Genomic DNA, 57,671 nt, shown 5'->3' with positions numbered 1-57,671 from the left:
GCGAACTCGGTATGTGCAAGCGCGCAAAAATATGGTTTCACATTGCCCGGTGCAATAACTGCACGAAAAAACTTGCCCTTATCCGGCTGTTGCAGTTGCAGACTGTTCGGGCATTGTCCGAGCCTGGCGACGCTCCGGACTTGACTGACCTTGTTATGAGCCGCTTGTCGGGTGATGTCGAAACGTCCCGGCAAACAGACATCGAGGCGATACGACCCGGCCGTAAATGGGCGGGCAGGCGGGTAACCGCCGCTGCGGTAATGGTTGTGCTTATCTGCTCGATGTTGGTGGTCTCCAGGTCAAATCGTTCGGAGCGTTCGCCTGTTATGATTACAGTACTCCCTCCGGCAAAAGCGCCGGTAACAAAGGCAATTCCAAAGCCGCCTGCTTCGGGACAACAGACTGTTGCGCCGATGAAATCAAAGCCCGTTCAATTTACGGCGGCACTGCCAAAACCGGACCGGCTGGTTAAGCGTCGGATTGGCAATATCATCAGCAAGCCTTTGTTGCCGAAAAGCGCCTATAAGCCCGAGAGCGCACCGCCGGATCAAGTCGCGGAAACAAAAGCGCCCACATCAGAATGGGTGGTTGTCGTATCTGTTCCCGTTAAGGCCGAGCCTGTTGCGAATGCGGACACCGCGGAGGTTAACACGACCGGCCATAGCTCAGATAGTCGGAAGAGAGCCTATGATGCCGTTTTCAAGGAAGTGGCCGAAAGCGAGCCTGCAGAGCATAATTGGAGGATAGATTTGTGAGAAGCGCGATATTAGCGATAATGTGCCTGGTTGCGGCCACCTGCGTTCAAGTCGAGGCCAAACCGCGAGAACCGATCCTTACTAAGCAAGCCTTGGTCTCAGCCGACTTGAAAAATTCGACTATGAAGCAGGCGCTCGATCAGATATTCAAGGGCACCGGGAAATCATACATCCTGAGCTTTCCCATGAGCGAGTTGTTTAATGAATTTAAGGTTACACTGAAGATCGACCATGCATCTCTTGAGCAGGCTTTGAATGCCGTGCTTGGAACGGTGGAAATGACTTTCAAGCGGCAAAATGGTGTGTATGTTATCACCGAGAAAGACGGCTTCGAGAGCCCATGGTCTCAGAATGCCGATTCGCCCTATAACAAAACGGTAACTGTTAACATTCCTGCCATGCATGTCGATCAGGCGTTGCGGCAGTTGTATTCGAAGTGTGGAGCTGCCGGCCCTTGGAAGTTCAAGGGCGCTCTAGGCAACACTCCATTTCCGGGTGCGAGGTTCAGCAATTTTTCCTTGAGTTCGGCAGGCGTTATTGTAATTGCCGCTTCCGGCCTTGTGCCGCCCGTGGGGACGGACAGGAGCATTGCAAGTAAAGGGAAGGTGGCGCTGGTCGATTTGATGCCGAACGACGGGCAATCGCAGCCGGGTAGCATTTCAGTAGCCGCCTACAAGCCTCAAGGCTCTGATGCGTGGCTCTTTACCATTTTGGCAAACGGTTCGCCGGGGGATGATCTGGTCAAAAAACTGCTGACTACCAGCGGGGCCAACTATAACATTTTGGAACCGGGCAGCGGGCATACTGTGGCTAATGTCGGATCAATGGCAAGCAGACTGGTCACTATGCGCCTTGTCAATGCGACACTCGACGACGCCTTAAAGGCTGTTCTCGACCCATTGGGCATTAAGTTTCACAAAGATGGCAGCCGGACCAATCCGACCTACGTGATAGAAGACTACATCGGCTTACAACTGGGGGATAAAAATGAATAAGATTATGCCGGTTATAGTATTTATTGCTTTGACGCTTTCAGTTACAAATGCGGCGGCCTCGGATGATGCTGAAAAGCCGGATGCGCGGCTTTCGCAAAAGATTACTTATACCGCCGAAGGCAAAACGGTAAGCTCGATTCTCGCCGATCTGTCGGCTCAGACGGGCGTTGTGCTCTATGCGGGCTATAACAACAAAGACTGGCAGGTCCGCGACCGCAAGATGAACATCTTTGCCACAAATGCTCCTCTGGGTGATTTGATGACCTCGGTCGCCCGAGTAATGAAGTTCAAATGGTCTCACTCCCGGAAAGACGGAGTTTATACATACAGGCTCTATATGGACAGAAAAACTCTTGTCAGCGCAGAGCGCAACAGGCTGCTTGAAGAGAACCTGATCAACCAGTGGGAGCAAGATCAGCGCACGTTTCTTCTGGAGAGTCTTAAAACAGCCTCTACGATGACGGATGAAGAACTTGAAAAACTCAAAACGGAAGATCCATGCCTTTATATATACTCTAAGATAGGCTGGCCTGTGTTGATCCCAACTCTGCTGGCCGAAGTTCCGATGGCAAAGCAGGCATGGATGTCGGGAGACGAACTTGAAATAGACGTTGCAAATCTGTCGCCTGCAGCCAAACAGAGCGTTTTGCAGTGGCTTTCGATTTCAGGTGATTTCCTTTCAAAAGTAGACGGTCCGGAATACGCCTATGACAGCGCGACCGACAGTGTGGACGGCGTAAAGATATTTATTAATGGTGCTCGTAAGTTTGTAGGTCAGAAGGGTGAGCCGTTTTTTGTAGATGTCACTGTTTGTCCCCAAAACGGCAGAGGCAAACTTCAAACTGCATTTTCTGATCCTAACACCGAAGCTTCCAGGCGGTCATCTGTGGATTACATAGATCTACTGGAAGGTGGCAAGTATGCAGCAAATATGGATCAGGGAAGTATGAACCAGGGACACCTTTCGGCAATACAGGCGCAGCCGACCAACATTGGTGAGCCGGTAGTCGAGCATCCCGACGATCCGGAGCTTATGACTAAAATAACGATGCATATGGGCGGAGAGGATTTCGATGATGCGCTGTCGGCCTTAGCGGATGCGTCGGGTTGGGCTGTTGTATCGGATAGTTTCGATAGAAGTTACTGGGGGCTCAGCTTTTCCGATCAGGAAACCGCCGTCAAAACAGTTTTGGACAAGATAGAATCACAGTGTCACTATAACTGGGAAAAGCATGGCAAAATGCTTGAGTTTCGCGACAGGGACTGGTTCAGAAAGCGGGCGGTTCAGATACCTGAGGCCTGGCTTGAGCCATGGCGTGAGAACTTTAGGAAGCAGGGAACACTTGATCTCAACGATCTATCGCAAATCGCGGCATTGGATGAAAAACAATTCTGGTCCAACATCCTGCCCGATGAGACTCTCGGAACCCGCGACCTTGCCCAACTTATAGCTTTGGATGGCAGCTTATTGAGACTATACGGCTTGCTCAATTCTCAACAGCAGCAGATTATCTTTACACCCCTGGGTTTGAATTTGAAATCGCTTGGTTCCAGGCAGTGGGCGGAGGTGGAGAAACTCGTCGGTGGAAACCCTGCCTTATTGAAGAACCCGGATGCGCAGATAATACTGACGGGAACGCGGAGCGTGAATGAGAAACTGCTCGAATACGACTTTAAGGTGACCAGCGCCGACAGCAGTTCTCCCATGGAGTGGAAGTTTTTAACCCCAACCTACATTCCGCCGATTGCCCGCAAAATCAAGTCACTTCCGGTGACCGGCTCCGGCAAAAAGGCTCTTGATCTTTATGCCGAGGCAAAAGAGTGCAATCTCATCGATAATAGCGTATGGTTTAGGCTTGGAATGGCCCTTTATGACGGCAAGTACTATTCGGAGGCGCTTGATGTTTTCTCGCGAATATCCGCATCCAAGAAATGCAAAGACGTCTATCTGTTCATCTCATATGTATGGCAGGGGCAGATTTTAGACCTTCTGGGTCGGCGTGAAGAGGCTTTGGAACGCTATACTCTGGCATCAAAGATAGACATCGGCGACAACAATATTCGTCATGATCAGTACAAAATGGTCCTCGACAAGAAGTGGGTCGAGGAGAGGCTCAAGACTCCATTTGAACGAAAATAGCAATCTTAGGCGCATGGTTAATAGGCGCTGCTATTGGATATAACATAGTGCTCGTGTGCTTATGCATGCGGGCGCTGTTTATTGATCCGAAATGCGACGCAAAATCAAGCCGATACCAGACGAAAGTATATATCAGCGGATGTGCGGTTGGGCTCTCGCGCTCACAGCCGGTGTGCTCGCGCTCGTCTTCTGGCCTGCTGCAAACGATGCAAACCTTGCAAAGCCGATCCTGCTCATTGCCGGGCTGATAGTGATAAACTGCCTGCTTATGGCAAGAGCTGCCGGAGGCGAACATATATATTTCGGTTGGAATGCGATAGACCTCTGCGTCGTCCTTTATACGCTTGTTTTATGCGTTTCATGGATATACTCCGACTACCCCGGCGCAACCATGGCCGCCATGCGAATAAGCATCACATACTCGCTGCTCTACTTTGCCGCAAGGCTCGTTGTCACAGACGAGCGTGCGCGGGTCCGGCTTACACTGGCGCTGCTCTGGAGCTGCGCGGCGGTCTCGCTTGCGGGTGTGTATGAGCGCTTCGGCGGCCTGCCGTGGGGTAACCCCGCTGCTGTCTCATCGACATGGTTTAATCGCACATACCTGGCGGCATATCTGCTGACCATAATCCCAATTGCTGTCTGGGCGGCTGCGGATCGCAGAACGGCGTTTCGTGCTGCAGGGCTGGCGACTTTGCTGACTGGAATACCCGCGTTGATCTTTACCTCTGCTACTATCGCTTGGCTGGGCATAGCGCCCATGCTTGCGGTCGCGCTGGCCGGAGCGTGGCCCCTGCTTGCTGTCGATAAGAAAAAGCGGCTTGCAAAGCTCGCGGCGCTGTGTATTGTTCTTATCGGAGTATATCAGTCAGCTTCATTCAGATTGTTACCGCATCTCTCACCCACTCGTATGGTCGCGAGGGCTTTTTCCGGGTCGGATGCAAGCAACAGCGAACGCCTTGGCCTGATGACGACTGCCGTGCGCATAGGTCTCAGCAGCCCAATAATAGGAAAAGGAGCGGGGACTTTCGGTGTCTACGCGCCCGGGCATGCGCCCCATGCCTGCTACGCAAATATCCTCAGCGATCCGTCAGAAAATGGCTCGGTCATTATAGCGCATGCTCACAACGAGTTTCTTGAAGTATTTGCCGAGCTGGGCTTGATAGGGCTGGCTGCATTTTTGTCGATACCGCTTGCTGCCGCATGGTCCGTACGTCTCCTGCACAAACGAAAAGATGATTCGCTCAACGACAAACGGTTTGCGGTCGCGCTTATGGCGGCAATGGTCGGATTTCTTGCCGCGAACATGGTCGGCAGGTCGGCGAGAGTGCCGGGTGAAATGGCGTATTATTATGTCTTGCTTGCAGTCCTGAGCTCGATACAGGCGCAAAAAGGGACATGGCTTCCGTTGAAGCGCTCCGGACGGACAGTCCGGCTCATGGCGGCATCGGCAGCATGTGCGCTGCTGATGATAATCGGATGGTCGAGCCTGGTTGAGTTAAGGTCGAGTATATACCTTGCCGGAGGCGAGTCGCTGCTTACTGACCCATATAACGTATTCGGAGCTGCCGCGGCAGTCGAGGAGTTCAAAACAGCCTGCAGACTGACACCCGGCGACCCGGGTGCCCGGTACGAGCTTGCTAACGCCCTGGCAGTGTCGGGCAGACATCATGAGGCCATAGACGCCTACGATGTCGTAGAAAAGCTATCTCCCGATTACGGTCGCGTGCATTTCAACAGGGCCACAAGCCTTTTCAACCTCGGCAGATATATCGAAGCCGAGCGCGAGATGACAATCGCCCATGAGCAGGACGCTCTGCCCGACAGCCGCGCGCGGCTCGATTATTTGAGGAGCCTGTTTCGCAAGTAGATTGTTTACTTGCCGGCAGCCGGTTTTGCCTGCACGGGCTGCCATTGCTTCTTGAGACCAGCTTCCATCTTGTCGATGTCGCCGAGCCCTTTCTTAATCAGGCTGTCGGCTTCGCTGAGACGTTTCAGTATATTGGTCGCATCGATTGGCCCCACACTCAGCGCGTTTGCAACGGCGTTCTTGCGCGTGAACGCTCCAAGAACTATATTTTCCTGCGCATCAGCCAGCCCCGATGGCGCCTTGAGTATGGTGAGATCCTGCCAGGCAGCCTCCGAAGAATTTTTACCGGCTGCCCCGACAATCGCTTTACGTCCTGAATGGACCGCCAGGCTAAGCGCTGCTGTCTCCTTATCGGAGGCGGCAAGCGCTTTTACAACCTCATTGCGGTAATTGCCTATCTCGCTAATCTGCAGGCGCACAGTCTTGGCGTTGCGTGTGAGCTTATCGACATTGATCTCGACCTTCGGCACCGGCTTCGGATTTCTCAGCGGCGTAGTTACAGCCATTCCGATGAGCACAAGCGCCATCAGGCCTCCGATAAGAACAAAAGAGTTCTTTGAACTGTTTTTCTTTCTCACCGGTTTCGGCAGGTTAGGGTTTGGACGGAAGCTTTCAGCCGGCTCGTCGGTCTGTTCGTCCTCTTCCTCATCTTCATAGCCGAGTTCTTCAATTGATCTATAGGCCGCCTCTTCGGCAGCCGGGGTTTCTGTTACGTTTGACTCTGCTTCCACTTTGACCGGCGGCTCAAGTGCGGGTTTGGCAACCTGTTCTATCACAGGCTCGGCAGCCGTCGGCTCAGGCTTAGGAGCTTCCGGCTCGGAGCTGGTCATCTCCTCAAACATTTCCTCAGCCAGCGACTTTGCCTGGCGACCGCCTTTCATCGGCTTCGGCGCCTGTTCGGTGTCGTCATTTGACCCTTCGATTTCTACGGCTTGTTCGGCAGGTTGTTCTTTGGCAGCCGGAGCGGCATTACCGGTTTTCGGCTCGAAACGCTCTGCCTTTTTTCCAAGCGCGGACTCTATCTTTTGGGCTATGGTGTCGCATTTCGCTACTCTCTGATCGCCGCTGAAAACAATCACGTTATCCGGCGGTCCGGATGCGGCTGTCTTTGGTGCGCCGTTTGTCTGTATTTGAATGACCGCGCCCATAGGGCCTTTACGGACATTGACTGCCGAAATATCGGCGTAAGCAAACGCGCCGACACTCAGGCCGTTGAGGGTGCCTGTGGCGGTCAGTCCCGTCTTGATTATAAGGATTCGGGAATTTGTAATTACGATGGCCTGGCCTTGATCGCCAGTCTCCTGGGCGACAATTGCTTCCCCGTCCTGCAGCGCGGCGTCGCGCGCCTGGGCGAGGCGTTCGTCCATACCATCCTTGGGAACGCCTTTATCAGAGGCCATTACTGAGCTACCTCCGCTGAAAACTATCGACTCATACTATATTTCGGCGAGTTCGGCTCTCTCCTGTAGTGCAATAGAGCCTGCTAATTCTCAAAACCTGTATATTTGCCGAAAAGAGTTGTCCGGCAGACCTTTCTCACGAAACGCCCCCAACAGGGCTTATTCAGGGCAACCGCATCTTAAGAAATATGTCTCAGCTTTGTTCGGGCAGATTTAAAATCTGCGCCGAAAAGGGCCAAATGGCATCTCTGATGCCACTACCTAATACTTATATGCAGGCTTAGCGGTTAACGGGATCACAGATCCCGAGATTGCCGCAAAGGGGCCAGATTGCAAATCTGCCCCAACAGAGATTAGATGCGTTAGTCCTGCGTAGATATGACAAGCGCCCGCCTTTCCGGGTATACTTGACTATATTTGCCACATATGCCGAAGGAAGTGAGCGCTTTGAAACGAATAATCGATCTTTCATACAAAATAACAGCCGGTATGCCGGTTTACCCGGGCGACCCCCAGGTCCAATTTAACCGGGTTCAGGCTATCAAGGACGGCGGCTACAACGTGACAGAGATTATTATGGGGACACATACCGGCACGCACGTTGATGCGCCTTGCCACTGCATCCACACCGACCGTGGAACTGATTCGCTCAAGCTTGAGGCTATGGTCGGTTGGGCGGAGGTTCTGGATGTGGGCGAGAAGACCGACTGCTCTGAGATAACATCCGCCGATCTGGACGCATTTGCGGGCAGGGTCAGCGAAGGATCCAGGGTGCTTATTAAGACCGGTTGGGGCAAACGTTTCGGTGACCCGAGCTTTTTCACCGGGTTTCCGGGTTTGAGCGCGGGCGCTGCGCTGTGGCTGACCAAGAGAAAGATTGCGCTGCTTGCTCTTGAGCAGCCGTCTGTGCATCGCGAGAATCATATAGAGATCCATAAAACACTGCTTTCAAACGGAGTTGTCCTGATCGAATCGGCGGCCAATATGGATCAAATCACTCAAGAAAGAGTCTATATAGCCGCACTTGGGCTGCCTCTGGCAGGGCTGGACGGCTCCCCTATACGCATGATCGCAATCGAGGGAATGGATTAACTCCTGCACAATATGCATTTACCGTGTGAATGATATATGTATTCACGGGTAAACTATGCATGTAGTGGAGGGGCAAAATGGCAATTATAATCCTGGTCATTATCCTGGCTCTGGTCGGCTTTGGAGACAGCCTGTATTTTGCGATGGTGCATTATGGGCTCACTAATGACGAACCCCCGGAGATTCCGATGTGTCCTGTAAATGGGCATGGCACTTGCGCAACCGTGGCGCGTTCTCCTCAGGCGGAGTTTTTCGGTGTGCCGAGCTGCTTGTTCGGGCTGGCGTTCTATGGAGCGGTCCTTGCCGCGGCGGGGATGAGGCTTGTGTTCGGGTTCTGGCCTTTGCCGCAAATATTGGCTGCGGTGTCGGTGGCGGCAGCGGTTATAAGCCTGTATCTTGCGTATACTCTAATCTTTCAAATACAAATCCTGTGCCCGCTTTGTTTCACTGCCCATGCCATCAATCTCAGCCTGGCAGCTATATTTGTGGCTATGCTGGTCAGGCATTAGCCAAGAAAATTAGCCAAGAAAAGGTTGACGGCAACCAAACTTCGCGATATTCTGGTGTTGAACAATTATTGAGGTAAGCAATTTAGCAAAATGAAAAATTCGATGAGTTCGCGAGAGCGCGTGAGGTCGGTATTGCGCGGTGAGATTCCTGACCGGCTGCCTTTTAATTTCTGGATGGACCGTGACAAAATGGCGGAGCTGGACGAGAAGTGGTCTGCGGATTTCAGACTGACTCACTACGGCGCCGATGTCATCGAAGCTTTTGCATGGGTGCCTTTCTTTTCAGGCATTCCCATGAAGACCCATTTCGACGGAAAGACAACCTGGCAGTTGGAGCCGATGGTCGGTTCACTCAAGGAAGTGACCGATTATCCGATGCCCGACCTGTCGGCAGTGAACCTGCTGGATGATATCCGGGCCAAGCGCGCCGCCTATCCCGACAAAGCGATATTTGCGATGATGCTGCCTCCGTTTGCCATCCTTGAGCCTCTGCGTATGCCGGAAAACCTGTTTTTGGAACTCTACGACAGCGCCGACGAGATTCATCATATACTTAGCCGAGCGACGCCTGTGATAGTGGAAGCGGCAAAGCGAGTATGCGCGTCCGACATCGACGCGCTCTACCTTGCCCACGATATCTGCAGCCGCGATGGAGCCATGATATCTCCCAGGCATCTTCGAGAGTTTCATTTCGACTACATGAAACCGATTATCGACATAGCGCATGAAGCGGGCAAAAAGGTCTTCTATCATTCCGACGGCTATATCCTGCCCGTACTCGATATCTATGTCGAGTATGGTATCGACGGCTGTAACCCCCTGGAGCCTCGCTATAATGATTTGCAAACATTTGCGGACACATTCGGCGACAAGCTGATGCTCTATGGCGGCGGGGACAATTGCGGCGTGATTCCTGATGGAACGGTGGAGCAGGTGAGAGAGCACGTGCGCAGCCGGTTCGAGACAGCCGGGTCTGGTGGCGGATATATATTTTCGACCCACGATATACCCGGCCATTGCCCTCAGGAAAACCTGGACGCGATGGTCGATGAGATCAAGAAGTGCGTTTACTGATCTTTCTGCGCTGGACTAGAGCGGCCCATCTGTGAGATACTAAATTAACAATATAAAGAGGTCCAGCAATGTCCAAACCGATCATTCTCCTGACAGCCGGAAGGCAGAATCTATATACTCCGCGCAGAGAGGTCCAGACCATATGGGCCGGCTGCGATGTCGACTACATCAAGGCCGTGCTGCGCTCAGGCGGCGCTCCCGTGCTCATGCCCCATATCGCCGACAAGGACTCGGTCCACGCGGCGCTTAGTGCGGCGGACGGAATAATTTTCACCGGCGGCGGAGACGTCATATCCATGGCGTATGGCGAGCAGCCTCATCCTAAGAGCGCCCTGCAGGACCCGGCCAGAGACGAAATGGAGTTCGAGGCGGTTAGGACGGCCATAGAGATGGGTCTGCCTATTCTGGGCATCTGCCGTGGGATCCAGGTCATCAACGTTGCTCTGGGCGGCTCGCTTGTCCAGGATATTTCCTCTCAAGTCCCCGATGCGGTCAAGCATTATTCGGCGGGGCTTGCCCCAATGCTGCTGCACGATGTTGAGGTTGTGCCCGGTTCGCTTTTGGCGGGTATAGTCGGCTCCACATCTATGTCGGTAAACAGTTGGCACCACCAGTCCGTAAAAGAGATAGGCAGGGGGCTGAAGGTCAACTGCCGCGCAGCCGACGGCGTGATCGAAGGCATCGAGTCCGACGAGGATAAGCCGATACTTGCCATGCAGTGCCACCCGGAAGAGATAGCATCCGATTATCCGCTCTTCCAGCGTTTCTTCGACTGGCTGATCGAGAAGGCCTCAAAGCCCCGTGAATAATTGAATATTGTGTTGAGCACGAATTAAAACGATCTATTTCGAAGGAGACAACCACGTGGTTCACAGAAGACTCATCGCTCTCCCTCTTCTTCTACTCATCCTCCTGATACCGCCCGTTACCGAGGCAGGCCCTCTGGACAAGCTCAAATTGCCCAAGGTCCCGAATGTGAAGGTTCCTGAGATCAAGGCCTTGACGGGAGAAGACGACCCCGTCGTTTCCACCGGCATTGCGGATGCGCAGACCGAGATTGCTTATCTGGATAATTATAATCCCAAACAGCCGATCCCTCTGGATGTGCTCAGACCTGCAAAGGACGGCACATTTCATCTTCCTCCCGGCGCGTATGAGTTCGACTGTCAAAGCTACTGCCTTCAGCCCGGCACCTACGGTCCGAGCAGAGGCGACGGTTATCTGTATGCGCCTCTCAAAGGATCGAGGAGCGGAGTCATCAATTCAATTTTGAAGCGGTCGGCAAATCATACCCGGATCCCGCAAGAAGATATTCAAACGCTGATATGGGCGGTCTTGGCTCGAACGAAGGTAAGTGATATGTCCGGCGAATCTCGCGCAGCCGCGTCCAAGCTGCTTACAGACGATGAGATCAAGAGCATTCAGGGTTCAGCTCTGGACGTGGTCCCTGAGGACGATCTCGACAGCGTCTTCAGTGAGGTTACGGAGCCTGTAAGGAGAGTTCTGGAGGCGGAGAACAACCTTAGGTGCAAGCTCACGGACTCCACAGCCACTTATGACGAACTCGCTGATATTGCTGTGCTCAAGAGTGATCATGAAAAAGGCAAAGGCAGCCGGGACGTGCCCGTGGGCCGCTGGTCGTATGATCCCCAGGGCTGCTTCGTGCGCTACATTCCCGATGGGTATACGACGACTCACATCGAAATATACGTGCCGGAGCTGTTCACGATAGAGCGTGATGACAAGAGCCGTATCATCTCGGTTGCGGACCGCAGCGGCGCAAAGATTGAGCTTACATATGATGACGGCGTTCAACCTCTCGTCTGCAGTGACGATTCTCGGGTTACAGCATACGCTTTCAAATCCGTGAAGTTGATTGAGCACCTGCCCGCAAGCAAGCCTGAAAATGATAGGCAGCGCGTTTGGGCGGATACCGGTTGGGCTTTTATAGGGGTTCCATCCGGTAAAGCGAGTGAGGTGTCCGGGGCAAAGGAGTTTGCAGGCTGGGAGAAGCGATACGCGAAAGCCCAAAAGCTTGCCCAGGGGTTTGAAGATGCCGCCTCCCGTACACTCAAGGCGTGCGGCAGTAATGGTGCAGCCTCAAAGAGTGCGAGCCTTCAGGAGATGATAGACCTGAGCCATCTGCATACCGCTCTTTGCGCTGTAATAGGCGATGAGGCCGCGAGCGATATATGGACCGCCCATATGCTCGATAGAATCACTAACGCCTGGCAGAGTTCTTTCAAGCAGAGGGTCAGCGCTGTGCAGGTAGCGGCGCTTCCGAGTGCGCTTATCGGCCTGATCGGAGCCGTATCATCCCGCGGCTCTGACGGTCCCGGCGGTTCAGGCGGCGGAGCAGGTGGTGGAGCAGGGTTCAGCCCGGGAGGCGGTGTAGCCGCACCCGGCGATACGGCTCAGCAGAGACTGGGCCAGTCCGGCCGACCAAAACGGCCGTGCGGCGGCTCGGGCGAGGGCGGCGATGCGGGGGACGCTCTAAAGCGAGCGCTTAAGAAGAACGGCATCGATGTAGGTGACGAGAACCTGGACATTCGCGAGAGCGGGTTCGGTGACTGCACGATTATTCGCTTCCACGTGCCGCTGGATGACGGAAATAAGCCGCTGCCCACACTGGCGTGCGCACAGCAGGCGATCGCGGACGGCAGCGCTTCAGAGGGTTCCATGGAGAGCCCGAAGAAGATTTTGTTTGGATCTGTCCAGCAGTGCGGCGATGAGACTATGGTCACTGCAAGAACAACGGACCTTGAAACCGGTGAAGTAACAAACGCCGGGCGGGGCAGTTCCGAAGGCACCGGCAATTCATCCACGGAGTCAGCCGCAAGCGACGCGCTTGGCGGGTTGGGGCTGTAATCGGTCCGGTCGTTCTTTCTACTGATAAACTGCCCGTTTCGGGACCAAGTTCCCGAAAAACCGCAAAGTGTCCCTTCTAACACTGAGGTTTCAGTCGGCGAAGGCCGACTTTGTGTTGTTACAGCCGTGACTTTAGTCGCAGAGGCACTGTTTTGTCAGACGCATAATAAGGTAAGCAAGCCTCTGTAACGATACACGATCAACGATCAAACGAAAGTATATATATTTGACACCTCGGCGCTGCCGCTCCTATAATTACTGAGCGTCATATGGCATCATCCAACGTTTCACTAATCATACCGCTCGTTGAAGCAGGGCCCCTCCGCAGGGCAGGCAGAAAAGCGACCGACCTGTCAAGGCTGGTCGGCGCGCATTTTGTCGTCCCCAGGGGGTTCGTCATCAGCGCGGACGCATATCGCTGCCACCTCTGGGCAAGCGGAGCGCGGCAAACAGCCTCTACAGCCGCCGAAGCCGAAGACAGAGAAAAAATCCGCGAGGCCATAATCTCAGCCGAAATCCCCGAAGATGTGTGGCAGGCGATTGCGGATGCCTATCAGCGATTGTCTCTGCAGTTGGGGTTTGAAAACCCGACGGTCGCAGTCAGGTCCTCGGCGATTGAGGACGGTCTGGCGCAGGTCGGCTTCCCAGGCGCATATGAGAGCATCTTGAACGTGTCAGGCCGGGACGCTCTAAAGGCAGCGATCAAGCGTGTGTGGGCCTCGTTGTGGAGCGGCAAGGCAGCCGCGTATCGGGCGCGCTACTCGATCACAGCCGAACCGGCCATGGCGATCATCATCCAGCAGATGATGGAAGGCAAATGGTCTGGCACGGTCCTTACTGCCGACCCTGTGACCGGCAACCGGAACAGGATCATGGTCTCCTGCTCTTCATCGGCGAATGGGAGCGATCTATCGTGTTTCGTGGTGGATTTGCAAAATCCGTCCGCAGTGGCGAGTGGCGATGACCCGGCAGACTCCCCTGGAGAAAGCGTGATAACGCTGCTTGCGGAGAAGGCGATTGTAGTAGAAAAGACTCTCGGCGGGCCTGTCGAGCTTGAGTGGACATACGACCTGGACCGATTGTGGTTCCTCCAGGCAAGGCCTATGAGCGATATTCCCGCGTATTTCCCTGATAATGGTGATGACGGCGTCTGGAAAAGACTGACATCTTTCCCTGTTTCTTATTTTTCAAGACAGAGCCTGCTTGAGTCGGATCGAGTCCGTGTCGTCAATGGATATGCGTACGAACTGCAGCGCACCGAACTTGAAAACACCTCCAAACAGATGGCCGAGGGCTTCAGACTTCTGGAAGACTGGCAGACCAAGACAGGCAAGTCGCTTAAGACCGACCTCGAGAGCCCGGACCCGGCCGGCGTCGCCGATATGGTTGCAAGCGCCCAAAAGCTGGCCGGTGACGTTACAAGCCTGCTCAAGTGGATGGAATATGCAAGGCATTATGGGTATCTGTTTACCGATCAGCTCCGCCGGATAACCGATCAATGTGATATTAATAAGCTGTTTGGGTGGCTGCCGGGAGGCGCAATAATGCGTGATGCGCATCTGCAGGAGCTTGCCGACCAGTTTTGCTCAGCCGAAAAGTCGGGCAGGATAGATGATCCGGCTTGGCGCAGGAGCTACAAAGCGGATGTCGAGAAGTTTGCCCAGGAATACGGCCACTCGTTTATTCGTCTCGATGATATGTATGACCCCGCTGCCTGGGAGAGCTGGGTCGAAAACAGCGATACGGTCTTCAGAATGATAGCGGCCATCAACCGTCGGCAGAGTATTGCCGGCCTGATAACGCTTCACTGCGCAGCCGAAGATGATTATCATCCGGCAGTAATGGATACGGAGAAAGCCGTAGGACCGGCGAAAAAGGCCGGTTTTGAAAAGACCCTCCGGTTTGCCAGAGGGTGGCTTTCACTCGGAAATGAGTGCGAGATCGCGCTTGCAAACGCGTCCGCGCAGTTAAGACTGGCTATTATCGAGCTTGGTCGCAAATTGGCAAACGCAAATATGATTGCAGACAAGCATGACGCATTTCATCTTGCCTTATCGGAAATTGCCGAACTTGTCGATCAGCCGGGCGCAAGCCGCGAAAGAGAGATAGCAGCTCTCGTGGCTCAGCGCAAGCATGAAATTTGGCTGGAAGCTCGGCTCTGCCCGCCTGATGTCCTGCAAAATGGCTTGGCAACGGTTTCATCTCAGACCCCTGGAGGTTTGGCGCTCACCGGAAGGAGCGTCTGTCCGGGTTCAGTTTCCGGTAGGATAAGAGCAGCTCGGAGCGTTGAGGATGCGGGTGAGATCGAGTGCGGCGAGGTGCTTGTAGTCGAATCGCCGAGCCTGGCCTGGACTCCGTTTCTGGCAACTGCGGCAGGGTTCATTGCTCAGGGGGAGTGCCTGCAGCCGGGAGTTGAGTCGATAATACGCACCTACGGCATACCGGCTATCACCGGATGCAGGGGAGCGCTAGACGCCCTTCAAAACGGCAGCCATGTAGCTCTGGACGCCTCGGCGGGTGTGGTAGAGATCAATACCCAGCCGTCCGCCGCGCGATCCGTATAACTTCAGCCAATACCTCCGGGTTGTCTGAGCCGACCAGATATTGTTTGGAGCGCTTGGATGTGAGTTTGACTCCACGGTTTCCACGGAAGTAATAGGCTTTCATCTGTATGTTGAACCCGATTCCATAACCGCCGAAATAGGCGAGCGGTGAGAACTGATGCACACTGACCTGCTCGATATCTTCCATCTTGAGTGTGAGCACCGGGATATCAAATATTCCCAGCCTCACCTGAACACTTTGAGGGCCTACGGACATTCTCAACCCGCCCAGCAGCACAACGCAAAATGATCCGATTATAAAAGGTACCACCTTTTCAGGGGTAAGGATCGCACCGACATAAAACACGATGATAGTCACAGCGATAATACAGTTTATCCAGATCGGGTTTTGGACCTCACGGTAGATCCAGGGCCTGCCTTCTTCAGTGGCAGCGCCTATTCGCCTTTCGATATCGTGTATATCTGAAGAACGTATGATCTCCACATCTCTATCCACAATTGCTATCCTTCCGCCTTTTCAGGACCAGTATCGCGACATCGTCTGCAAACTTTCCTCCCGCATGCGAGAGCGACCTGTCAATGATGTGCTCGGCGATAGCCCTAGCAGATGCATCGTGAGCCTCGCACAAAGCCGCCATCATCCCGTCCTCTCCGAAAAAATCGCCATTCTTATTGCGCGCCTCTATCAAGCCGTCTGTGTAGGCTACAAACACCCCGCCCGGCTTTAGATCAAACCCCGTGATGCCGTATTCGGTGTCGTCCCTTATAGCAAGCGCGCTGCCTTCGAGTTCCAATAGTCTGCACCTGCCGTCGCAGACAATGGGGTGGCAGTGACCTGCGTTCACCAGAGACATGTGCCCGCACGGTTCATACTTGGCTGCCAGAGCCGTCGCGAAAAGTCCCGACTTAAGCTCGGAATCGGCAACGCGGTTGACGCGGGTCATAGCGTCCGCCAAGTCGTCATTTTCGCGCACAAAACCCCTGAAGAGTGACCGCAGCATCACCGAATCCGCCGCCGCATCCAGGCCATGACCTGCCAGATCGCCTATTATGAATGCGGCTCCACCGCCGTTAAGGGTAAAGAAGTCCAGAAAGTCGCCGCCCAGTCGCGCCTTTTCGCGCGCTGAAATATATACATGAGCCACTTCAAGGTCGAATATCTTTTTCGGAATATCCGCCAGCAGCCCCTCTTGCACAATACGGCCGACCTCGGCCTCTTCTAGGAGTTCTTTTCTATATGATTCAAAGTAAGAGGTGGCCATAGCCGCCAGCGCGGCGTGCAGGAATTCGTCTATCGCTATGAACCATGCCTGCGTCTTCTCGCAGCGCCCTGCCAGCAGAAAAGGCGTATAGCTCTGTTCCAGGAAGTGTATGCTGACGATCAGCCCCTGGAAGGGGTAACTGCGTTTTGCCAGGCTTGTGCCGATCTCTTCAAGCTCGGCTATACACAGCTCAATTTCACGGCTGGCCATGCGTGTAAGTATAATATTCAGGATCCTGCCGAAAAACTCCCTTAATTCGTCCTGGGTGAATCCGGGCGGCTCCCACGCACGGCTCTGCAGGCGCAGCCATTCGTCGAGGATTCTATCGCGCATTGGCAGCAATTGTTCGGCAATCTCCTGAAGAGAGCTTTTGCTTGCTTCAGAGAATGATATGATGCGATATCCGGCGAGTCTGTGTGTGTCCACTTATGTGATGCCTCTATTTGCACGGGTAATGTGTGACACATGATACCACGAATGCTAATACAGGACGAACAAACTATCAGCGAAGCTATGATGGGTAAGGATCTCCGAATCCTTATCCGAGAACCAGTGCCGGATCTCCGAATCCGGCTATTGCAAGCAAAGGTTGTGGGGTTCGGAGACCCCGATTTGGCATTAAGGTGACGATTCGGAGATCGCCACCTATCAGGGTTCGTTTATTCAACGTTATGATTTTGACTGACCTTGCTGCCGAAGCCGCCGGACAGTCGTACCTATCAACTCCGAGCTTCAATGTAATATTGACATCCGCTGCATCCGATGATAAAATCTCATTGGTTGGTGCGGGAGTAGCTCAGTTGGTAGAGCGCTAGCCTTCCAAGCTGGATGTCGCGAGTTCGAGCCTCGTCTCCCGCTCCATTTTAATGTACGTGCTTTTGCTCAATGTTAACACCTCTGAATTCCCAACGTCAACTACACTCTCTGCTTTGAATCAGTTCAATTCTCTGCGCACGAATATGCTTCGGATACGATTGTGCCGAAGCAGCCTTCATAGAAGACTAACCTTCGGGGCATCCGCCCGCGAAGTATAAATCTTGTTTCCCGGAACACTGAACTCTCTCTGCTTTGGGTGCACGGAATAAGCCCCGTTGTATCGGGACACCCCTGTCCCGATACCTTGCTGCACTAGAGTTATTTCGGGAGATTCTCTCCCGAAATAACTCAAACCGATACTCCTGCTAAACCGTCGAGGAACATTGACAACGCGGGAATTTTGAGATAAATTGCATTGAGCTGAACTTTATATTGAATATTGATTAATTAGTTTGTGTGTGTGAGGAGAGTTCATTGTGACGGAAAAAGAAAAATCGCATGCAGGAATGTTATATCAGCCCGGTGACCCTGAGCTTGTATCAGATCGCGATATTACCATTAAAAAGTTATATGCTTACAACAAATTAAATCCACTAGACCGCGATGCGCGGCAAATTGCTATACGCGAGTTGTTAGGCAAGACTGGAGATAACTGCGTTGTGGAGCAACCGCTTTTTTGCACTTATGGATACAATACGACGGTGGGCGATAATTTTTTTCTCAATGTCAATTGCAAGCTTATGGACAGTGGTAAGATTACAATTGGAAATAACGTATTCATTGCACCAAATGTCTGCATTATAACAGAAGAACATGCGATGGGTGTTAAACAACGTTTGGCAGGATTGGAGTATACCCACCCGGTAAATATTGGTGACAATGTGTGGATTTGCGCAGGAGCTATTATATTGCCGGGGGTAACTATCGGTGATAATTGTGTAATCGGCGCAGGCAGTGTCGTTACAAAAGACATTCCTCCCAATAGTTTAGCTGTCGGCAATCCCTGCAAAGTAATCCGCACACTAACAAATGATTAGTCTTTCTTTGACTTGCACTATCCATACGCGCTCTTACCCTTGTGGGTGAGGGCGCGTTTTGCCCTGCCCCGATACCTTGCTGCACCAGAGGCGTTTCGGGGGAGGGTCTCCCGAAATAACTCAAGAAGACCAACATTCGGGGCATTCGCCCGCGAAGTATAAAGCTTGTTTCCGGAGCTTTGCTTTATCCGGTTACGACCAGGTTTCAGGTTGCGCCTGAGAGAGCAGCAAAATAGCAATTTTGAACATTGCGGCATTACTGCCGCGCTGCTATAATCGTGCAGCTCATGTTATGAAACGAGGGTAAATGCGGAGAATGAACATTTTAATGTATGGTCAGATCGGCATAATAGCCGCAACTCTTCTTAGTGCAGCGCCTGGTTATCCGGCTCAAAGCGCTTGGAAGCCGGCTCCTTGCAATATTCCAACCCCATGGTCAGATAAGGTAGACCCGGCGAACACTCTGCCGGAGTATCCTCGTCCGCAGATGGAGAGAACAGACTGGCAAAATCTGAACGGGCTTTGGGACTATTCGGAAACGGCAAAAGATGCGCCATGCCCTCAGAACTGGGACGGCAAGATCCTCGTGCCGTTTGGAATAGAATCGTCCCTGTCCGGTGTAAAAAAGGCATTGCAGCCCGATCAGCGCCTCTGGTATCGACGAGATATTGAGGCCAAATCGGCATGGCTGGATGGCAAACACCGTCTGCTTTTGCACTTTGGAGCAGTTGATTGGCAGTGCCAGGTATACATTAATAATAAGCTCATTGGTGAGCACAAAGGCGGCTACGATCCGTTTACATTTGATATTACGGATGCCGTCAAGCCGGGTAACAACGAGATAAAGCTCAGCGTCTGGGACCCGACAAATTCCGTATATGCCGCGCTCGGCAAACAGGCTTTAGTTCCTTCGGGCGCCAAGTATACCAGCACAAGCGGGATCTGGCAAACTGCCTGGCTGGAACCTCTCCCCAAGACCTATATTTCAGACATCAAAATGGTTCCTGATATTGCCGCCGGGGCCTTGAATCTCAAAGTGAATGTAGAGGGATCATCTGAAGGTTACCAAATAGAGGCCACTGCGCTGGCAGGCGGCGTCAAGGTCGGCAGCGTGACCGGTCCGGCCGATAAGCTGCTGCTGCTGAAGGTGCCGAATGCCCGGCTATGGTCGCCTGATGATCCGTTCCTTTATGACCTCAACGTGGTTATGCGTCGCAACGGCAAAACAGTAGACTCAGTTAAGAGCTACTTCGGAATGCGCAGTATTCAGATAGCAAAAGATGCTTCGGGATACGACCGCATTATGCTCAACGGCAAATCTACGTTCAATTTGGGTGTGCTTGACCAGGGCTTTTGGCCCGACGGCATATACACTGCTCCTACCGACGAAGCTCTTCGATTTGACATAGAGGCAGTCAAGAAAATGGGGTTTAACACCATTCGCAAGCACGTCAAAGTCGAGCCGGACAGATGGTATTACTACTGCGATAAGCTTGGGATGCTGGTGTGGCAGGATGTTGTCTCACGAACAGTCATACTCAAAAAAGAGACCGACCAGCCGGAATATGACAAGCAGTTTGAATCCGAAATCAAGGCGATGATCGACAGCTATTCCAATCATCCGTCGATTATAATGTGGGTGCTTTTCAACGAAAGCTGGGGGATGTATGACACGAAGCGAATCGCGACATGGATGAAAGACCTCGATCCGTCCAGACTTTTGAATGCGCACACCGGCGGCAACGACGAAGGCGCTGGTGACATCTCGGATGCGCACGTATACTGTTATGCGGGTCTGCCCGGCAGGCAGGAGGGAAAAGCGAGCGTAGTCGGCGAGTTTGGCGGTGTAAATGTTTTGGTTCGCGGCCATGAGTGGCAGGCGGGTACGCAGTGGGGGCATGGCAAAGTCAATTCGGCCGACTTTGCCTTTACATATCAGGACATAATAAATCGATTGAAGCCGATGATTGTTTCAGGTCTGTGCGGCGCAATATATACCCAGCCTTATGATGTTGAAATCGAGGAAAACGGGCTGATCACCTATGACAGAAAGGTCTTCAAGATTCCGCCGGAGTGGGCAAGCATCATCAACAACAGCGTGTATGGTTATGCTTCATCCAAAGTCTCATATGTGCTGGCCAAAAGCGGGAGCAACTGGCGATATGTTGCGGAAAAACCGTCCGACGACTGGTCCAAACCGGAGTTTGACGATTCATCGTGGGCAGCGGGTACGGCGCCATTTGGAGAAAACGGAGGGCGCACCGGTTTTACCGGCTCCGATATCTGGATGCGACAGAGCTTCGAGATTAAAGATGCCGTTAAGAACCCATATTTTGCTATTTCTAATAGCGGCCAAACCGAGATATATATAGATGGTCAATTGGTTGGCGGAGCAGTTGGCGGTGTTTATGGGCAGTGTGTGCTGCTTCCGGCATTCACCTGCGCATCATCGGCTCTTACACCCGGAAAGCATATAATTGCTGTTCACTGTCGGCGCGCGGGCGACAAGCCTGTTGATATCGGCATTGCGGATGTTCAATAATTCTTAAAAGCATGCTCAGGCGAGGAACGGATTTGGTGTCGGTCATCTCGTTCCTCGTCTCCCGCTCCATTTTTATTTACCAGCTTTTTTGCCTCATCTGAGCGTGAATCGAGCTCTATTCACGCCTTAAGCTGCCGATTAGCGTTTGATACAAAATGAGTGGCAACTCTGACTTAACAAACGCCCTATTCTTCTGTCATCTCACCAGCTTCAGTCTCTTCCATCTCAGCGCCATGCATGCCGCCCTTTTTGAACCATGACAAAACCAGCTCTTTGACTTTGTTACCCTGGTGAATTGTCAGCAAAACTGTGGGTAAACTCGCCTTAATAAGCGAAGGAGGATTCCATGGTCAAACTTAAGCGAGTCTATGAGCCGGTAAGCCCGGATGATGGCTGCCGAGTGCTGGTTGAGCGGCTCTGGCCAAGGGGAATCAGCAAACAGAGAGCCGCTCTGACTCTTTGGTTGAAAGATGCGGCTCCAAGCCCTGATCTGCGAATCTGGTTTGGGCATGACCCCGAAAAATGGGAGGAATTCCGTCTGCGTTATATGGATGAACTAAATGACAATCAAGACGCTCTGGTGCAGCTGCAGGGCCTTATCGACAAAGGGGATGTCACTCTCGTCTATGCCGCAAGGGATACTGAACACAACGCAGCAGTTGTCCTAAAAGAGTATTTAGACCGATGAGGATCAGCCGGTAACGACACTTCGGCTGAACCTGTCAGCTTGGGCACTGCGCCATATGTCGATAAATGAAGTTGACCATGCTGAAAGCACCAGAAATGGTCTGGCACACCCTCTCTACAGCTCTGAAGAATATGATCCAGGCAACAGGTTACGGACCTGGGTCTTCACAAACTCACCTGCGTTGTTGAAAATCACCATTGCATCAGGAGCATAGTCGAAAAGAAGCTGCCGACAATTCCCGCAGGGCGAGAGAACATTTCCGCTGTAGCTGACTGCGACAATAGTCTTGATCTCTTTTTCCGCATTGGTAAACGCAGCGCCCAAAGCGATCGGCTCAGCGCACGGCCCATATGCACAGGCTTCGATGTTCACACCAGTGTATGTATTCCCAGAACCACATAGGACTGCCGCGCCCACTGTGTGCCGGGGATCACAATAGCAGCGCTTCAGCGTCTCGTGTGCTCTTGCTATAAGCTCCAGATCAGATGCATCAAGCGTGTAGTGCATTTGTGCCTCCAGCAGTATACGGGAATCAGAATAGAGCATTCTCAACTCAGGGCTAACGCATCTAATCTCTGTTGGGGCAGATTTGCAATCTGGCCCCTATAGGGCAATCTCGGGATCTATGATCCCGCTAAACGCTAAGCCTGCATATAAGCGTTAGGCAGTGACATCAGAGATGCCATTTGGCCCTTTTCGGCGCAGATTTTAAATCTGCCCGAACAAAGCCCGAACTTCAGAGATTTTGCGGGTCAGCTTGGAATTGGCGAGTTCCATTTTTGTATACTCATGCATCTTATGGAAACCGAATAGTCGCACCACTGCTCGCTCAAGAAGAGTGAGCGCAGCTTTGCTATAGGAACATCTTTTGTTTCCTGGAATCTGATATCGTTGGTCACACCAGTAGCCTCTTACTGCAGCGAATCCAAAGCCTTCAGCCCCGCGCCTTTTGCGGCTGACTCTATCGCTTCCAGGTTCTCGCCCTTTATGACGAATATCGCGCGCTTGCCCCGGTCGAGGATGCATCCGTAAGCATCCTGCACGCTCATCCCCTCATTTTCCAACGCCTTCGCCAGCTTTACCAGCCCGCCGGGCTGATCGGCAATTTCAATAACGGCCACTTTGTTGAACGCGACGGTCATCCCCGCGTCCGAAAGAGCCTGCTTTGCTTTTTCAGGGTCGGCAGTAAGGAGCTTGAACACGCCGAACTGCCCTTCGTCAGCAAGTTCAAGGTTTATGATATCAATTCCCGCATCGCCGAGCGCACCGGCCACCTTCGCCAGCTTGCCGGACTTGTTTTCTACAAATACTCTGATTTCGTTATACATATGCCTACCTCTCCCAACAGGTTAGCCTGATGAATACTCAATATAATATTTACAATCTCAAATCCACGACTCTTTTGGCTTTGCCTTCGCTTGCGGGCAGGCTTCCGGGCTCGACCACTTCCACTGCCGCCGTAAAGCCTATCTGCTCCTTGAGCCGACTCTGAAGCTGGCCGCGCAGCTTGCGCAGTGTCTCGACAGTCCCGTCGAAACCGTCCTTGGCTAGCTCGACTTTGATCGTCATCTGGTCGAGAGCGGCTGATTTGGTCAGCTCTATCACATAGTTGCCGCCCAGCCACTTGTGCCGCATCAGCACTTCTTCGATCTGGCTCGGGAAGACATTTACGCCGCGGATGATGAGCATGTCGTCCGACCTGCCGACCATCCTGGCCATGCGTGCGTGTTTGACTCCGCACGGGCAGTCCTCGGTGATCAGACGCGTGAGGTCCCGCGTGCGGTATCTGATAATGGGCATTCCGGTGCGGCGCAGGTTAGTCAGGACAACCTCTCCGACCTCGCCTTCGGCAACCGGCTGCAAAGTCTCCGGGTTGATGATCTCGACCAGGTAGGAGTCCTCCCAGACGTGCATGCCGTTTTGATACTTGCACTCAAACGCGACGCCAGGGCCGTTCATTTCGCTCAGGCCGTAGCTGTTCATAGCCTTGAAGCCGTAGAGGTCCTGGAGTTTGAGGCGCATCTCTTCTGTATACGGCTCGGCTCCCAGAGCCGCGACCTTTATCCCAAGGCTCTTCGGGTCGTCACCTTCGGCGATCATCCGCTCGGCTACGTGCATTGCGTAGCTGGGAGTCGCGTGGATCACTGTAACATGAAAATCACGGATGAGCATTATCTGGCGAGCGGTGTTTCCAGGCCCCGCCGGGATTACCCACATGCCCAGCCTCTCGGCGCCGTAGTGCAGACCCAGGCCGCCGGAAAAGAGGCCATAGCCGGACATGTTCTGGAACACATCATTGGGCCTTGCGCCGCCGATGTAGAGTGAGCGAGCCATCAATTCCGCCCAGTTCGCGACATCCTGCGCCGTATGGCAGATGGCGGTGGGTTTGCCCGTGGTCCCGCTGGATGTGTGCATTCGGATAATATCCAGCGGGTCCACCGTCAGCAGCCCGGTCGGATAGCTCTTGCGCAAGTCGTCTTTTGAAGTAAAAGGCAGGCGGGAAATATCGTCTCTGGACTTTATATCGCCGGGCTCGAGCCCAATTTCTTTGAATTTGGATGCATACCACGGCGACTTTGCCGCCTGCGCGACCGTCCTGGGCAGCGCTTCGGACTGAAACGCCTCGATCTGGTCGCGTGACATTTTTACGAACCTCTCACCGATTCGTTCTGATAGATCAATCATAATGATTTCCTCTGTATAAAAAGCAATTTGTGCCTCTACGACTAATATAAGTCAGGACAAACATACATGGACTTCTTCTCGTTTTATATCGTTCCTCCCTCCATGACCGAAACAGGCAGGTTGCAATGTAGGGGTGAAGCATTTGCCGGTCGCATTAGGCCGGCTTTTCAAATCTCGCAGCAAATGCTTCACCCACAATGTGCCAACGCAGTGTATAAGTTTTACCGCTGGCCGGTCGAAACCATGAAAGCTATTGGAAAGAAATCAAAAGTGAGCGCGTCTATCATTACATATAGACATAACGCGAATATGAATGAGTTCAGTTCTCTCCGCACAAATATGCTTCGGATACGATTGTGCCGAAGCAGCCTCGAAAGAAGACCAACCTTCGGGGCATTCGCCCGCGAAGTATAAAGCTTGTTTCCCGGAGAACTGAACTCTCTTGCGAATATCGCACTCGATCACTAACCGAGCGGTAGTAGTTCCGGGCTCTTGGCTCTCCACTCTCCGCTCTCAACTGTTTCTGAGGGAGGGCAAGGCGATGCGCTGTCGTTATTTAATAATATCAATAATGGTCCTGGTGTCGGCGCTGCCTGGCGCGTATGCGTCGAAAGTAACTGTCTCGCGAATCCTGCGTGAGCACCGGATCAGTGTCGTCACCACCGAGAAGTCGGAATCAATAAGCAAGTATGTATTCAGGCTCGGCGTGCGCAACGAGACCTATATGGCGACCACTAACCTGCTGATCGAGAAAAGCCGCCTCAAGGATAAAGACAGCCTGCTCTTTGTGGTCGACCGCGAGAAGGCCCGGCGATTGATAGACGAAGAGAAGAAGCTGTTGCCTTGCCCGCCTGCAGCGGTCGATTCGGCTGAGGTGCTGCTTTATGCCGCTAAAGCTTCGGGGCGAAACGGCTGGGATATAATAGTAAGCGCTCCCAATGAGAAGTGGCTGGATTGGGAACTCGACAGGCTCTGCAAATCCGATCTGGACTCGATGCGCCTGGAAGAACGCGGCAGCATACTGGACAGATTTCAGGTAAAAAGGCTCTGTGTAATCTCGAACGCGGGTAAGCAGCTTGCGGAAGACTGGATATCGCGCCAATTAAGGCCGGGCTGCGACACTATCGACTGGCAGTTTGTTTCACTTGGCTCGGGCACGGAGAGTATCGACCCGGACATGGACCTGTTGTATATCATCAACAAAGCCGCTCTCGGCGAAAACGGCAAGCCGGTCTTACCGGATTTACCTGCGGCAATGCGCTCCTGGCTTGACTCGGATGAAAGCAGCGACGAGTGTGGGGCTGAAAAGCAATCTATTGTAAAAGAGACCGGCAGTACGCGCACGGTAAGCGCAGTCATCGCTCCATGTGCGCGGCAGTTGAAGAGTTTTCTTGCCGAATACCCGTCGGTCGATTCAATGCCCCAAGCCCTGTCTACGACAAACCTTACCGATCTGGGTAAGTATCGCCAGATGATTGTGATTGCCCGCGCCGGAGACCGTGGCGACAAGATACCTACTGCGGCTATCGACGATCTGGCGGGCAAGATGACTTCGGCACTGGCTGCACAGACCGGCTTTGAATGTGTAGGCCGTCAGGACCTCAAGGAACTCGTATATATGGCTCTGCTGCATCAAAAAGAAGGCAACCTGGACAGCAACGATATAGTAAAGATTCGCAAAGCAGCCGATGGAGCGCGCGCCCTGGCGGTAGTGGATGTAGCGGCATATACGACTCAGACGGACTACAGCGCCAATTCACCTCGATGCTGCACTTCACCTTTGGCGTCTTTTAGCGAGTCCGAGCCCAGCCGACCGCATGAGCCTGATCCAAACGAGCGCAAGCTCGGCATCTTTGGCGCTCACAAATATGATGAGGTGGACGGCAGCCGGTCCAACGACCCGGATTTCATACGCGATCACAGGCGCTGGGAAGAAGATATGCACGATTATCGCCGCGATCATGAACGCTGGGAGCGCCGCAAACGCGACTATGAGGATGCCCGGTTATACCATCAGATGGACTGGGAAGTATCGATAAACTCCACCCAGACCGTGCGAGTTTCCGGCAACCTCAGGATTTATGATATCGGCGAGCTCGAATCCGACTGTGCGGGCAAGGTGATTTTTTCATGCCCTCTCGGCGGTGTCGGGTCGCGAAGCGGCGTCTACTGGTCGGATCATGTAAAGGTCCAGGGTGAACAAAACCAGCCGTCTTTGCCAAGCGCGCCGCAGTCGACAACGTATATTCTTGATCAGACTGTTGCTTCCGAAGCGTTCGGCAATGCCTGCGCCGATGCGGTCGGTGATCTCTTAGCGCGCGCAATACTGCCGATGGATACATTTGACGTGGTGGCTGAAGGGAGCGTGAGTGCTCCATGAGACGCTTGCTCTGCTTTGTCATGCTAGGGATGTTAATATGTTGCGCAGTGCGCTGCGAACCGACTGAAAAACACCCTGCGGGGACCGCGACCGTTGTGGCCGACGGCGAAGCGCCTGCCGATTTGCCGAACGCCAGAGAGAAGGCCATTGCCGACGCTATGCGAAACGCCATAATGAAAGGGCTTGGAACATACATAGACTCGGTGACGGTCGGCCGGAACTACACTGTCGTGCGCGACGACATACTTCTCAAGCCGAGCGGTTTCGCTACCTGCGATCAGGTGCTTTCGTCGTCAACGGCAGATGGGCTGTATAAAGTCCGTATAAAAGCGACAGTCAGTAACCGGCCTTTGGCTGAGCGGCTGAAAGCGCTCGGGCTCACTCGGCAGTGGCGGGTTGGTGTGCTTGTGTCCGATTCGACCGTCGAATCCGCGATCAGCCAGCAATTGGTTTCGGCGGGTTTCAGCGTGATCGACGAAAACCGGCGAAAGCGCCTTGAGAAAGACGCCTCTGCTGCTCGCGCAGCCAATGGCGACGGGGACTCCCTGCGAGCCCTGGGCGGCGAGTTTGATGTAGACATACTGGTGACCGGCCGGGCGCAAGCCGATTATGTCGATCAGGACGATTACGGCGGGGTGACACTCTATCGCAGTCGGGGTCGCATGGATGCAAAGGCATATTATACCGATACGGGAGAACTGCTAACCTCGACCAGCGCATCCGCCGACGGTCTCGACCAGACGAAGAGCCTGTCCGCGGAGGCGGGGCTCAATAAAGTCGGAGCCAGGATCGGCGCCATATTCGCGGAGGACCTCTTAGTGGCTCCAGCCGATATGATGCCGTTTATAAGCGTGAAAATCAAGGGTTTCAAGGGTATCATGGCTGCGAAACGCCTAGAGGATGCGATGCGTGATCTGCCGGGGGTGACTCAACTCAAGCGCAGACGTTATACCAATGGCGTTTTGGAACTCAACCTTTATATAAAGTCTGATTACAAAGAAGACCTGCCGGCGCTGATTGAAAACAGCGCTGCGGGCAAAAGACTCGGTATAAAGATTGAGAACTACACAAAAACCTTTATGCAGGCCCGATTGACTGCGGATTGAATCGATATCAGATATCGGTTTCAAGCTTGCTTTCGTATTGACAATCCGGAAATCATGGTGCTAGAATACCAGATATGTCTGTCGGGCAAGCGGTCTCAAGGAAGATGTCCGTATTTGGCCGTTACTTGGCATGCAAATGGCGCGCCTTATCGCCACAAAGATTAAGGGGTAGGGGGGAGCAGTAGCTAGGATGAACGAAGCAACAGCTCGTGTATTTCGACGCATTCGTTCTCGTGCAGGACTACTGATGCTGATTTGTGGCGATCTGCTGGCTCTAAGTGCGGCGTTAATCCTGTCGCTTTGGCTTCGTTACGACACCCTCAGCTTTTCGCAGGTGATCGGTAAGCTCTTTGACGGGCACCCTGCTTGCTTTGTTCTAGTCCTGTGCTTTTACTCCCTGACTTTTCATGCTTTCCGGCTATATAAGTATGCCTGGCGTTTTGCCAGTATCGAGACTATATCCAGTGTTGTAGGAGCAAATACTGTCGGGCTTGTCGCAATGCTGGGCGTGCAATATGCATTTGACGGAAAAATATTTCCGCTTTCGGTAATTGTAATCTTTTGGATGATAAGTATTGCTCTGGTGGGCACCGTGAGGGTGCTGCTTCGTATGGCCAGCCTCAGCGCCAATTACGGCAGGGGCATGTTTCAGGTTATCCCTCAGGATACCCGCCCACGCAGGGTGGTCATACTCGGCGGCGGACCGGCAGGAGCAAGATTATTTAACGCGCTCAGAGATGAAGTCAGCGTCCAGTATGATGTAGTCGGCTTTCTGGACGACCGCCCTGAAAGAAGGGGACTATATATCAGAAAAGCGCGTGTGCTTGGTCCATTGAAGCACCTGCACCGCATGCTCGAAGAGCGCTCCGTTGATGAAGTCCTGATTGCAATGCCGGGCGCAAGCGGGTCCAAGATACGCGAATATGTAATGGCCTGCCGCAAGAAAAAAGTCCCTGTGAAGATAATCCCGGGCATGGATGAAGTCCTTAACGGCAAGGCGCCAGTGCGTATGGAGGAGATCAGTGTCGATGATCTGCTGCGACGTCCACCAGTAAAAATCAATCTGGATAGTATCGATGAATGCATAACCGGCGCGCGGGTCTTGATAACCGGCGCAGGCGGGTCCATTGGCTCTGAGCTTTGCCGGCAGATTATGAAACACAATCCTGCCACTATCGTGCTGCTTGGCCATGGAGAAAACTCCATTCATCAGATATTTCAGGAGCTATCACGCACTTACCCGGACAAAGTTGATAAGCTGCGTGTTGTAATAGCGTCCGTGTCCGATGACATTCGTATGGATCAGGTCTTTCAGACCTATCGCCCGCATGTGGTCTTTCATGCCGCTGCGCACAAGCACGTGCCGATCATGGAGAGCAATCTTCTGGAGGCAGTGCAAAACAATGTATTGGGGACCAGCGTAGTGGCCGAGTGCTGCGGGCTTTACGGCGCGCGGAAGATGGTCTTGATATCCACCGACAAGGCAGTATCGCCGTCAAGCGTAATGGGGGCTACGAAGTGGCTATGTGAGGAAGTCGTCAGATCGGCAAAGACACGGTATCCGTCCACACACTTTGTAACTGTGCGCTTTGGTAATGTTCTGGGCAGCAGGGGCAGTGTTGTGCCGATCTTTCATGAGGCGATTATGCACAAAGGACCGCTTTGTGTTACGCATCCTGATATGACCCGCTTCTTTATGTCCATACCCGAAGCAGTGCAGCTTGTGCTGCAGGCCAGCGCCACGGGCGATTCGGGAGAGCTTTATGTGCTGGATATGGGAGAGCCGGTGCGGATAACGGATCTTGCTTGCGATATGATCCGGCTGTGCGGATATGAGCCCAACGTTGAAATTCCGGTTATATACACCGGGCTTAGGCCGGGCGAGAAGCTGCATGAGGCTCTTACTACACCCGATGAGATTATGGAGCCTTCCAGCAGCGAGGGTATATTCGCAGTGCGAAGGCCGCAATACTTCATCGGTGAGGAGATGAGTGAGGTCATCAAGCGGCTGCGCAAACTCATAAACTCCGGTGATACCGTAGAGATGCGCAATCTGCTGGAAGAAGTAGTGCCCGGCTTCGCCACCAACACCCTTCTGGCAGAAGCCAAATGATTTAGTAATTAGTATTTTATATTGAGTATTTTTTTGTGAGTCGGTTGCAAAACTGCAGATGTTGTAGGTTTAGTCATTCCGAACGAATGTGAGGAATCTGCTTTGAACCTGACGTTGTAAAAGCAGATTTCTCGCTGCGCTCGAAATGACGAGTGTTATGTCTTTTGAGGATATTATCCGTATTTTAATTCGCATCAGGCGTGAGTAATTATTTGTTGGGGCCCGGAATAAAACCCGGGCCTCCTTCTATTTTATGCATTTGATGCATGCTTTTGCGATCTCAATCGATACGGCCTCTCTGAAGAACTTGTCCTTCAGATGCAGGGCGTCCCTGGCATTTGTCAGAAATCCGATCTCGAGCAGCATTGCGGGCATGTGCTTATAGGTGTCCCTCAGCACTCTCAGGTTCGAGTGCTGGCTCTGCGAGTCCCACTTCACACCTCGATTGACCATACCCTTCGCAGCCACGCAGCCTGCTAAAACCTTGGCGACTTCGGCGCTGCGAGTATCTCCCTCAGCCACAAAAGCTTCAACGCCTTGCGCAATCGAAGGCCCTGCATTGCAGTGTATCGAAACGAACAGATCGCAATTATCGACAACAGCCATCTTTCCGCGCGCCGACAGAGCAGTCATCTTCTCGTCTGCTCGAGTTAAGAGTGTCTGATATCCGGCGAGCCTTATGTGATGGCCTATTCGCTTCACAAGGTCGAGCGCAATCTCGTCCTCAATAAGCCCGTTTGCCGCCGCGCCTGTGTGTGATGACTTTCCGCGAGAGCCGTGTCCTGCATCCAGAGCAACTTTTAATGCCGCGCCTTTTTCCACTGCTAACCTCCACCCGAGTATTTTTCCGGTTCAGCCTCAAATTCTGCCCGGCACTCTTGTGAGCAGAACCTGTATGTCTCGCCATTACGAAACACAGTGTATCCTTCAATAGGTTTGGCTCCGCTGATTGTATACAAGACCTTGCCGTCCCCCGATAGCTCGACTTTACAAACAGGACACTTAACCATTGTTCGCGCCCTCCTGTTTAGCAAGTCTCTCAATACGCGCGGCTATGTAGTCAACGATTGCTGCGGCGGTCCTGCAGCTTATGCTCACACCGTATTTTGCGCTGATCGTGATAATCGCGCTTATTGCGCTCTTGCGGCAGTCGGAGGCAGTGTCGACTGCATCATAAAGCTCGCGTATAGAGCTTGTGTCGAGTCTTTCAAGCGCCTCAGCAACCGCCGCCGGGATATATGTCCCCAGCGGCGACTTGAGCAGATAGGCAATGACGATAGGCACGATATAGCCTAATGCGGTGATTATGATGTGGATTGTCTGCGAGTCCATGTTATTCTCCTACACACAAAAATAGCCCGCCTCACAATAAAGGCAGTCAGCATAAATTGCGCGGGTTGCTAAAAGCGGGTCACCAGATACAAGATGAGAGCGCCGTATACGGTTGCCGATATACTCCAGAGCAGGTTAAGGCTGATCGCCGAGGCGCGAGTCTTCCAGAGTTTTTCGATCTGGGCTTCGGCGCATTCTATACGCGCATGCTCCGCTGCACAGTTTGCCGTATTGCCCTGCGCAATCTGCGAGATCTCTTCTTTTATATGAGCGATATCATTTGCCGCGATTATCAGCAGCTCATGGTCCGACATCCGCGATAATTGTTTCATTCTTTCGTCCGCAGTCATATGAACGCTTCCTTTGACACAAGCTCACCTGCAAAGAATTGCCAGCTTAACCACCGAGTCATCTCCGATATGGTGTTCGGAAGTGCGCATGACTGTGTATGTAAATCCATCGCGAGTGAGTGTGTCATCGACGTTGATATTCGCGTCTCCCTGAGTCATCAACAGCAGCCCCGGATGCGTGACGCCCATTATCTCAACATCATCGAGATATGTGTTCATCATGGAGCTGCTGAGCATGCTAAAGATGCCGCGATATGTCCCCCCGGTCACTGTAAACGATTCGCCGTATTTGGCTAGTCTCTTTTTGACGCGTTCCGCAAAAGGCATCTACCACACCTCCTCATCCATTGAAAAGCAGGTATCAGTGTCGATAGTCGTGGAATCGGCTGTACTTTCGGACATCATCGGCAGCGTGCCCTTCAGATAAGGCGAGAGGCGTGATGCTCCCTGCTGCAGAAGATCGACCCCGCGTAGAGACGATGAGCCTATTGAGATTCCACCTGCCGAAAACTCCTCAGATGCGCCCGCTTCCCTGCGAAGCTGCTCGAGAAGCTCGCCGGTGATGATCTCGAGTATTCCCAGCTTAAGGGTGGCCTGAAGATTGGCGTCCGCAGTATTGTTAAGATAGACATCCGCAATGGAGTATTGCAGCGCGGGCTGCATCTCTGTAATGAGCGAGGTAATGGATGTGTCGTAAGTCGTCGAGTCGATCATGGCCTTGCGCTTGACGTCAGCGGCAGTTATTGTGATTGCCATATGTGGCCCTCCTTAGATAGTTGAGAGCGGAGAGCAGAGGGCATAGAGCCGGACCAGTCGCCGCTCTGTCTGTTGGTAAGAGTTCACTCTTATATCCCTCCAGGTATCTTACCTGGAGGGGAATGGTAAGCTCTACAGTATGCCCACCGCGCGCCATGCGTCGAAGAACCGTTTGTAGCCCTTGGTCGTGCCGTCGCCGTTGTTGTCGGCGGCGCAGAGTTGGTCGTAGCTGCCGTCTGTGGAACCGAAGAGCGTCTCGAAATCGGTGATGGCGACCCTCTGAAGAGCGTCTAGAGTGATGTAGTTGCCGGTGATCAGCCCGGCATTGGTTAGACTAGCGAGCAATATTTCCATCGAAACCTCCTATCCGAGCAGTTGAACCGAGAGTGCGACAGTGGCGGAGTGAGCGTCATTGTTCTTTACAGCCATCTGCGCACCGTAGCCCGGAATTACATCGACGACGCTGCAGTCGGCCGTATACACAGGGACCTCTACACCGGTGACTGTTGCCAAAGCGACCGGTGCGGCTCCCGCATCTCCGATTGGCGTTCGCCGATATAGCCGCATAGTCAATGTCTCATCCAAATGATTTGAGTAGACAGTGCGCAGGATTACATGCCTGACCCAGTCGATACCATCAACAGGTGTCGCCAGCACCTCGGCATATGCGGCAACTGTCGCGTCAAGGACCTGTCCAAGGTCAAGATACCTGGGAGAATGCTCTACGCACAGCCTGCCTTCGCCTGTGGTGGTAAGGTCCTGCACGAGGTTCGTATCTTCATTTAGAGCTGTTATCATTCTCATTTCACCTCCAAAAATGCCTCCAGGCAGGATACCTGGAGGCATAGTAAATATCATCAAATACTAAATCTCAAATACTCATTACTAAATTAGGAGGCTTGGCTTCCGTAGGCCATCTGCCAGAGTCCGTAGCCTGCGTTGTAGCGGGCGCGGACGCCGTAAATATACTCATCGCGCATAAAGCCGCTCTCTGAGTCGGCCTCGAGCGCTGCGAACTCGATAGGCATCCTGGACTGCAGGATCACAGGCTTCACTATACCCTTGGTCGAAAGGACAAACCAGTCGTTGGTGTCCGTCAGGTACGGCGATACCAGCAGATCGAGCTTGCCCTTAAGGACATTGGAAGCCTGCTTTGTGTTGTCGGTCGGCCAGTAAGTCGATTCCAGCAGCTCCATGGCTGTCCACTGCAGGTCCGGCGGCACGACCAGCAGGTCCGGCACTATTCCGAGGAACTTGCCGCGGTCGTCCTTATATTTCATCATAGCCGTGATCGCTGCCTGCAGAGCTGTCGCGTCGAGAGCTGTAGTGCCTTTGTTGGACTGCGTGCCGCTCTCGCCTTCGGAATGATCGGTATCGAAGAAATACTGGCCGTCATAGCAGGCCGCGCTGAAACCGTTCTTCAGAAGTGTGAAGACCAGCTCATCGATATGGCGCTTGGCCTCACGAGCCAGGGACTGAACGCGCAGTCTGATCTGGCCGAACTTGTCGTCCTCAATGGCCTCTCGCTCGACAGCGATGGAGGACTCCCAGGTCTTGTTCTTGATGGAGTAACTGTGCTCCAGCAGTCCCAGGGGCATTCTCTCGTCTTTGAACTCCCGCATGTTTGGAACTGCTCCCAGCCAGGGGTAAGCCTCCTCGTCGGATTCGGAAGGCACTATGGTTGCGATGCGCTCGTAGTTGGCAACTGTGTTGTCCATTGCTTCGAAGAATACTGTTTTCAGCCCGTCCTCAAGCAGATTGGGCATGTCTGATTTTGTAAGCGGCATTTTGTTCTCCTTTCAAAATAAGTTATGTGTTGTGGGTTACGAGTTATGAGTTAAGTGCTGAGTGTTATGGAAGCGTGGTATCTCCAGGAACACACAACTCAGAACTCATAACACATAACGGTTCTTAACTCGCGTAACGGTCGATCCTGACCCTGACGCTGGTTGTCGAGATGGACTCGACCGCGACCCCGGCTACTATGTTGTTGGTTGTTGCGGCGTCTGTGACGGTCTGATTGTCCTGAACCTTGAAGGTGACCCCGACATCCGTCTGAGCGCCGTTGGCTCCACCGTCGACGAAGACAAACGTACCTGCGGTCTCGACTCTGATGCTGAGCGCTCCTGCAGTGCCTGCTGAGTTGTCCACGGTCTCATAAGCGACACCTGCGAAGGTCTCACCGGCTGTGTCGGTCGAGTTGGTGGCGTAGCCCGCTGCGTTGATGTTTACCAGCGCTCCTTTGGGGATATTGACGGCTGCCATCGGGTATGAGATGACCTCGCCGTCCTTTCTCTTTGCTTCTCTTGCGGTTGTTGTTGCTGTCATGGTATGCTCCTTTCAAAGTGATAGAATATGGGAGAGGTGATTACCTCTGATACCCCTGACGGAAAGGTTGATTGCCTTGATCGAATACTGCGTTGACGAAGCGGGTGACAGCGTCTTGTGGGGAAGACGCGGTAAGCTCTTGGTCGGAACTGAAGGCTGCTCCAAGTACTTTATTCTTGGAATGGTTCACGTGAAAGACCCGAAGAGACTTGCGCTGCAGGCACAAGAGCTGCGACAGCAGATACTTGAAGACCCATACTTTCGAGGTGTGCCCTCCTTGGATCCTGTTAAGTGCAGGACTGCTGTCGCATTTCACGCGAAAGATGACCCAAGTGAGGTCAGGCGTGATTTCTTTAAGTTGCTAATGCAGCACGACATCAAGTTTCATGCCGTGGTTCGAGTCAAGCGCGAAGTCGTGCGGATTGTAAGCGAATGGAGATCGCTGCATCCTAATTATGTTTACAACCAGAACCAGCTATACGATAGTCTGACTCGCAGCCTGTTTCACGATAAACTGCATCGTGAAGATGCCTACTCGATTGTTTTTGCCAGAAGAGGCAAAGCTGACAGGACCAGAGCCTTGCAGTCTGCGCTTGAGGCAGCAAGAAGCAGGTATTGCAAAAAGAACAGCATAGTTCCATCCGCTTCCATCAAGGTGCATGCGGCTTTCCCCAAAGACCGGATTGAACTACAGGCTGCCGATTACTTCCTTTGGGCTGTTCAACGTGCCTACGAAAAAGGCGAGGACCGTTATGCGCAATTGATGTGGCCGCAAATCCACTGCGTCTGGGATTACGATGATACGCGAGAAGGCAAGACAGGGGTGCGCTACACAAAAGAAAAGCCGCTTGACGCGGCTTCAATACATCACTATTGACAGTAGATATAGGGTCTCCCGGAGACCGGGACCTCACGGCATGGAGCCGAGTTTTGTCAACTGTCAATAGTAGTATACCATAATTATCTGTGCAGTCAACCCTAATCTTGAGAGTATCAACCCACAATTGAACAATCCTTCGCGCGATGTCGTCATACAAGCACTTCTGCCTATTGGCGAGGAGGTAAGCGTATGCTTGCTATCTACCCCGATACCTCTCCACCTGCCCGCTGGTAACCCCCAGCTTCGCGAATATCTCAGGCTCATCGACATCAGCCTCAGCAGTGGCCAATTCTGAAAACTCGATCCCCTTGGGCTGAGACTCCAGAAACCATCTGAAGACCTGGCTCACAGGCGTGGCCGAACCGCCGAATGTGATGACATTAGAATCCTCTGAGCGAAGCAAGGCTTTTGCGAAGACTTCGGACGCAGGTGTAAGCTTTCCAGCTCGTTTTAGATCGTCAATATTGCTCTGAGCATTCTTGTCTGCAAGCTCAGCTCTGAGTCTGTCTACCTCGGGATCATCAGAACTAGAGCTAAATTCTGCATCTACGGCAATCTCGCTCTCATCGATCCGAACGGTATCATCCGCGCTGAAGACTGCTGCGTCCGATATCCTCGGCTCACGCACGAGCGACACCTCGGCTATCCCGCTCTTGTCCTTTTTGATCGCAACAGACAGCCGCTTTGCGTTTGCCTCTTTGATAAGTTCCCATGCAGCGCGCGTAAAACACAGCTTGCCGAAAAGCTCCTTTCCCTTGCGATAGACAGACTTTAGCATACCGATTGCGCCGTCAAACGGGGTAGATGTATGCTCGATCCGAACCGGTGCGTTGCATGTGCCTTCTATCAGCGAATCAAGGTCCTCCTCTGTAATTTCGATACCCCTGTCCGGGTACGCGCCGGCTTCAAAAAGCTTGGCTTCACGTTCGATTGTATTAGTGGTCATATTTTTCTCCTTTCAAAGTCTGTTTACGTGTCAGAATATGATGGGTGGTTCATTAAGTTTGCTTGCTACGTGACTGTTCATGGTGATAAAATCTCATCATGCTGAACAATTACTCAAATGACTGCATTTTCTACTTGGACGAGTCCGGCGATCTTGGTTTCAGTAATGGATCGTCTCACTACTTCGTAATTGCTGCAGTATGTGTAGATCATGGAGATCAAAAACATTTGAAACGCTTAGTCCGCCGCTTCAAGTCGAGTCGCGACATTCCTTTTGAAGCAGAACTGAAAGCGAATTCAAGCAAAATAACTGATAGAAATTTGTTTTGCAAGAAGCTTTCGTCGCTCAATTGCTCAGTTCACTATATTGTGATTAATAAGAATAGAGTTAAAGCAGAGTTGCGCCGGGACACAAACATTCTTTATAACTATGTCACCGGGCTTTTGCTAACGCCTCTCCTCTGTCCCCTTCATCAAGCTGACGTGCACCTTGATTGCAGAACCATAAAAGTAGCATCCGGCAATAGTCTGTGTGAGTATCTGCGGATTAAGCTTTGGTGCGAGATGAACTCACAGGTTAGTGTTAAGTTGGCATTTCCAGATTCACGGCAGTCATTAGGCATTCAAGTGGCAGATTTTGTAGCGAATGCAATTTTCAGACACTACGAACGTGGCGATTCCAAGGGTTACAAAGCTTTGGAACCAATTCTGGGTAACGGCACGAGGTTGTTTTTTGCAGTGGTACAATAAAACAGCGACTTCCTACGAGCGACTAGCTTGCATCTAGCTTATGCACACCCTTCCGGTGGCACGCTTTACGTAGGACTTACGTCGCCAAAACTAATATACCACAAAAAATCAGTATGTCAACCTCTATTTTTCTCAGCCTTTACTGCCTATGCCGCAGTGGGCAGCCCCAGATACTCCCGTATCCAGCTCTCATTAGGTCGGATCACCTCGCCTGAAATAAGCTTTGTGACTGCATTCGACAGCGATTCCAGGTCTTTATCCTCCAGCGGCCCCAGGCTGAATGTCGGGTATGCGCTGACGTTGAAGTTGTAATCCACCAAGCGCCTGATCACCTGCTCGCGCATCACGCTCTCTTCCAGGTCACGCTTGAGCTTTTGCAGGCACATTTTGAGCACGTCCAGATGAACTTTCGCCATAGCGTATGAGCCGGTGCGAGCGCCCTCGTCAGTCACCATTGTCTGAGCAAGAATTGCTTTGGCTATCTGCTTGTCGTGGAACTCTATCGCGTCCAGGTAACCCGCCTCGCCGCCGCGTTGAGCCTCCATAAGCTCGACCTGCACGTCCTCTGGTATAACGATAGCGGTCTGCTGCTGAATCTTATCAAGTATTTTCAGCAGGTCATCCTGAGCCGTCTTGGGTGTGCCTCTTTTGTAGCTGCCCTTAGCTGTAGGCGAGCCGTATTTTTCCAGATAGACATTCAGGAACCGCATCAGCACGTCCTTGCTCCAGAAGTGCTTGTAGGCTGCGCGCAGGTCCGACGTTCCATAAGGCGATTCATACCTGGGCAGATACGAGTAGATCGCAAACTTCTCCGGCGGAAGTGACCCCTCACCCCTGCCCTCGGTATTTCGGGAACTTGTTCCCGAAATGAACCCACTGTTTCTGTGAAGAGACCGCACATTCATGAACTCGTCTGTATCGAAGGTGAATGTAGACGGGTCCTTGCTCTTGATCGAGGCGAGTCCGATCATCCCAGCATACGACGAGTCCTCGATCACGCGATAGTTGATCTCCATCACACTGAAGCCCTTTGCCAGCGCATCGAGGACGTTGTAGAGCACGTCTAATATCGAGCCGCGCATATCCTCCAGCGCCCAGCGCACGAAGTCTGCTACACGAATGTCCTTTAGGTCGCTGGATGCCGGGTGAACTTCCCAGCCATGCGAGAGCACGGCAAACTTCTTGATCATCAGGCACGCCTGCACCTGGGCATCGCGCTGCATCTGATCGTAGATGCCATAGCCGCGCTTGCCTATCAGGTCATCGGGGTTATACGGCAAGATGGAACCCAGAGCAGATGTGATCGATCCTCTGGCTGATGCGAGTTCGTTTAAGGGCGGCGGCTTCCGGGAGCGGAGCTTATCCTTGAATTTGGTTAGAACCGATTTTGACATACACTGCCTCCTGTTTGGAAATTTGACGCTAAAATCAGGCACAAAAAAGCGCCCCTGCAGATAGACTACAAGAGCGCTTGCCAAATATTACTGTAAAATTGTTTGCGCTATGCAGCGCCCGCTTCCCCGGTCCTGCCGATCACGCCTGTCCTCTCCTCAGGCAAAGGGGCCTTTGCGGCAAATATGAAGTAGTGATAGATCAGAGCCGCAACGATAGCACCGACGATCGGGCCGACCAGATAGACCCATACACTGGTGAAGTTGCCTGATACAATCATCGGGCCGAGTGTGCGAGCAGGGTTCACAGACCCTCCACTCACCGGCCCGCCGATCAACACGCCGACTCCCAGCGCGAAACCAATTGCAAGACTGGCTGTAGTCACGTTTGCCCGCTCGTCTGTCGAGATCGAGACAATAGTAAAGAGCAGGATGAATGCTATAATCACCTCCATCAGAAATGCCTGCAGTTCGCTTGCTGTGGCGGTAGGGTATGTGGCTGCGAGAAACGCTGTGCTTCTGGCCGCGTCTCCAAAGGTAGCCCACACAGCCAGCGATGCAGCAATCGCTCCTGCAATCTGTGCGATTATATAGCTTATGACATACTTTCCCGGAAACCGCCCGATGCTGTACAGCCCGATAGTGACTGCGGGATTAAAGTGCGCGCCCGATATGTGGCCTAGTGTACTTACGAGCACCACCAGCACCAGCCCGAATGTAAGCCCTACCGATAGTGAGTTGAGCGGCACTCCCGCGATAGGTCGACCCAGTATGGCTGAGGTCGCTACGGATGTGCCTGCAAATACTAGAATAAAAGTCCCGATAAACTCTGCCACGCTTGCGCGCATCATGTTGTCTGCGCTTGAAGTATTGTTGCTCGGCATAATATGATCCTCCTAGAGTTATGTTGTATTACTTATACCTACTCTGGGAAGGAACAATAGCAGAGCGAGGTTACCATCCCCCCACAGCAACCCTCCCGTTCCTGCTCAGATACCTTCCGGAAAAGCCGGATGACTTTGCCTGCAGGCAGGCAAGAGCAATGGCAATCACCAGGTCATCGTGGTGGCCGGATCGAGCGTTCATGCGCACATTGCCCGAGTCTGTAAGCTCGTATTCGTAGTATTGCAACTCGCGCATAAGAGCCTCATCGCGCGGGATTTTGATTGCATTATGGGCAAACTGAAGCGAGAGGTTCTCAATCAAATCGCGCTTTGACTGGTTCGTGAAAGTGTAACCCTCCACGGATATATCCGCGCCGCACTCCCAGAGCCTGGATTTGAGCTGTTCGAGGAGCGGGTCGCCGACAGAAGTCTGGTCCGTAAGCGCCGAACCGACTCTATATCGCTTCAGAAAGTCGACAACACGCTCTATCTGGCTGCTCCAGCTCATAGAATTGAATCGGTCGATACCAATCACCTCGCAGCCGGACTCGCCCACGCTCATGGCGACAACCGCCGTGTAGTCCGAATAGCGCGCCCAGTCAATACCGGCTACCACATAATCGATATTTGTGGACGCGGTATCAGACTGCGTTGAGGCAGACTCGATATCTTTCCAAGAGAACACGCTGCACTGGTCGTCAATAAAAGCAGCCTCATACTCGACAGCGAACTGCCTCGGGCTTATCTCGAGTCTCTGCTGATCTATATACTCGCGGCTGATATGCGGGTTTGCCCAGGACGGAAAGCTGAATGACGCATGCCTTTTGCTGCCTGATCCATCCGCTCCCCTCATGAATGCCCTGTAAAAGTGATTCTTGCCGAAAGGGGTCGAAATCATCACCAGACGTCCGTCACGGTCTGCAAGCATCGGCGAGATCACTTCGTGGATCACGCAGTCACGCACATACGCCGCCTCATCTACTATAATTCGATCCGCCGAGTTGCCGCGCAGGTTTCTGCCGTCCTCGTCGGCTGTGCGCGCAGTGATTATACTCCTGCCCAATGTCAGCCTGGGGTACGGCGTCCGCACGACTTTTGCGGCATGTCTGAGAAGCTCCGAACCGGTGACGAGCCGCTCTACGCTGTCGAATATCAACCGGGCCTGGTCATAAGTAGCCGAGACGATCATCTGCACGCTGCCCGGATGGAAAACAGCCATGGTGGCGGCGTCAATGGCGGCGGACTCGGTCTTGCCCCAGCGCCTGCCGCATGATGCGACTTTGACCTCTGCCTCGTTGAGCATCCACTGTCTTTGGGTCTTGTGCGGCTTCCAGCCCCAAAGTATCTTTGCCAGCCGGAGCCTTTTCGATGCGTCAGTCTTCATCTTCATCGTCATCCTCGGAAGCGCGTCTGATTATCTCGGCAAGGGCTTCACCTGGGTCGACATCGGGGGTCTCGAATGCGCCGCTTGCCTTGAGTATTTCGAGCAGGACCTTACCGTCCGTCTTAGCCGACTCTGATGTCATCCGGCACAGCGCCGAGGCAGCGTTTAGAGCCGCTTGACGGGCAAGTCTTCTAAACCCTGCGGCCTGCTCCTTTTCTCGCTCTCGCAGAGCATCCATGAAGCTCTCTTCACGCATCCATTGCCTCAGGGTGGACAACCTGATTCCAAGCATTTCGGCTGCTATGCTGTCCGAGTGGCACATCAAGAGTTCAATAGCGGTATGTCTTCTTGCTTTCATGGATAGCCTCCCTGAGATATTTTGGGAGACGAAAAAAAGGAGCCTCGGGCTTTCCCCGAGACTCCGCAAATATTTGTCTCCCATAATTATAAGACGACTTCTAAGCCAAAATGTGGTTAACGGACCATGGTATTTTGGTTAAATGTTGTTCACTATTAGTGAACCGATGGATTTTGAGCTCAAAATTGCCCTGTATTGAGCAAAACCAGAGTGCACGCCTCCTGAACCTCTATCCCTGATTCTATGCACCTGCTCGCCAGTGTATCGTTTTCGGCGCCTGGGTTTAGTATCACTCGGCGCGGATGAGCGTTTATTATCTCTTCTATAAGAGATGTCGAGTTGTTTTGCCCGAGGTAGATAGTGATCGTATCTAATTTCTCGCTGATTGCGTCAAGGCTGGGGTAACATTTTATATCGTCGATGGGTCTGCCCGACGGGTGCACTGGAAAGACGCCGTAACCATGCTCTGCCAGCAGCTTAACGGCTTTGTGTGAATAGCGTTCAGGTTTTGCCGAAGCGCCAAGGATCGCCACGTTATATTTCATCATTTACCTCCCGGACGGTCCATTATACCTTGATGATAAATTTCTGAAAATGGATCAAATGTTCGATTGACAGCCGCCCTGTGAAGGGGTATTATGTTCGACACAAGGATCAGTCTTACAGATATTTGACAAAGGAGGTCAGCGAGTTGGGCGTGCAATATTCGGCAAGACCAAGACCCGAACGTATTCCCCCCCGCAGGCGGAGGCCGAAACGCTCCGTTTGGAGGAAGATCGTCTGGCCGCTGATTAAAGTGAGCGTGGTCGCCGCGCTCGCCGTGTTCATAATCGGTAAGATCGCAAGACCCTTCAGACTCTACAATCGCGAGTATCGTGAGACCAGGCAGATAGCTCTTCAGCTTGAGACCATGCGCAAAGAAAACGCGGCTATGGAGCGCCAGATCAAATACCTCAAAACTGCCGAAGGCTCAGCTCAGGCTGCCAGGAAGCTCGGTTGGGTCAAGCCCGGCGAGATCACTCTCGTGCTGCCGGACTCGAACAGTAAGGACCAGCGCCGCTAAGTCACCACATTAGGATACAGCTTGCCGCCCAGAGCGACCAACAGAGTAGTCGCGACTGTGAGCACGGCTAAGTCCAACCCCAGCCCAAAAGCAGATGTTCCGCCCAGAGGCATGAGTGCGCGCAGAGCATCGACCATGTATGTCAGCGGGTTTATGTGCGAGACCACTTGCAGCCACGGCGGCATTATAGCTATCGGGTAGATCGCGTTGCTGGCAAAGAACATCGGCATGGTGAGAATCTGCCCGATCCCCATAAACCTCTCGCGCGTTTTGACCAGGCAGGCTATCACCAGCGAGAACGTGGAGAAGAACGCCGCTCCAAGCAGCACTACGGACAGCACTCCCAGCAGCGCCAGAGGGTTCCAGTCAACTCTTACCCCAACCAGCAGTGAAAGCAGATATACGATCACTGCCTGAGTCAGCGCCCGTATGCCGGCTGAGATTGCCTTTCCGAGCACCAAAGCTGCGCGGGGAGTAGGGCTTACAAGGAATTTATGCACTATCCCCAGGTCGCGCTCCCAGATAATGGCTATTCCAAAGAATATCGAGATAAAGAGCACACTCTGAGCCAGGATTCCCGGGGCCATGAAGTCGATATAGCGCAAATTGCCGGATGGAATCGCCCGCACCCTCGAAAAAACCTCGCCGAATACCAGCAGCCAGAGCGCGGGTTGAACGGCGCGGGTAAAAAGTTCGGTTGGATCATGGCTGAGCTTGCGCAGCTCAAGTTCGGCTATAACTAGTGTCTTGCGCACAAAGCTCGATATACTAGCCCAGACGCCGGGCCGTGCGTCTTGTTCTTGAGACTTCACGGAAACTACCTCCGGATTCCAACTTGCTGCCTGTATAGTGAATAAAAACCTGGTCCATTGTCGCGTTTTTGCGGCCTATTTTCTCTTTCAACTCGGCTGGTGAACCTACAGCGGCTACCTTGCCCCCATGCATAATAGCGACATTGCTGCAGAGCTTGTCCGCCTCCTCCATAAAATGCGTCGTGAGGAAGATAGTTGTGCCGAAGTCCGTGCGAAGAGTCTTCACATGGTTCCACACTGCCTGGCGGGCCAGCGGATCCAGGCCGATAGTCGGCTCATCGAGAAACAGCACACGAGGCCTGTGGAGCATGGACTGTGCGATCTCAAGCCGCCGGATCATCCCGCCCGAGTAGCTGCGGACCAGCTTTCCGGCGGCATCCGCCAGGCCCATCATATCTAAAGCATCCTGAACGCGCGACTCCCGCTCGGCGCGAGGGATGTCATACAGCTTGGCAAAAATGAGCAGGTTTTCATAGCCTGTGAGGGTCCCGTCAGCCGAGAGCATCTGAGGCACATAACCTATAATCCGCCGTACGTCGCGTGCCTGCCGTACAATATCAAAGCCTCCCAATGTTGCGCTTCCGGATGTGGGCGGAAGCAGGGTAGTGAGCATTTTTATGGATGTGCTCTTGCCTGCTCCGTTGGGGCCGAGCAGGCCGAAGATCTCGTTTGCTTCGACAGAGATGTTCAGATCATTTACCGCGACAAAATCGCCGAATTTCCTTGTGAGATTATGAGTTTCCAGAATTGGCATATCTTTACTTCTTGCCTCCCGGCGTCGGCGCAAACGTCTGAGTCAGGATATTCATCGCCTCAATTACTGTCTGGCGCTGTCCATCCGTCAAGGAGCTGAGCTTTTCAGCTATGCACTCACGCGTCGCCTTTGCCGCGGCTCCAAAGACTTCTTTCCCCTTGTCCGTAAGATTGAGAGTGATGCGCCTGCGGTCGTCTGCCGACGATTCGCGTTTCACCAGACCCCTCTGCACCAGCAAATCCACGGTTTTCGACATGGACGGCAGCCCCAGACCCATATGCCCGGCAAGGCATGTGAGCGATGCATTTTCGTGACGGTTCAAAAAAGCCAGAACCCTGAACTGCGGCACTGTAAGGTCAGCGGGCCTGCCTCTGCGCGTCTGAGCGCGGATTGTGCGCATCCCCAGCAGCACAGTCTCGACCACCAGCGCTGCCGTATCATAATTAGTTTGCTTATCGAATGATTGCATATGCGAAGTATATATCAACCACGCACTAGAGTCAATATTACAAACAGGGCGAACGCATCTTAATTTTGTGTTTGGCAAAATGGTGACCTTGCGACTAAAGTCACAGCTACAAATACACAAAGTCGGCCTTCGCCGACTAAAATCTCAGTGTCCGAAGGGACACTTCGTGTTTTTCTTAGCCGCGGTTTTAACCGCAGAGGCCAAAACAAGGTGGATAGCATTTTGATGCGTAAGCCCTGATATTAAAAAGAAGATTGGGCTATGCAGGCGGCGGGGTAACTTTTGGGTGATATGGACAACTCAGAAGACCACTACCGGCAGATGTATGTAATGGCGCTGCGGGCGCTGAGTGAGTCGGGCATAGACTATATGCTCGGCGGCGCATTCGCGATTTACTATTACACCAACTGGTGGCGCAACACTCACGATATCGATGTGTATATGGTCAAGGACGACGTGCAAACTGCTGCCCGAGTGCTGGATACGGCGGGTTTTGTTGACATAGGCGAACAGGCCGAGGGCGACCGTGAGTGGATTTATCACTCGTGCTGCGATTCGGTGATTGTGGATGTGATATGGCGCTTCGCTAACCTGGAAAACTATATCTCCAGAGACTGGCTTGCTCGCGCTCCGACTGGTCGATTTCTGGGGTTGGATGTCAAGTTCATTCCGCTGGAAGAGATAGTCTGGATCAAGACATTCGTTATAAACCGTCATCGGTGCGACTGGCCGGACGTAATGCGCGTTTTCAGGGCCCAGTGCGGTAACTTGGACTGGGACAGGCTCCTTGAGCTGCTTGATGAGCACTGGCTGCTGCTGGCGAGCCTGATAGATGTGTTCGACTGGCAGCACCCGGATTCAGTCGGCTGCGTGCCCGCGCGGATCAGGCATGAGCTTGCAGACCGGCGCAGGCAATACGTAGCGAATCCTCCAAGGGGAATCGAGCGGGAGCACTTGCTCGATCCGTGGATACACTACAGGAAGGACAAATATGCGCTTTGGCGGGATGAATAATCCGATGATCGATGTAATCGAGGAGATCGCGTTGATGGCGGACCTCGGCTTCGATTTCATCGACCTCACTCTGGAGCCTGAGGAGACTTACTCGGCGACGATCAACGTCAAGAAAGTCACCAGGGCTCTTGCCAGGGCCAAGCTCGGTATCGTAGGCCATACCGCCTGGTACCTGCCGGTCGCATCGTCATTCCCGGAGATCAGAGAAGTGGCGATCCGAGAGCTTGAGAGGTGCATGAAAGTCTTCAAAGAGATGGGCGCGGAGAAAATGAATGTGCACCCGTATACCAGGATTCCGCTTCACGAAGAAGACTGGGTGATTGCTCAGAACATTGAAGTGCTGGCGCGCTTAGCCAACCTTGGCAGCGAGATCGGGCTGCGGGTGATGATGGAGAATATGCCGCACTTCAGCCGCGTATCCCAGCTCAAACCCATATTTGAAGCCGTGCCGGAGCTTGAACTGCTTCTGGATGTGGGCCATGCCAACCTGGACACCCCGCACAACTACAGCGAGGAGCTTATCGCTCATTTTGGTGAGAGGCTGGGGCATGTGCATATGCACGATAACCGGGGCGGCAAGGACGATATGCACCTGCCGCTGGGGGTGGGAAACATTAACTGGCTGCGAGTGGTGCGCGCCCTCAAAAACGCGAACTACGACGACACGATCACCATAGAAGTCTTTGGCGACGATGACGATTACCTGGTAATGAGCCGCGACAAGCTGAAATATCTGTGGGAGCACACCGAGCCCGGCGAGAAATAGACAAACTACACGCTCAGTGCGGTAAGCATCTCGCCTACGTTGCGCGCCATGAACTCAACCGTGCTTACAGCGCGCGGGTAGTCCATTCGAGTCGGGCCGAGCACACCGATAGTGCCTGCGGTCCGTCCGCCTATTCTGTATGTGGCCCCGACGAAACTGCACTCGCGCATCTCATCGAGCGGGTTCTCCGAGCCGATTATAACTGAGACATCCGTGCCGAGATAAACAGCCGAAAACAATTTACAGAGCGCGCTTCTCTTTTCGAGGACCGAAAGCACCGCCTCCAGCCTCTCGGCGTCCTTAAACTCAGGCTGCGCAATGAAATAACTGGTGCCTTCCAGATGGACATCTACTTCTTCCGAAGGCTCGATCTCCTGCTTCAAAAACTTCAGCACTTTTCCCAGCAGCTTTGTCATATGAGCAGAATCTTCGTCCACAGGCTCCATGGAGGTCACTTCAGCCAGCGCGCGCCCGACAAGCTTTCTCGAGAGGAAATTTGTGGCCTTTATGCAGTCGCATTTATCAAAATCGAGCATGTCATGCAGCACTCTGCCGTTATCCAGCACGATCACCGTGAGCATCTTGCTGTGGCCGATATCCGCGGTGCTTACGTGGCTTATAACCGCGTCGCGCACAGCGGGGTGCGTAGCCAGCGAGGTGTAGTGTGCCAGGCTCGAAAGGATCCGGCAGCTCTGCTCGATAATTACATCGACTTCCGCCCGCCGAGACTCCATTTTGTCCTTTGCCCGGGCAGCTTCCTGCGTGTTTACGCCAAGCTGGCCCATAAGCCGGTCGACAAAGAACCTGTAGCCGAGGTCTGATGGAATTCTTCCTGCGGACGTGTGCGGCTGATGAAGATAACCAAGCTCAGCCAGTTCGGCCATTTCATTGCGGATAGTAGCCGATTTGACCCCGAACTCATATCTTTCTACAAGCTGATGCGAGCCGACAGGCTCGACTGTGCGGACATAGTCCGTAACCACAGCCTTCAGTATGACCTGCTTACGAGAATCGAGAGGGGTAATCGGCAAACTACTCATGAAAATACCACCGTGGTCACATGAACCACATCTATCTGGATATTATCACTCAAATGGAGGCTATGTCAAGATGGCGCGTTCAACGGGCATAAAAGGCTGTTGGATACGCAATACAGTAATTCTACCGGTTTTTCATATTGGTAACGCCATATTTAATATGCTGTGCTATAATACATCATTGTGATAATAGCGCGCGAGCATCAATGCGAAAAGACGCGCACAATGCACCACACACTTACTTTATCGGAGGAGATTATGAAGAAAGTATTGTTTGGGCTTGTCGTGTTTGCGTTGGCGATTGCCAGTGCAAGCATGGCCGGAGCAGTCGAATGGCATGCATGGGGCGTGCATGGCGGCGCAATCAGCAGCACCGCGCCCGGCACAATTACGGCGGTGACCGGAAACGATGCCACTTACCACTGGAACAAGAGCAACTGGTCGACCCGCACAGGCCAGAAGGCCTTCTACAGCACCAATGCATTTAATGGTCAGAATGTCAGTGTTATCCAGGACATCACGTACACAGTGACCGCGGGCTACTGGGGAAATGTGTATTTCAACGTGATGGTCCAGGATGCAAACGGCAAGAAGGCTATTTTGTCTCCATCTTACAACAGCGCGACCAACTCGGGTTGGACGTTAACCGGCACCTTAGGCAAGAGCTTCTGTGTTTTTGAAGCCGAGTCAGGCTGGACAGGCACATCCGCCACCGGCTGGTATGCCGCAGATTGGGACGAGGTCAAAAACCTCACAATCGCGAATGGCCCGTTTGCCGAATTCCCCGACACCGTGACTGCGCCGCACGCCAGCGCTCAGGGCGATGCGCTGTATACGGTCAGTAACTGGTATGCCTGGGGTGGAGCGGCTGCAAGTGACGGCCTGCTGATCACATTCGGCCAGTCCACCGGCACCACCACACCTACTACCACAATAACAGGGTTCGGTGTGACATCATCCGTTCCTGAGCCGGGCAGCATAGTTGCCCTGCTGAGCGGACTTGCCGGTCTGGCTGTTATCAGACGGCGCAAGTAGTACTAAAGCTGATACTTGAAATCCAAGCCCGAAGCCGATACGGCCTCGGGCTCTTTTTTGCTTTTTTGTGCAGAGGTGTCCCTGCAGGCGTGCAGGAGCGGGGGCGGATGCCGTGGAATGCTCTATTATGAGCAGTATGATCCTTATTCCGGCAGGCCCGTTCGTCATGGGGCTGAGCAAGCACGAGGTCAAGAGAATATGCAGGCGCTTTGATATAAAATCTGCGCTTCTTGTCGATACTATGCCTCCTAAGAAACCTGGTGAAAGTGTTGATGACAAACCGTCGTTTCGCAACCAAACTCGGTTTCCAATTGACGCAAGTGGGCAACCCCCACTGTGGGCTCAGAAAGAACTCGAACTGCCCGACTTTTATATAGACAAATACCCGGTCACTAATGCCGAGTTTTACGCATATGTAATCGAGGCGAACGTCGATTGGATATATAACAAGTATAATCCGGTGCCAAAGGATTGTGAGAGACTGCCCGCAGTCAATGTGACTTACCAAATGGCAGAGGGCTATGCCGCATGGACGGGCAAGCGTCTGCCGACTGAGCAGGAGTGGGAGAAGGCCGCGCGGGGCAGGTTCGCTATGCTCTTTCCATGGGGAGGGGTGTGGCATTCCGAACGCCTGTCATGCAGCGTCTCCACTCAGGGCAGCCTGAGCCCTGTGGACTCTCATCCTATGGGGTCCAGCCCATACGGAGTGATGGATATGGCAGGCAATGTCTGGGAGTGGACGTCTGCAAGCCGCGATGAGGCAATGGTAATTAAGGGCGGATCATTCAGGGAGAGCAAACCGTATCAATTTATATGCGCATTCAAAGCCTTTGAAGAAAAAAACAGTGCGCGGGACAATATAGGATTCAGGTGTGTAATAGACATGCCTCTATCACCCAGGGCGAACGCACGAACGAACGCTTTGTGACGATGTTCAAACACGTCACTCGTATGATGGGTAAGGATCTCCGAATCCTTACCCGGGAACCAGTGCCGGATCTCCGAATCCGGCTATTCCAGCAAAGGTTACGGGGTTCGGAGACCCCAATTCGGCATTAAGGTGACGATTCGGAGATCGTCACCTATCAGGCGTTCACATTTTTGTAACTCGTGCGTTAGCCCTGCTCTATCACCCGACACCTAACACCCATCACCTGATAAGGTGCTATAATGTGATCAAGGAGTTGATCGACATGAAATGCCCAAAATGTGAAACCCAATTGCCTGAGGGAGCGAAGTTCTGCCCTAACTGCGGCGCAGGTAAGTATGTAGAAACGCCGGCGCCCCAAGCAAAGCGCAAGCGCTCTCCGATAGTATATGTAATAGCAGGACTGGCCGCAATTGCCCTCATAGCGCTCATATTTGCTGTGCTTGCAAGCAGGGGAAACGTGACAAACGCCCCCGGAGGATCGGTCTCACCGGGTAATGTCACTAATGCGCCTGCCGGTGCGCCGAACGGCGGCAACGTGCTTAATGCGCCTCCAGGAGCTCCTCAGACCGGTCAAGGAAATCCAAGCGCAACGGCTAAGCCCAAGCCTCCGCAGTCGGTTGTGGATTATCTCGCATATGTGAAGAGAGTGGAAGACCATCGTCAGATGCTGCTCAAAGATACGACCGCTGCCCTTGGCATGGCGGCCGCCGGAGGCGCGGCCAACAGCCTCCTCAACTTGATTGATATGGCCGGTGATCCTGATGGCGAAAAGGCTCGCGATCCCCTGGCCGATACAAAAAAAGAGCTTAACCGCCAGTATAAAAACTGGATCAGCACGCTTCAATACCTCGATAAGAGAGCCGCCCCATCTGAGTGCAGAGAGTTTTCAGGCAATTATCGCGATGTGATCTTCAAAGAGACAAAAACCATAGGCGAGATAGCAGTGAGCTTCAATGCCGCAAATGTGATGAACTCTCAGGATATGTCCAAGCTGCTTGCATCTCTCGAAAAGATGAAAGGTGACCCAACCATTCAGAGCAATATCGATAAGGCTGCAGATACGGCTGATTCTTCTCTCGACAAGATCGTCTCTAACTACGATATGCAAAAGCCGTTCTCCGTGCAGCGCGAGTCCAAGACCAGCGGAAGCATCATGGGATTTTAGATTTCAGATTTTATATTTAGTATTTGGTTGTGGGTGAGGGTATGACTTTTAATGAGATAGTCGAAAAGCTGGGGCTTGAAGCGCACCCTATGGAAGGCGGATATTTTCGTGAGACATATCGCAGCAGCCTGACTATACCCGGCAATGTCCTGCCCGGCGAGTACGATCACGACAAATCAGCGTGCACAGCCATCTACTTCCTTATCGGTCCGGGCCATTACTCGGCTATGCATAGGGTGAAGACTGACGAAATCTTCCACTTCTACTCGGGCGATCCTGTAGAGATGCTTCAGCTCCACCCAGACGGCACACATTCGGTCATCACCATAGGCAGCGATATTATGTCTGGTGAGGCGCCGCAAGTGGTTGTTCCGGCGGGATCATGGCAGGGAAGCCGACTCAAGCCCGGCGGCGAGTATGCTCTCATGGGCACAACTGTTGCCCCGGCCTTCGATTATGATGACTACGAGCACGGCAGCCGCGAATCTCTTATTGCCGAGTGTCCTGAGTGTGAGGAGATGATACGGGAACTGACGAGGGAATAGAAAAAAGCCGGCCCCCAATGGGAAGCCGGCTCTCTTACTCTCTGCTATTCTGCTCTCAGCTACGCAATAGCCTTCACAGCCTCGATAATATCTGCCACTGTCGGCACACAGGCTTCCTCGAGAGGAGCGCTCATAGGCACCGGGCAATCCTTGGCTGCAAGCATCACAGGCTGGGCGTCCAGGTAATCGAACCCACTGTGACCGTCTTCGAACTTATAGTCCATATACTGGCGGACTATCTCAGGCCCGACTCCGCAGCGCGGGAAGTCTTCGGAGACCGTGATCAGCCTGCCTGTCTTTCTGACCGACTTGGCAATGGTGCCCATATCCAGCGGGTTCAGAGTCCGCGGATCTACGACTTCGACGTTGATCCCCTCTTTTGCGAGCTGCGCAGCCGCGTCAAGAGCGAAGTGGAGCATTCGACCGTATGCAACTATGGTCGCGTCGGTGCCTTCGCGCTTGATATCGGCAACTCCCAGCGGGATCACGTAGTCATCGTCAGGCACAGGTCCCATAACGCCGGAATACATGACCTTATGCTCCAGGAAGAGCACCGGGTTGTCATCTCTTACAGCAGCCTTCAGCAGGCCCTTTGCGTCATACGGAGTGGACGGATAGACGATATAAAGTCCGGGAATATGCAGGAACATCGCCTCCAGGCTTTCGGAGTGATGAGCCGCCATACTTCGTCCGACGCCGCCCTCTGTCCTCACGACTGCAGGTATCTTGGTCTTGCCGCCGAACATGTATCGGTTAAAGCTCAGGTTGTGGATCAACTGGTCGGATGCGATGGTCATGAAGTCGACATACATAATTTCAGCTATCGGCCTGATACCGCGCATTGCAGCGCCGCCTGCCGCTCCGACAATCGCGGCCTCGCTGATGGCTGTGTCCATAACCCGCTCAGGTCCGAACTCATTGTAGAGCCCGCGGGTAGCCGCATAGGCTCCGCCGTAAAGGCCCACATCCTCGCCGAAGATCACTACGCTCTTGTCGCGCTTCATCTCTTCGCGCTGTGCGTCTACCAATGCCTGGCCGTAGGTTTTGATCGGGACTCCGTATTTCTCCTCAAAAGACTTAGCATCGGCGGCCTTGAGCTTGGGCAATGTGGTGGCGAATGTCCGGCGGATATCGTCCTCGATCTGTTTGATCTTAGGCAATACTTTCTTCTCTTCGGCGATCTCGGTGTTGAGTTTTGCCTTGTCGACCGGGACGTAGACATCGTTGTAAAGCTCGCTGACATCCGGGTACGGGCTGTCAAGACCGAACTGGCAAGCGTCCGCTATTGTCTTTGCCGCTGTCTTGGCGACCGAATCGATCTCGTCCTGAGTGGCTATGCCGGACTCGAGGAGCTTGTTGCTAAGCACGATGATCGGGTCGCGTTTCTTCCACTCGGCCTCTTCCTCGCGAGTGCGGTAGGCCTTCTGGTCACTGGCGGAGTGGCCGTACCAGCGGTAGGTCTTGCATTCAACAAAGGACGGGCCCTCGCCCCTGCGGGCGCGGTCTACGGCTTCCCGGACTGCACTCTTGACAGCAAGCACGTCCATACCGTCGCAGATGGTCGAAGGTATTCCATAGGCAGCGGCCCTGTCGGATATGTTTACTATGCAGGAGGCCTGCCCTGCGCTCTCGACTGTCTTGAGGCAGAACGGAACGCTCATACCATAGAGGTTGTTCTCACAAATGTATACAATAGGAAGGCCGCCGAGCATCGTGGAGCCCATATTGAGGGCTTCGTGGAAGCTGCCGGTGTTGGTTGCGCCGTCGCCGAAGTAACAGAGAACCACAGCGCCCGTGCCGTTCAACTTTTCGGCCAGGGCGGCGCCTGTGCCGATCGGAATGTTTCCGCCGACAATACCGGTCGAGCCAAGGTTACCCTTCTCGACATCGGCAATGTGAAGCGACCCGCCGCGTCCGCGGCAGTAACCTGTAGACTTACCCATCAACTCGGCCATCATCCGGTTCCAGTGTTCCTGGCGGGCGGCTTCGCTTTTGGCATGCTTGTCGCCGATTGCGCCGCAGTGGCCGTGGCCGCGGTGTGTGCTGGCGATTACGTCTCGGTCTTCTAAAACTACGATTGATCCTACTGCAACAGCTTCCTGTCCGGCATAAAGGTGCGACGCACCTCTTACGGTTCCGTCCCTGAGTATTTTGTAGTAGGTGTCCTCAAAGTTGCGGATTTCATGCATTTGCCGCAAATAATCAAGCAGTTCGTCCTTTGATTCGGAAGGCCCGTTCGAGGCTTTCTTTGGTGAGGCTGTTTTTGGCATTTCGCAGTAGCTCCTTCAAAAAAGTAACGCGGCTTATGCCCGCGTCACATTAAACACTTTTGGGTTCAACTCGACTTTTTTTAAACCAATTAGTATTCTACCGCCCATGCCTAAAATAAGTCAATGCTCAAGCCGACAAAAGAAACACCGGGGTTATTTGCTATCATCTCCCGAGCGCTGGTATAATCGTGCTTGAAAATGCTCGCATGCGAAAGGTTTGATTGATTATGATCAGAGTTGGAATAATAGGCGCTTCGGGATACGCCGGGGCTGAATTAGTCAGGTATTTACTTATGCATCCGGGTGTGGAGATTACATATCTCGCCTCCGGCACATATGAAGGCAGGCCGCTTTCGGACGCCTATCCGAGTTTTCTCGGCCAGGACCTGCCGCTGTGCGAACAGTGGGATATAGAAAATGCGGCGGATAAAGCCGACTTCTTCTTCCAGGCCCAGGGCAACGGCAACGGCATGAAAGTCGCGCCTGATCTGATGGATTACGGCAAGAAGCTCATCGATGTCCCGGCAGATTTCAGGCTCAAGGATATGGCCGTCTATAAGCAGTTCTACGGATTGGACCACACCTGCCCCGAACTTGCCGCTGAGGCCGTATATGGAATCCCTGAGCTGAATGCGGATAAGATAGCCGAAGCAAGGATAGTGGCCAACTCAGGCTGCTATGCCACAAGCTCGATACTCGCGCTTTCGCCTCTGGTAAAGAGTAAGAATGTATGCCTGGACTCGATTATAGTAGACTCCAAGTCGGGAGTATCGGGTTCAGGGCGGTCGAAGCTCTCCGTGCCGGGCATGTTCTGCGAGGTCAACGAGGGTCTTAAGGCATACGCAGTGTCGACTCACAGGCACACACCCGAGATCGAGCAGGAGCTTACCAATGTAGCGGGCGAAAAGATAACCATAAACTTCACACCTCATCTGATCCCGATGAACCGGGGTATCTTAACGACTGCCTACGCGAGCGCCGGGCAGGGCAAGAAAATCCCGTCGACCTCTGAGATGATCGCCCTATATAGAGAGTTTTATGCCGGCAGGACTTTCGTGGTCGTGCTCGATGAGGGCCGGCAGCCGTGCACCAAGAATGTCCTCGGGACTAACTTTGCGCACATAGGCATAGTCTCGGACGCCAGGACCAACCGTGTGATAATCACCTGCGCGATCGATAACATGGGCAAGGGCGCCGCAGGCCAGGCTGTGCAGAACATGAACGTAATGCTGGGTCTGGATGAGACAACCGGCTTGATGATGCCTGCGGTCTATCCGTAGTTGAGAGTGGAATAGAAAATGAATACCACTTAGTATTGCAATGTAATACGACAGGCTATGGCTGAGGTAAGTCAGATGGAAAAACCAAGAGGCGAGATAGTCATATATGAGCCAGTGGAAGGTGAAGCACGTGTAGAGGTTCGATTGGAACATGAGACTGTTTGGCTCGATGCTCATCAGATGGCTGATCTTTTTCAGCGTGATCGCACCGTCATTCTGAAACATATACGCAATATATATACAACAGGGGAACTCAGTCAAGAGTCAACCTGTGCAAAATTTGCACAAGTTGCCAAGGATGGCAAAACTCGCCTGATGGACTTATATGACCTGGACGTTATTATTGGCGTTGGTTATCGTGTGAACTCCCGTCGAGGCACGGACTTCCGCATATGGGCGACTAACATTCTTCGCGACCACATCACAAAGGGCTATACCATAAATCAACGCAGACTTGTGGAGCAGGCAGAGCATTACCGTGAGCTTCAAAATGCTATCCGACTTATCGGAGATGTAATCACACAGCAGGCACTGGATCCGCCACAGGCCGAAGGACTGCTCCGCGTCATAACCGATTATACCTATGCCCTTTCGGTGCTGGACGATTACGATCACCAGCAACTCACCATAAGAAATACTACCCACAAGGAGCCCTTCAGGATAAGCTATGAGGCTGCGCGCAAAGCTGTCGATGCGATGGCTGACCGGATGAGGCAGGATGGCAAGGAACCCGGCTTGTTCGGCAGAGAGAAAGATGAATCGTTCAAAAGTTCGCTTGCAGCAATATACCAGACCTTTGGCGGCGAAGACTTATATCCGAGCATCGAGGAAAAGGCGGCACACCTGCTATACTTTATAACAAAGAACCATTCCTTTTCAGATGGTAACAAGCGGATTGCAGCAGCAATATTTCTTTGGTTCCTGGATGCAAATGGGTTGTTGTACACCGAGAGCGGCCAGAAGCGATTGGGCGACAATGCGCTGGTGGCTCTTACTTTGATGATAGCCGAGAGCAAACCACAGCACAAAGATGTCATAACCAAGATCATAGTGAATCTGATCAACAGGGATAATCCTTAATAGGAGGCTCATAACGGTTAACAAGGTTATCTTTGTATAGCACAGTGTAAAATGCTATACTAGGTTATGCTTACAATGAAGAAAATAGACGGTGCCGTCACTGCGCCGAAAGGATTTAAGGCCGCCGGGGTGCGGTGCGGTATCAAGCAGCAGGGCAGCGACCTTGCGATTATATATTCAGAAGCCGAGGCGTCGGCGGCGGGGGTCTTCACCACCAACGTCTTTAAGGCTGCGCCTGTAGTCAGGAGCATGGAGGCCGTTAAATCCGGCAAAGGCAGGGCGGTTGTAGTTAACTCGGGTAACGCCAATGCCTGCACAGGTGAGCAGGGCCTTAAAGACGTCGATCATATACGCGAGTTCGCGGGCGAGCTGCTCAATGTGCCCGTCGATATGGTCTTGTGCGCTTCTACGGGAATAATCGGCCAGATGCTGCCCATGGACAAATACGAGATAGGCATTATGGACGCAGTGGCCGAACTCGACGAAAACGGCGGCGCTGCTGCCTCACATGCGATCATGACTACCGACACCAAGCCTAAAACCGCTGCCTGCGAGATCGAAATAGGCGGCGCTGCTGTGCGGATTGGAGCTATCTGCAAAGGTTCCGGCATGATCTGTCCCAATATGGCGACTATGCTCTGCTTCATCACAACGGACGTCGACATCGATCCGTCCGCCCTGCAAAGCAGCCTTTCATCAGCAGTGGACCGCAGCTTAAACAGCCTGAGCGTGGACGGCGACATGAGCACAAATGACTGCGTGATTATGCTGGCAAACGGCAAGTCAGGATGCGCAAAGATCGCACAGGGCTCGCCTGAGTATGAAATATTTGAAAAGGCGCTCGCCGAGGTCTGCGTAGATCTTGCGAAGCGGATAGCACACGACGGCGAGGGCGCGACCAAGTATGTGGAGGTCAAAGCAGTCAACGCCGAGACCTATGCCGATGCAAAGGCAGTGGCTATGAAGATAGCCAATTCGCCTCTGGTAAAGACAGCCATCTTCGGCGAAGACCCCAACTGGGGCCGGGTGCTTTGCGCTGCCGGCGGCTCGGGGGCAAAAGTCGACCCGGACAAGACTTCGCTCTATTTCGGCGATGTAAAGATTGTGGAGAAGGGTGAACCCATTAAGCTCGACGCGGAGGCGGCACGCAAACCCATGCTTGAAAAAGAGCTGTATATCACAGTCGATCTGGGTCTGGGAACCGAAAGCGCGACAGCATTCACCTGCGACTTCTCATATGACTACGTTAAGATCAACGCCGAGTATCACACCTAATATTTGTCGGCGGTCAATAGTAGCTATTACCTGGGTCAGGATTTCCGGATCCTGACCCAAGATTTAGACTTTCCACTTTCCACTTTCCACTTTCAGCTTTCCACTTACCACTTACCACTTAACACACCTGCACGTTACATCCACAAATTGTGAACAATGCGCACAGCAGAGGTTCAATATGTGCCTTGACAAAACAAAAAACTGCTGATATACTCCGATATGTCAATAGTTGAGCGTCTAACGGTCGTTTCCAATCCTTTTGTAGGTTGTAATTATGGAGCTGGACAGGAGCAAAAACGAGCCGCGCTGCGAGGATAGAGTCGTCTCTCTTACGAAGAGAGAGGCTGAAGTCCTGAGCCTGGTTTTGGAAGGGAAGTCATCCAGGGAAGCTGCTGCTGCTTTAGTATGTAGTAAAAGAACGGTTGATTTTCACCTTTCGAGGATCTACGACAAGCTGAATGTCTCCAACCGCGTGCAGGCGATGCACCGCGCCACACTTCTAGGGCTGGTCGACGTAAGGCTGCCCGGCAGGCAGGACTAAATCAATCATCAGGGCGAGCAAGCCAGGGCTTAAGACTCTTTCATACGTTTCAGCACCTGATTGATGTGCATTCTTTGTATCGAAAAATCCTTTTCCGATACCTGCACACCCAACCAAATTGTCCATTCACAACCGGTGAACAACATTTAACCAAAATACCATGGTCCGTTAACTACATTTTGGCCGAGTTGTCGTCTTATAATATGGAAGGCAATTTTTTTCAGGGGTCTGCGAGGTTTCGCAGGCTCCTTTTTTGTTGCGTCTGACGCGAAGGAGGAACCCATGTCGTTCACCACGCCACTGCCGGACTCAAAGATCAACCAGACCGCACGAAACAGACTCGGCGAAGCCATCTATCTGCTCGCCCACATCATCCGCAAGGC

At 52.9% G+C, this 57,671-nt stretch carries 56 protein-coding genes and 1 tRNA gene (1 of these 57 running past the window's edge); 30 read left to right on the top strand and 27 right to left on the bottom strand.

Translation table 11 applies throughout. The features are described from left to right. From ABFD83_09715 to ABFD83_09700, 4 genes are all read left to right on the top strand, one after another. Nucleotides 1-755: the 3' portion of a hypothetical protein gene (locus ABFD83_09715; protein ID MEN6357347.1), read on the top strand. 46 nt of this gene lie to the left of the window's left edge; 755 of the gene's 801 nt are visible here — the last part of the coding sequence; its start codon lies off the left edge, out of view; its stop codon occupies nt 753-755. After that, on the top strand, nt 752-1,750 hold the full coding sequence (locus tag ABFD83_09710) for a hypothetical protein (GenBank protein ID MEN6357346.1): 999 nt from the start codon (nt 752-754) through the stop codon (nt 1,748-1,750). The genes ABFD83_09715 and ABFD83_09710 overlap by 4 nt, the downstream gene beginning before the upstream one ends. Continuing rightward, nucleotides 1,743-3,890, top strand: a complete 2,148-nt coding sequence (locus tag ABFD83_09705) for a hypothetical protein (GenBank protein MEN6357345.1) — start codon at nt 1,743-1,745, stop codon at nt 3,888-3,890. Before ABFD83_09710 ends, ABFD83_09705 begins: the two co-directional genes overlap by 8 nt. 91 nt (nt 3,891-3,981) lie before the next feature. Further along, nucleotides 3,982-5,757 carry an O-antigen ligase family protein gene (locus ABFD83_09700; protein MEN6357344.1) on the top strand — a complete coding sequence of 592 codons (1,776 nt, stop codon included), beginning with the start codon at nt 3,982-3,984 and terminating at the stop codon, nt 5,755-5,757. Between the two features lie 5 nt (nt 5,758-5,762). On the opposite strand, the gene ABFD83_09695 is transcribed toward ABFD83_09700, so the two are convergent. Further along, nucleotides 5,763-7,157, bottom strand: coding sequence for a PH domain-containing protein (locus ABFD83_09695; protein ID MEN6357343.1), 1,395 nt, complete (start codon nt 7,155-7,157; stop codon nt 5,763-5,765). Between the two features lie 447 nt (nt 7,158-7,604). Between ABFD83_09695 and ABFD83_09690 the strand changes: the two genes are divergently transcribed. From ABFD83_09690 to ABFD83_09665, 6 genes are all read left to right on the top strand, one after another. Then, complete coding sequence (locus ABFD83_09690) at nt 7,605-8,249, top strand: cyclase family protein (GenBank protein MEN6357342.1); 645 nt, start codon at nt 7,605-7,607, stop codon at nt 8,247-8,249. 77 nt (nt 8,250-8,326) lie between these two features. Next, a complete protein-coding gene (locus ABFD83_09685) occupies nt 8,327-8,758 on the top strand; it encodes a vitamin K epoxide reductase family protein (GenBank protein MEN6357341.1) in 432 nt (143 codons plus the stop codon). A 132-nt stretch (nt 8,759-8,890) separates the two neighbouring features. Continuing rightward, the gene (locus ABFD83_09680) at nt 8,891-9,832 is read left to right on the top strand and encodes a uroporphyrinogen decarboxylase family protein (GenBank protein ID MEN6357340.1); all 942 of its coding nucleotides are present in this window, start codon (nt 8,891-8,893) and stop codon (nt 9,830-9,832) included. Between the two features lie 68 nt (nt 9,833-9,900). Then, nucleotides 9,901-10,641 (top strand): gamma-glutamyl-gamma-aminobutyrate hydrolase family protein, encoded by a 741-nt coding sequence (locus tag ABFD83_09675; protein MEN6357339.1) that lies wholly within the window; start codon nt 9,901-9,903, stop codon nt 10,639-10,641. A 55-nt stretch (nt 10,642-10,696) separates the two neighbouring features. After that, a complete protein-coding gene (locus ABFD83_09670; protein ID MEN6357338.1) occupies nt 10,697-12,700 on the top strand; it encodes a hypothetical protein in 2,004 nt (667 codons plus the stop codon). 269 nt (nt 12,701-12,969) lie between these two features. Then, nucleotides 12,970-15,264 (top strand): PEP/pyruvate-binding domain-containing protein, encoded by a 2,295-nt coding sequence (locus ABFD83_09665; protein ID MEN6357337.1) that lies wholly within the window; start codon nt 12,970-12,972, stop codon nt 15,262-15,264. On the opposite strand, the gene ABFD83_09660 is transcribed toward ABFD83_09665, so the two are convergent. Both ABFD83_09660 and ABFD83_09655 read right to left on the bottom strand, forming a co-directional pair. After that, nucleotides 15,230-15,760 carry a hypothetical protein gene (locus ABFD83_09660; protein ID MEN6357336.1) on the bottom strand — a complete coding sequence of 177 codons (531 nt, stop codon included), beginning with the start codon at nt 15,758-15,760 and terminating at the stop codon, nt 15,230-15,232. The two genes, ABFD83_09665 and ABFD83_09660, sit on opposite strands and share 35 nt — an antisense overlap. Next, nucleotides 15,753-16,952, bottom strand: coding sequence for a PP2C family protein-serine/threonine phosphatase (locus ABFD83_09655; protein MEN6357335.1), 1,200 nt, complete (start codon nt 16,950-16,952; stop codon nt 15,753-15,755). Before ABFD83_09655 ends, ABFD83_09660 begins: the two co-directional genes overlap by 8 nt. Before the next feature lie 359 nt (nt 16,953-17,311). On the opposite strand from ABFD83_09655, the gene ABFD83_09650 reads away from it, so the two are divergent. The 4 genes from ABFD83_09650 (at nt 17,312) to ABFD83_09635 (ending at nt 21,609) form a co-directional block, all read left to right on the top strand. Beyond that, nucleotides 17,312-17,387 (top strand) — tRNA-Gly (locus tag ABFD83_09650). Nucleotides 17,388-17,818: 431 nt separating this feature from the next. After that, nucleotides 17,819-18,379, top strand: a complete 561-nt coding sequence (locus ABFD83_09645; protein MEN6357334.1) for a sugar O-acetyltransferase — start codon at nt 17,819-17,821, stop codon at nt 18,377-18,379. 316 nt (nt 18,380-18,695) lie between these two features. Further along, nucleotides 18,696-20,921, top strand: a complete 2,226-nt coding sequence (locus tag ABFD83_09640; protein ID MEN6357333.1) for a glycoside hydrolase family 2 TIM barrel-domain containing protein — start codon at nt 18,696-18,698, stop codon at nt 20,919-20,921. A 346-nt stretch (nt 20,922-21,267) separates the two neighbouring features. Next, nucleotides 21,268-21,609 carry a DUF488 domain-containing protein gene (locus ABFD83_09635; GenBank protein ID MEN6357332.1) on the top strand — a complete coding sequence of 114 codons (342 nt, stop codon included), beginning with the start codon at nt 21,268-21,270 and terminating at the stop codon, nt 21,607-21,609. 114 nt (nt 21,610-21,723) lie between these two features. Here ABFD83_09635 and ABFD83_09630 read toward each other — a convergent pair whose 3' ends face one another. The 3 genes from ABFD83_09630 to ABFD83_09620 form a co-directional block, all read right to left on the bottom strand. Continuing rightward, a complete protein-coding gene (locus ABFD83_09630) occupies nt 21,724-22,116 on the bottom strand; it encodes a cytidine deaminase (protein MEN6357331.1) in 393 nt (130 codons plus the stop codon). Between the two features lie 404 nt (nt 22,117-22,520). Further along, nucleotides 22,521-22,937: an ACT domain-containing protein gene (locus ABFD83_09625; GenBank protein MEN6357330.1), complete on the bottom strand. Its 417-nt coding sequence runs from the start codon at nt 22,935-22,937 to the stop codon at nt 22,521-22,523. Between the two features lie 49 nt (nt 22,938-22,986). After that, nucleotides 22,987-24,294, bottom strand: a complete 1,308-nt coding sequence (locus tag ABFD83_09620) for a phenylacetate--CoA ligase (GenBank protein ID MEN6357329.1) — start codon at nt 24,292-24,294, stop codon at nt 22,987-22,989. Nucleotides 24,295-24,835: 541 nt separating this feature from the next. Between ABFD83_09620 and ABFD83_09615 the strand changes: the two genes are divergently transcribed. From ABFD83_09615 to ABFD83_09605, 3 genes are all read left to right on the top strand, one after another. Next, nucleotides 24,836-26,674, top strand: a complete 1,839-nt coding sequence (locus ABFD83_09615) for a hypothetical protein (protein ID MEN6357328.1) — start codon at nt 24,836-24,838, stop codon at nt 26,672-26,674. Between the two features lie 29 nt (nt 26,675-26,703). Next, complete coding sequence (locus tag ABFD83_09610) at nt 26,704-27,780, top strand: hypothetical protein (GenBank protein ID MEN6357327.1); 1,077 nt, start codon at nt 26,704-26,706, stop codon at nt 27,778-27,780. A 190-nt stretch (nt 27,781-27,970) separates the two neighbouring features. Beyond that, nucleotides 27,971-29,893 carry a nucleoside-diphosphate sugar epimerase/dehydratase gene (locus ABFD83_09605; protein MEN6357326.1) on the top strand — a complete coding sequence of 641 codons (1,923 nt, stop codon included), beginning with the start codon at nt 27,971-27,973 and terminating at the stop codon, nt 29,891-29,893. A gap of 246 nt (nt 29,894-30,139) precedes the next feature. Here ABFD83_09605 and ABFD83_09600 read toward each other — a convergent pair whose 3' ends face one another. The 10 genes from ABFD83_09600 to ABFD83_09555 form a co-directional block, all read right to left on the bottom strand. Then, the gene (locus ABFD83_09600) at nt 30,140-30,715 is read right to left on the bottom strand and encodes an N-acetylmuramoyl-L-alanine amidase (GenBank protein MEN6357325.1); all 576 of its coding nucleotides are present in this window, start codon (nt 30,713-30,715) and stop codon (nt 30,140-30,142) included. Between the two features lie 2 nt (nt 30,716-30,717). Further along, on the bottom strand, nt 30,718-30,903 hold the full coding sequence (locus ABFD83_09595) for a YHS domain-containing protein (GenBank protein MEN6357324.1): 186 nt from the start codon (nt 30,901-30,903) through the stop codon (nt 30,718-30,720). Beyond that, the gene (locus ABFD83_09590) at nt 30,896-31,225 is read right to left on the bottom strand and encodes a hypothetical protein (GenBank protein MEN6357323.1); all 330 of its coding nucleotides are present in this window, start codon (nt 31,223-31,225) and stop codon (nt 30,896-30,898) included. Before ABFD83_09590 ends, ABFD83_09595 begins: the two co-directional genes overlap by 8 nt. Before the next feature lie 68 nt (nt 31,226-31,293). After that, nucleotides 31,294-31,557 carry a hypothetical protein gene (locus ABFD83_09585; GenBank protein MEN6357322.1) on the bottom strand — a complete coding sequence of 88 codons (264 nt, stop codon included), beginning with the start codon at nt 31,555-31,557 and terminating at the stop codon, nt 31,294-31,296. Nucleotides 31,558-31,599: 42 nt separating this feature from the next. After that, nucleotides 31,600-31,902 carry a hypothetical protein gene (locus tag ABFD83_09580; GenBank protein ID MEN6357321.1) on the bottom strand — a complete coding sequence of 101 codons (303 nt, stop codon included), beginning with the start codon at nt 31,900-31,902 and terminating at the stop codon, nt 31,600-31,602. Next, a complete protein-coding gene (locus tag ABFD83_09575) occupies nt 31,903-32,331 on the bottom strand; it encodes a hypothetical protein (GenBank protein MEN6357320.1) in 429 nt (142 codons plus the stop codon). Nucleotides 32,332-32,463: 132 nt separating this feature from the next. After that, nucleotides 32,464-32,685, bottom strand: a complete 222-nt coding sequence (locus ABFD83_09570) for a hypothetical protein (GenBank protein MEN6357319.1) — start codon at nt 32,683-32,685, stop codon at nt 32,464-32,466. 9 nt (nt 32,686-32,694) lie between these two features. Then, complete coding sequence (locus tag ABFD83_09565) at nt 32,695-33,135, bottom strand: hypothetical protein (protein ID MEN6357318.1); 441 nt, start codon at nt 33,133-33,135, stop codon at nt 32,695-32,697. Between the two features lie 86 nt (nt 33,136-33,221). Continuing rightward, the gene (locus ABFD83_09560) at nt 33,222-34,118 is read right to left on the bottom strand and encodes a Mu-like prophage major head subunit gpT family protein (protein MEN6357317.1); all 897 of its coding nucleotides are present in this window, start codon (nt 34,116-34,118) and stop codon (nt 33,222-33,224) included. 124 nt (nt 34,119-34,242) lie between these two features. Beyond that, entirely contained in the window at nt 34,243-34,659 is a 417-nt protein-coding gene (locus ABFD83_09555) for a hypothetical protein (GenBank protein MEN6357316.1), read from the bottom strand. Between the two features lie 76 nt (nt 34,660-34,735). Between ABFD83_09555 and ABFD83_09550 the strand changes: the two genes are divergently transcribed. Then, nucleotides 34,736-35,536, top strand: a complete 801-nt coding sequence (locus tag ABFD83_09550) for a DUF3800 domain-containing protein (protein ID MEN6357315.1) — start codon at nt 34,736-34,738, stop codon at nt 35,534-35,536. Nucleotides 35,537-35,735: 199 nt separating this feature from the next. Here the strand turns inward: ABFD83_09550 and ABFD83_09545 are convergent, their stop codons facing one another. Beyond that, on the bottom strand, nt 35,736-36,485 hold the full coding sequence (locus tag ABFD83_09545) for a hypothetical protein (GenBank protein MEN6357314.1): 750 nt from the start codon (nt 36,483-36,485) through the stop codon (nt 35,736-35,738). 98 nt (nt 36,486-36,583) lie between these two features. Between ABFD83_09545 and ABFD83_09540 the strand changes: the two genes are divergently transcribed. Continuing rightward, nucleotides 36,584-37,234 (top strand): DUF3800 domain-containing protein, encoded by a 651-nt coding sequence (locus tag ABFD83_09540; GenBank protein MEN6357313.1) that lies wholly within the window; start codon nt 36,584-36,586, stop codon nt 37,232-37,234. Nucleotides 37,235-37,380: 146 nt separating this feature from the next. Here the strand turns inward: ABFD83_09540 and ABFD83_09535 are convergent, their stop codons facing one another. The 5 genes from ABFD83_09535 to ABFD83_09515 all read right to left on the bottom strand — a co-directional run bounded on the left by ABFD83_09535 (nt 37,381) and on the right by ABFD83_09515 (nt 41,799). Further along, entirely contained in the window at nt 37,381-38,628 is a 1,248-nt protein-coding gene (locus ABFD83_09535; protein MEN6357312.1) for a DUF935 family protein, read from the bottom strand. A gap of 107 nt (nt 38,629-38,735) precedes the next feature. Next, nucleotides 38,736-39,509 carry an MIP family channel protein gene (locus ABFD83_09530; GenBank protein ID MEN6357311.1) on the bottom strand — a complete coding sequence of 258 codons (774 nt, stop codon included), beginning with the start codon at nt 39,507-39,509 and terminating at the stop codon, nt 38,736-38,738. Between the two features lie 70 nt (nt 39,510-39,579). Continuing rightward, nucleotides 39,580-40,893, bottom strand: coding sequence for a terminase family protein (locus ABFD83_09525; protein ID MEN6357310.1), 1,314 nt, complete (start codon nt 40,891-40,893; stop codon nt 39,580-39,582). Further along, nucleotides 40,883-41,251 (bottom strand): hypothetical protein, encoded by a 369-nt coding sequence (locus ABFD83_09520; GenBank protein ID MEN6357309.1) that lies wholly within the window; start codon nt 41,249-41,251, stop codon nt 40,883-40,885. The genes ABFD83_09525 and ABFD83_09520 overlap by 11 nt, the downstream gene beginning before the upstream one ends. A gap of 179 nt (nt 41,252-41,430) precedes the next feature. After that, on the bottom strand, nt 41,431-41,799 hold the full coding sequence (locus ABFD83_09515; protein ID MEN6357308.1) for a CoA-binding protein: 369 nt from the start codon (nt 41,797-41,799) through the stop codon (nt 41,431-41,433). A 143-nt stretch (nt 41,800-41,942) separates the two neighbouring features. Here ABFD83_09515 and ABFD83_09510 point away from each other — a divergent pair, with 143 nt between their 5' ends. Then, nucleotides 41,943-42,314, top strand: coding sequence for a hypothetical protein (locus ABFD83_09510; protein ID MEN6357307.1), 372 nt, complete (start codon nt 41,943-41,945; stop codon nt 42,312-42,314). Here ABFD83_09510 and ABFD83_09505 read toward each other — a convergent pair. Genes ABFD83_09505 through ABFD83_09495 form a run of 3 tightly spaced genes read right to left on the bottom strand, consistent with a single transcriptional unit; the run spans nt 42,311 to nt 44,349 of the window. Continuing rightward, nucleotides 42,311-43,126 carry an ABC transporter permease gene (locus tag ABFD83_09505; GenBank protein MEN6357306.1) on the bottom strand — a complete coding sequence of 272 codons (816 nt, stop codon included), beginning with the start codon at nt 43,124-43,126 and terminating at the stop codon, nt 42,311-42,313. The two genes, ABFD83_09510 and ABFD83_09505, sit on opposite strands and share 4 nt — an antisense overlap. Beyond that, nucleotides 43,083-43,880, bottom strand: coding sequence for an ATP-binding cassette domain-containing protein (locus ABFD83_09500; GenBank protein MEN6357305.1), 798 nt, complete (start codon nt 43,878-43,880; stop codon nt 43,083-43,085). The genes ABFD83_09505 and ABFD83_09500 overlap by 44 nt, the downstream gene beginning before the upstream one ends. A gap of 4 nt (nt 43,881-43,884) precedes the next feature. Further along, the gene (locus tag ABFD83_09495; protein MEN6357304.1) at nt 43,885-44,349 is read right to left on the bottom strand and encodes a MarR family transcriptional regulator; all 465 of its coding nucleotides are present in this window, start codon (nt 44,347-44,349) and stop codon (nt 43,885-43,887) included. A 291-nt stretch (nt 44,350-44,640) separates the two neighbouring features. Between ABFD83_09495 and ABFD83_09490 the strand changes: the two genes are divergently transcribed. Together ABFD83_09490 and ABFD83_09485 are read left to right on the top strand one after the other, a co-directional pair. After that, on the top strand, nt 44,641-45,363 hold the full coding sequence (locus ABFD83_09490; GenBank protein ID MEN6357303.1) for a nucleotidyltransferase: 723 nt from the start codon (nt 44,641-44,643) through the stop codon (nt 45,361-45,363). Between the two features lie 4 nt (nt 45,364-45,367). Further along, nucleotides 45,368-46,129 carry a sugar phosphate isomerase/epimerase family protein gene (locus tag ABFD83_09485; protein ID MEN6357302.1) on the top strand — a complete coding sequence of 254 codons (762 nt, stop codon included), beginning with the start codon at nt 45,368-45,370 and terminating at the stop codon, nt 46,127-46,129. Nucleotides 46,130-46,134: 5 nt separating this feature from the next. Here ABFD83_09485 and hrcA read toward each other — a convergent pair whose 3' ends face one another. Continuing rightward, the gene (hrcA, locus tag ABFD83_09480; protein ID MEN6357301.1) at nt 46,135-47,169 is read right to left on the bottom strand and encodes a heat-inducible transcriptional repressor HrcA; all 1,035 of its coding nucleotides are present in this window, start codon (nt 47,167-47,169) and stop codon (nt 46,135-46,137) included. Between the two features lie 255 nt (nt 47,170-47,424). On the opposite strand from hrcA, the gene ABFD83_09475 reads away from it, so the two are divergent. From ABFD83_09475 to ABFD83_09460, 4 genes are all read left to right on the top strand, one after another. After that, entirely contained in the window at nt 47,425-48,201 is a 777-nt protein-coding gene (locus ABFD83_09475; protein MEN6357300.1) for a PEP-CTERM sorting domain-containing protein, read from the top strand. Nucleotides 48,202-48,328: 127 nt separating this feature from the next. After that, nucleotides 48,329-49,129 carry an SUMF1/EgtB/PvdO family nonheme iron enzyme gene (locus tag ABFD83_09470; protein ID MEN6357299.1) on the top strand — a complete coding sequence of 267 codons (801 nt, stop codon included), beginning with the start codon at nt 48,329-48,331 and terminating at the stop codon, nt 49,127-49,129. 265 nt (nt 49,130-49,394) lie between these two features. After that, nucleotides 49,395-50,297, top strand: coding sequence for a zinc ribbon domain-containing protein (locus ABFD83_09465; protein MEN6357298.1), 903 nt, complete (start codon nt 49,395-49,397; stop codon nt 50,295-50,297). A gap of 41 nt (nt 50,298-50,338) precedes the next feature. Beyond that, nucleotides 50,339-50,842, top strand: coding sequence for a cupin domain-containing protein (locus tag ABFD83_09460; protein MEN6357297.1), 504 nt, complete (start codon nt 50,339-50,341; stop codon nt 50,840-50,842). A 59-nt stretch (nt 50,843-50,901) separates the two neighbouring features. On the opposite strand, the gene ABFD83_09455 is transcribed toward ABFD83_09460, so the two are convergent. Next, entirely contained in the window at nt 50,902-53,112 is a 2,211-nt protein-coding gene (locus tag ABFD83_09455; protein ID MEN6357296.1) for a dehydrogenase E1 component subunit alpha/beta, read from the bottom strand. Nucleotides 53,113-53,339: 227 nt separating this feature from the next. Between ABFD83_09455 and argC the strand changes: the two genes are divergently transcribed. The 4 genes from argC (at nt 53,340) to ABFD83_09435 (ending at nt 57,288) form a co-directional block, all read left to right on the top strand. Beyond that, nucleotides 53,340-54,392, top strand: coding sequence for an N-acetyl-gamma-glutamyl-phosphate reductase (gene argC / locus ABFD83_09450; protein MEN6357295.1), 1,053 nt, complete (start codon nt 53,340-53,342; stop codon nt 54,390-54,392). Between the two features lie 75 nt (nt 54,393-54,467). Next, the gene (locus ABFD83_09445) at nt 54,468-55,472 is read left to right on the top strand and encodes a virulence protein RhuM/Fic/DOC family protein (protein ID MEN6357294.1); all 1,005 of its coding nucleotides are present in this window, start codon (nt 54,468-54,470) and stop codon (nt 55,470-55,472) included. Nucleotides 55,473-55,547: 75 nt separating this feature from the next. Next, nucleotides 55,548-56,747 carry a bifunctional glutamate N-acetyltransferase/amino-acid acetyltransferase ArgJ gene (argJ, locus tag ABFD83_09440; GenBank protein MEN6357293.1) on the top strand — a complete coding sequence of 400 codons (1,200 nt, stop codon included), beginning with the start codon at nt 55,548-55,550 and terminating at the stop codon, nt 56,745-56,747. Between the two features lie 274 nt (nt 56,748-57,021). Beyond that, complete coding sequence (locus tag ABFD83_09435) at nt 57,022-57,288, top strand: helix-turn-helix transcriptional regulator (GenBank protein ID MEN6357292.1); 267 nt, start codon at nt 57,022-57,024, stop codon at nt 57,286-57,288. Nucleotides 57,289-57,671: the final 383 nt, after the last annotated feature.

Source organism: Armatimonadota bacterium, assembly GCA_039679645.1.
GTDB lineage: Bacteria > Armatimonadota > UBA5829 > UBA5829 > UBA5829 > UBA5829.
This window is presented reverse-complemented; position numbering and strand designations above follow the sequence as displayed.

Excerpts from the sequence above, each read along its gene's own strand:
- ABFD83_09545 (MEN6357314.1), bottom strand. The coding sequence starts at position 36,485 with ATGACCACTAATACAATCGAACGTGAAGCCAAGCTTTTTGAAGCCGGC.
- argC (MEN6357295.1), top strand. The coding sequence starts at position 53,340 with ATGATCAGAGTTGGAATAATAGGCGCTTCGGGATACGCCGGGGCTGAA.
- ABFD83_09700 (MEN6357344.1), top strand. The coding sequence starts at position 3,982 with ATGCGACGCAAAATCAAGCCGATACCAGACGAAAGTATATATCAGCGG.
- ABFD83_09470 (MEN6357299.1), top strand. The coding sequence starts at position 48,329 with ATGAGCAGTATGATCCTTATTCCGGCAGGCCCGTTCGTCATGGGGCTG.
- ABFD83_09535 (MEN6357312.1), bottom strand. The coding sequence starts at position 38,628 with ATGTCAAAATCGGTTCTAACCAAATTCAAGGATAAGCTCCGCTCCCGG.
- ABFD83_09525 (MEN6357310.1), bottom strand. The coding sequence starts at position 40,893 with ATGAAGACTGACGCATCGAAAAGGCTCCGGCTGGCAAAGATACTTTGG.
- ABFD83_09625 (MEN6357330.1), bottom strand. The coding sequence starts at position 22,937 with ATGTATAACGAAATCAGAGTATTTGTAGAAAACAAGTCCGGCAAGCTG.
- ABFD83_09615 (MEN6357328.1), top strand. The coding sequence starts at position 24,836 with ATGCGCTGTCGTTATTTAATAATATCAATAATGGTCCTGGTGTCGGCG.
- ABFD83_09685 (MEN6357341.1), top strand. The coding sequence starts at position 8,327 with ATGGCAATTATAATCCTGGTCATTATCCTGGCTCTGGTCGGCTTTGGA.
- ABFD83_09445 (MEN6357294.1), top strand. The coding sequence starts at position 54,468 with ATGGAAAAACCAAGAGGCGAGATAGTCATATATGAGCCAGTGGAAGGT.
- ABFD83_09570 (MEN6357319.1), bottom strand. The coding sequence starts at position 32,685 with ATGGAAATATTGCTCGCTAGTCTAACCAATGCCGGGCTGATCACCGGC.
- ABFD83_09465 (MEN6357298.1), top strand. The coding sequence starts at position 49,395 with ATGAAATGCCCAAAATGTGAAACCCAATTGCCTGAGGGAGCGAAGTTC.
- ABFD83_09520 (MEN6357309.1), bottom strand. The coding sequence starts at position 41,251 with ATGAAAGCAAGAAGACATACCGCTATTGAACTCTTGATGTGCCACTCG.
- argJ (MEN6357293.1), top strand. The coding sequence starts at position 55,548 with ATGAAGAAAATAGACGGTGCCGTCACTGCGCCGAAAGGATTTAAGGCC.
- ABFD83_09605 (MEN6357326.1), top strand. The coding sequence starts at position 27,971 with ATGAACGAAGCAACAGCTCGTGTATTTCGACGCATTCGTTCTCGTGCA.
- ABFD83_09475 (MEN6357300.1), top strand. The coding sequence starts at position 47,425 with ATGAAGAAAGTATTGTTTGGGCTTGTCGTGTTTGCGTTGGCGATTGCC.
- ABFD83_09665 (MEN6357337.1), top strand. The coding sequence starts at position 12,970 with ATGGCATCATCCAACGTTTCACTAATCATACCGCTCGTTGAAGCAGGG.
- ABFD83_09695 (MEN6357343.1), bottom strand. The coding sequence starts at position 7,157 with ATGGCCTCTGATAAAGGCGTTCCCAAGGATGGTATGGACGAACGCCTC.
- ABFD83_09705 (MEN6357345.1), top strand. The coding sequence starts at position 1,743 with ATGAATAAGATTATGCCGGTTATAGTATTTATTGCTTTGACGCTTTCA.
- ABFD83_09490 (MEN6357303.1), top strand. The coding sequence starts at position 44,641 with ATGGACAACTCAGAAGACCACTACCGGCAGATGTATGTAATGGCGCTG.
- ABFD83_09675 (MEN6357339.1), top strand. The coding sequence starts at position 9,901 with ATGTCCAAACCGATCATTCTCCTGACAGCCGGAAGGCAGAATCTATAT.
- ABFD83_09590 (MEN6357323.1), bottom strand. The coding sequence starts at position 31,225 with ATGGACTCGCAGACAATCCACATCATAATCACCGCATTAGGCTATATC.
- ABFD83_09635 (MEN6357332.1), top strand. The coding sequence starts at position 21,268 with ATGGTCAAACTTAAGCGAGTCTATGAGCCGGTAAGCCCGGATGATGGC.
- ABFD83_09540 (MEN6357313.1), top strand. The coding sequence starts at position 36,584 with ATGCTGAACAATTACTCAAATGACTGCATTTTCTACTTGGACGAGTCC.
- ABFD83_09515 (MEN6357308.1), bottom strand. The coding sequence starts at position 41,799 with ATGATGAAATATAACGTGGCGATCCTTGGCGCTTCGGCAAAACCTGAA.
- ABFD83_09560 (MEN6357317.1), bottom strand. The coding sequence starts at position 34,118 with ATGCCGCTTACAAAATCAGACATGCCCAATCTGCTTGAGGACGGGCTG.
- ABFD83_09455 (MEN6357296.1), bottom strand. The coding sequence starts at position 53,112 with ATGCCAAAAACAGCCTCACCAAAGAAAGCCTCGAACGGGCCTTCCGAA.
- ABFD83_09495 (MEN6357304.1), bottom strand. The coding sequence starts at position 44,349 with ATGCAATCATTCGATAAGCAAACTAATTATGATACGGCAGCGCTGGTG.
- ABFD83_09595 (MEN6357324.1), bottom strand. The coding sequence starts at position 30,903 with ATGGTTAAGTGTCCTGTTTGTAAAGTCGAGCTATCGGGGGACGGCAAG.
- ABFD83_09585 (MEN6357322.1), bottom strand. The coding sequence starts at position 31,557 with ATGAAACAATTATCGCGGATGTCGGACCATGAGCTGCTGATAATCGCG.
- hrcA (MEN6357301.1), bottom strand. The coding sequence starts at position 47,169 with ATGAGTAGTTTGCCGATTACCCCTCTCGATTCTCGTAAGCAGGTCATA.
- ABFD83_09500 (MEN6357305.1), bottom strand. The coding sequence starts at position 43,880 with ATGCCAATTCTGGAAACTCATAATCTCACAAGGAAATTCGGCGATTTT.
- ABFD83_09530 (MEN6357311.1), bottom strand. The coding sequence starts at position 39,509 with ATGCCGAGCAACAATACTTCAAGCGCAGACAACATGATGCGCGCAAGC.
- ABFD83_09640 (MEN6357333.1), top strand. The coding sequence starts at position 18,696 with ATGAACATTTTAATGTATGGTCAGATCGGCATAATAGCCGCAACTCTT.
- ABFD83_09620 (MEN6357329.1), bottom strand. The coding sequence starts at position 24,294 with ATGATTGATCTATCAGAACGAATCGGTGAGAGGTTCGTAAAAATGTCA.
- ABFD83_09555 (MEN6357316.1), bottom strand. The coding sequence starts at position 34,659 with ATGACAGCAACAACAACCGCAAGAGAAGCAAAGAGAAAGGACGGCGAG.
- ABFD83_09630 (MEN6357331.1), bottom strand. The coding sequence starts at position 22,116 with ATGCACTACACGCTTGATGCATCTGATCTGGAGCTTATAGCAAGAGCA.
- ABFD83_09565 (MEN6357318.1), bottom strand. The coding sequence starts at position 33,135 with ATGAGAATGATAACAGCTCTAAATGAAGATACGAACCTCGTGCAGGAC.
- ABFD83_09610 (MEN6357327.1), top strand. The coding sequence starts at position 26,704 with ATGTTAATATGTTGCGCAGTGCGCTGCGAACCGACTGAAAAACACCCT.
- ABFD83_09575 (MEN6357320.1), bottom strand. The coding sequence starts at position 32,331 with ATGGCAATCACAATAACTGCCGCTGACGTCAAGCGCAAGGCCATGATC.
- ABFD83_09460 (MEN6357297.1), top strand. The coding sequence starts at position 50,339 with ATGACTTTTAATGAGATAGTCGAAAAGCTGGGGCTTGAAGCGCACCCT.
- ABFD83_09580 (MEN6357321.1), bottom strand. The coding sequence starts at position 31,902 with ATGCCTTTTGCGGAACGCGTCAAAAAGAGACTAGCCAAATACGGCGAA.
- ABFD83_09485 (MEN6357302.1), top strand. The coding sequence starts at position 45,368 with ATGATCGATGTAATCGAGGAGATCGCGTTGATGGCGGACCTCGGCTTC.
- ABFD83_09435 (MEN6357292.1), top strand. The coding sequence starts at position 57,022 with ATGGAGCTGGACAGGAGCAAAAACGAGCCGCGCTGCGAGGATAGAGTC.